The sequence below is a fragment of the Lujinxingia vulgaris genome (assembly GCF_007997015.1).
Classification (GTDB): Bacteria; Myxococcota_A; Bradymonadia; order Bradymonadales; family Bradymonadaceae; genus Lujinxingia; species Lujinxingia vulgaris.
Map to the genome: position 1 here is coordinate 1 of NZ_VOSM01000013.1, position 57,671 is coordinate 57,671.

Sequence of the window (57,671 nt, forward strand, 5' to 3'; positions counted from 1 at the left end):
AAGCGCTCCTCGAATCTCGATTTTGGGGCTCGGGAGCCTTCGGGGCGATCATGTGCGAGCGGGCGCCGGGGTTCGCGATGTAGGTCGATCTGGCTGAGCGTTGAGGGGCGCGCGGTTTGTGGTTGTGTGGTTGCGGGACGTGGGAGGTCCGCGGGGGTTGGGAGGTTTGTGGTTAGGTGGTTGCGGGGCGCCGGGGTTCGCGGTGTTGGTCGATTCGTGAGGGCGTTGGGGAGGGCGCGCCCGAACTCGAGTACCCGTTCGAGCTCGAGTACCAGGGCGAGATCGAGATCGAGCCCGAGATCGAGAGCGAGCCCGAGATCGAGAGCGAGCCCGAGATCGAGATCGAGCCCGAGATCGAGATCGAGCCCGAGCTACCCGTACGAGATCGAGCTACCCGCTCCCCTCAACGATACTCATCGTTCAACCCCTGCGGCATGGCTACGCCGGGCAGGGGCAGAGCTCGCGCCGAGCGCCCCAGGCCGACGCTGGCTGTGTCGCTGCGTCGTCGCGGTAGCGCTGCTACTCGCTCCTCCTTGCTCCTTGCCAGCCCCGCCCTGGATGCGCTCGGGTTGGGGGGCGTCTGAGCAACTCCTCAGCGATACTCATCGCTCAACCCCTGCGGCATGCACGCCGGACAGGGGCAGATCTCCCGCAGGCGCTGGAACGAGTAGATGCCGGTGTCGTGCCCGTCGGCGAACACGATGTTGATCGCGTAGTTTCCGACCTGGCGCACGTCGACGACTTCGGCCTGGGGGGCCTGGTGTTCGATGAATTTGTGGGGGCCGCTGGTGTGGCCCTGGCAGCGGGCGCAGGGGCAGAAGCCGCGCAGGTAGCGGGTGGGGTAGACCGCCTCGTGGTCGTCGCTGAAGACGATGCGCAGGGCGCGGGAGGCGGATTTGTATTCGATTTCGGTGGGGTGGGGGACGTAGCCCATGAGGTTATGACCGGGGTTTTGGGGGAGGTTGATGGCGAGCGGATGATACGCGGTGGGGGGCGGTTGGGCCAGGGGGGGAGTGGCTGGTGCTGGTGCTGGTGGCTGGTACTCGTGCTGGTCCTCGTACTCGTGCTGGTCCTCGTACTCGTGCTGGTCCTCGTACTCGTACTCGTGCTGGTCCTCGTACTCGTGCTGGTCCTCGTACTCGATCTGGATCTCGGGCTCGATCTCGATCTGGATCTCGGGCTCGATCTCGATCTGGATCTCGGGCTCGATCTCGTCCACGTCCCGGGATTTGCGAACCCAAGACTGTCCATTACGAATCGACCCACATCGCAAACCGCGGCGCCCCACAACCACCTAACCACAAACCTCCCAACCCTCGCGGACCTCCCACGTCCCGCAACCACCTAACCTCAAAGCGAACCCGCCAACGCCCACACGAACCGACCAACTCCGCAAACCCCAAGCCTGGGGGGGCTTGACCGGCTGGCGAGCGCCTTAGCTTTGAGGTGAGTTGAGCGCGGCGAAAGTCGCGCCTGATCCAACCCGTCGACCTGATGATGTACTCCCACCTGAGGGAAGGAGCCCGAAATGATCGAAGCCAGTGAGTTGATGACCGGAAATCCCGAGCGTGCTGATGTGACCGACCCTTTGCGGGAGGTGATTCGCAAGCTCATTGAGCTCGATGTGCGTCACCTGCCGATCGTGGAGAATAACGAGCTGGTGGGGATGATCAGCGACCGGGATCTGCAGGGGTTGATGGTGCCGGATGGCTCCGATCTGGAGGTGATGCGGCTGAGCGACACGCGTTTTGATCAGCCGATCAGCTCGGTGATGCAGGGGGATGTGATCTCGGTGCATCCGGAGACGGACGTCAACGAGGTGATCGAGCTGATGATCGACCAGAAGATCGGGGCGGTGCCGGTGGTCGATCCGATCACCGGGGCGCTGGTGGGGATCGTGAGTTATGTGGACGTGATTCGTCACGCCCGCGACTATTTCAGCGGTGAGGAGAGCGCGACGCTCTAAGACGCCTCCCCCATACCCTGAGGGGCAGCGGCCGGTTGCCCTGAAGGAAAAAACGAAAAAACGCGCAGCGAGAAGCTGCGCGTTTTTTTCATTCAGGGAGCGTGGTGATCTGACGGGCTGGCGAGGCCTGCACCGGTCGCCCTGATTAAAATTCTAAAATTACTCGTAGAGGGCGGGGAGGGTCATGAGGCGTTGGACGACCTCGTCGGGCTTAAGCTCGTTGTGGATCAGGGCGAAGGCGCCCTGGAGGAGGTGGAGGTCGAGGTCGGCGCGTTCGGCGCTTTTGGCCAGGGCGTCGACGACCTGCAGGGATTCGCGGGCGCGGGGGCCGAACTGCTCGACGAGCGCGTCGGCCGGGGTGCCGGGGTGTTTGCCCAGGTGGCAGCCGATCTGGAAGTCGACAGAACCCTTGAGGTGGGTGTCGGCGTAGAGGGAGCCCGCGCCGGCCAGGCCGAAGGTGGTGCGCTCAAAGCCCTGGCGGAAGACGACGTAGCGGGACATCTCGGCCAGGCCGCGGGCAAAGAGGGTGGCCTGGAGGCTGGAGCCTAAGCTGAGGGCGTCGGCCAGGCCGCTGAGCAGGGCGATGGCGCGGGCGTAGGCCCCGCAGATCTCGGCGCCGATGAGATCCTGGGAGCGGTAGACGCGAAAGCTGCCGGACATCATGGCGTCTTCCACCAGATCGTGGACCTCGGGGAAGAGGGAGGCGCAGACGGCGGAGGCGGGGTGGCCGGCTTCGATGTCTGTGCGCAGCATGGGGCCGCCCAGGTAGCCGATGCGCTGGGTGGGGGTCTCTTCCTGGAGGATGGTGGAGACGCTCTTGAGGGTGCCCGGCTCCAGCGCGCGCAGGGTGTGCACGATGACGTGGCGGCCGCTGATGACGTCGCCGACCTGGCGGGCGATCTCGCGGCAGCGGGCGATGGGGGCGGCGAAGATGATGAGCGTCGACTCGGCCAACTCCTCCAATTCCACCCTCTCCCCGGGCAGCTCATCCTCCTCACATAACTCGCCGGGGTGCCAGACCTTGATGTCGCAGGCGCCCATGGCGAGCAGATGGCGAGCGACGTCTCCGACGCCGGTGGAGCCGACAAATCCTACGCTGATCATGGGGGAACCTCGGGGGTGGGGGTGGCCGTGGGAGGGGGCGCGGGTAAAGGGCGTTGTGGCCGGGCTCAAAGCCTGATAGAGCGCGGCCCACGAAAGGGTGATGGCGCCAGAGCGCGCCGCTTTGCCGGGTGGTGTCAATGCCCTGGCGAGCAGCGCGGCGTCGAGAGAATGGTACGAGACAAGGTGTAGGTCCAGATGGAAGAGCTTTCAACCTCGACGGTGCCCGAGGGGGCGTTTGTGATCGCGACGGGCAACGCCGGCAAGCGACGCGAGCTTGCGGCGAGCCTTGGCGAGCTGCTGGATGCGCGCTGGGAGGTCTTTGACCGCAACAGTTTTCCGCGGCCGCTCGACGAGGTGGAGGAGGACGCCGACACCTTTGAGGGCAACGCGATCAAAAAGGCGTTGTGGACGGCGCGCGACACCGGGCGCGCCTCGCTGGCCGACGACAGCGGGCTTGTGGTCGACGCGCTGGGCGGGGCGCCCGGGGTGTACAGCGCGCGCTACAGCGGGGAGGGGGCGACCGACGCCACCAACAATCAAAAACTCGTCGAGGCCATCGGCCGGCTGGATGCCACGCAGTGGGCGGGGGAGGCCGGACCCGCGGCGCGCTTTGAGACGGTGCTCTGCCTGGTGCTCGGCGCCGATGTGGTGGGCCGCACGCTGCTTGCGCGCTGCGGTTTGACGCTCGAAGAGGTCCCGATGGGCGCGCCCCGCAACGAGGGGGAGCTTGTGCGGGTCGGCGAGTGGGCGGTGGTGTGGTTTCGCGGCCGCGTCGATGGTCGGATCGTGGTGGAGGCGCGTGGTGAGGGCGGCTTTGGCTACGATCCGCACTTTTATGTGCCTTCGCTGGGTCGCACGATGGCGGAGCTGACGTTGGAGGAGAAGGGGGCGATTAGCCACCGGGGGGTGGCGTTAGGGAAGTTGCGAGCATTCTTCGGGTTGGGGTGAGCCGAGCGCCCCAGGACGACGCTGGCTGCGTCGCTGCGTCGTCGCGGTAGCGCTGCTACACGCTCCTCCTGGCTCCTTGCCAATCGCCGCCCTGGATACGCTCGGGTTGTGCCGAGCGCCCCAGGACGACGCTGGCGGTGTCGTCAGGGATTCGCAGTAGCGCTGCTACAGCTTCATCCCTGCCTCCTTGCCAGGCGCCGCCCTGGATGCGCTCGGGTTGGTCGTTGTGCGTGTGGTTGTGTGGTTGTGTGGTTGTGGGGCGTCGGGGTTTGCGGGGTGGGGCGATTCGTGAGGGCGGTCGGGGGTGTGCGGTTTCGAGTACGAGGACCAGTACGAGTACGAGGACCAGGACGAGTACGAGTACGAGTACGAGGACCAGTACGAGTACGAGGACGAGGACCAGTACGAGTACGAGGACGAGACCGAGATCGAGATCGAGCCCGAGACCGACTTCGCCCGCCCTCACCTCCCCTGAAACGCGCTTTTAAAGGGGGTGCAGGATGTCTTAGCCCCGGCCCTCGGGCCTGTGGTAGACCTCGGGCACGCACATAATCCCGCTATCTATTCTGTCGAAGGGGCCGGTCCCCTTCCCTAACTCTGGCGAGTCGCTGTGATTTCAATTCGGGTACGTTGGACGGTGTTGGCACTATTTTTGGCCCTGCTCACAGGCGGGGGGTGCACGCCCACGACGACGTTGATGAGTGCGCGGCAGCTGGAGGCGGGGGAGGTGGCGCTGGGTGCCGGGGGAGATTGGCCGGGTCAGGAGTACTGGCCCCGGATGACGGCGTATGGGGTGGTGGGGGTCGCGGAGAAGGGCGATCTGGGGGTGTTGGGGGGGTATGATTTTGTGTCGGCCAACCTGGGGCTGAGCGCGCGGATTTATCCCGATGAGGGGTGGATGCTGGGGGTTCAGGCTGAAGGTCGGCGAGATGTGTGGCGGAGTCGGGACACGAGCGAGCGGCCGGATCCGGGGGTGGATGATATCGTGGTGACCTCGCGCATCTCGACGGCGGTGCGGGAGCGGGGCGGTGTGTATGTGGGGCTGGAGGGGACGTTGCTCAGCGGGTGGTCGTACAACTCGGAGACGGAGACGTCGACGCTGCGGCTGTGGGGGTTGGGCTTTGGGGGCTTTGTGGGGGCGGAGCGACGCCTCTCAGAGGGCTGGAGTTTGCAGGCGGAGATGATGCTGCGACCGCTGCTGATCAACACGTATTATGAGCGGATCGACGTGTTTGAGTTTGTCGACGAGGGCATCGGGTTTCAGGGGAGCGTGGGGGTGAATTACCGCTTTGGGGGTGGGGAGGAGGCGCGGCCGACGCGCAGTGAAGAGGTGCCGGGTGAGGAGGAGGTGCCGGGAGAGGAGGAGGTGCCGGGGTATGATGGGGAGGGGGTTCCGCTCTTTTAGAAGCGTTTGAGTGGGGGGGGCGGGTTGTGGTTAGGTGGTTGGGTGGTTGGGTGGTTGTGGGGCGCCGGGGTTTGCGGGGTGGGTCGATTTGTGAGGGCGTTGGCGGGTTCGCTTTGAGGTTAGGTGGTTATGTGGGCGGATGGGGCGTCGCGTTTGAAGTATTGCGATCCGGGGGCGTACCTGTGTTAGTAGGTCGGGAACCGAGTGTGACGAAGGAGTTGATGAGGGCGCAGTGCGCTGAATGAGCGTGGCCGACTGGCGAGCTGTCGTGAGTGGCCGGCGATACAGGGAGTTGGGATGGTTTCGATGAGGTTAGGTGTGAAGGTGGGCGCGCTGGCGCTGGCGCTGAGTCTGGGGGCGGGGTGCTCGTTCACGACGATGGAGACCGCTCGCCAGCTCGAGAGTGGCGAGGCGGTGGTGGGCGGGGCGCTGGACTGGCCGGGGCTTTTGTACATCCCGCGGGCCTCGGCCTACGGCAAGGTGGGAGTGGGGGATAAGGCCGACCTGGGGTTGCAGGGGGCCTTCGCCTTTGCGACGGCCAACGTGGGGGCGACCGCGCGTGTGTATCCGACCAGCTGGCTGACGATGAGCCTGCAGACCGACGCGGTCTTCGTGGTCGATGATTTTGGGAGCCTCTTTGGGACGGTCGATAATAACGCGGCGCTGCTGGTGTTTACGCCGCGGATCTCCACGGCCGTCAACGGCGATGACTTTCTCTACGGGGGGATTCAGTCCAACCTGCTCACGGGCTGGGAGTACGATGAGAGCGGCGTCAACACGGTCTACACGTTTCAGGGCGCCACCATCGGCGGGTTTGCAGGCATCGAGACCGATATCTCGCCGGGCTTAAGCCTGCAGACCGAGCTGATTTTGATGCCGGTGACCGTCGACGACGCCGGGGTCAACGTGATCTTCTCGGAGGGCGGGCTGCCGGCGCTCTTTCAGTGGAGCGTGGGGCTGAACTACCGCTTCGGCGGGGAGGCGGAGGTGGTGCGGCGAATGGAGCCGAGCGTGGCACCGCAGCGCGAAGCGCAGCAGCCTGCGCAGCCGAAGCGGGCGCCGCAATCCGAGCCGGAGCCCGCTCCGGAGTACGATGAGGGCGGGGTGCCGATTTATTGAGGGTAGTGGATGAGGGGGGGCTCGTTTTTGTGCTCGTGCTCGAGCTGGTAGGGGTGCACGACCTCGACCCGGGCTCTTTGCAGGAGCCCGGGCTTAAACGCGGGCCGGGCCTTATGGACGGGCGCGAGCTTGTGCACGCCCCGGGGTTTGGGGTCGGATGGTGTGCACGGAGAGCGTACGCATTTTCCTAAGACGGGAAGCTGTGAGGGGCCGATGGCATGGGAACGTGAAGGGACAGGGTCGACGCCGGGTTGGAAACGCTGGGTGCTGGTCCTGGTCATGGGGCTGGCCCCGACCGTGGAGGCAGGGTGCTCGTTGACGAGCCGGGAGACCGCGCGCCAGCTTGAGCAGGGTGAGGTGGTGGTCGGCGGCGGCATCGACTTGCCGGGGAACGAGTCGGAGCCACGGATATCGGCGTATGGCAAAGTCGGGGTGGGAGAGCGGGCGGACCTGGGGTTGCAGGGCGGGTTTGCGTTCGCGACGACGAATGTGGGCGCGTCGGCGCGTTATTACCCAACCCGCTGGTTGACGCTGGGCCTGCAGACCGAGGGAATCATCGTGGTCGACACCAACAACGCTGACTACGAGGACTACGCCGCGGGGCTTGTGGTGACGCCGCGGATCTCCACGGCGGTCCGGGGGAAGATGCCGCTCTACGTCGGGATGCAGGCCAACGTGCTCACCGGCTGGAAGTATCGGGAGAACAGCAGAGAGACGCGCTTTGGGTATGAGGGGGTACTCATCGGCGGGTTTTTGGGGATGGAGGGAAAAGTCGTCTCGCCGGCGTTGAGTTTGCAGATGGAGTTGATCGCGATGCCCTGGACCGTGACCGACCAGGGAGCCTCCATGGTGGGGGGAGATGTGGTGATTATCCCCTTTCAGTGGAGCGTGGGGCTGAACTACCGCTTTGGCGGGGAGCCGGAGGCGGTGGAAGAGATGGCGCCGAGTGAGGCTCCGCGGCCGGTGCAGCCGGAGCCGCCAGCCGAGCCGGCGCCGGAGCCGGAGCCGGCGCCGGAGCACGATGAGGGTGGGGTGCCGATTTATTGAAGGCTGTGGATGAAGGGGGGCGTGCTGGTGCTCGAGCTCGACCTCGCACTCGACCTCGATCTCGATCTGGTACTGGTGCTCGATCTCGTTCTCGATCTCGATCTCGACCTCGTTCTCGGCCGCGGGTTCGAGTGAAACCTTGAGGTCAGGCAGAGGGGGAGGGACGATCCTCGTCGTGGGGATGGGTGCGGTCGTGGCGGATCATGACGATGGTGGCGTCGTGGTGGAGGGCCTGGAGGCGCCCGAGCTGCTGGTCGGCCTGGTCGCGGAGCTCGGCCAGGGGGAAGTTTTGAAGTTCGGGGTGCTGGTCGCAGGCCAGGAGCAGGGCGCGCCAGAGGCATTGTTTGGCGCGCACGCCCCCCTGGAGGCCTTCGAGCTCGAGGACGCGGCTTAAGGGGGAGTAGCGCACCACTTCGTTGTTGAGTTTGAGGCGGCCGAGTTTCTCGGCGACCCGGGCGCTGACGCCTTTGACGCGGGAGGGGGAGACGTCGAGGGCGCGCAGGATGTTGCGCAGCACCGTGGCCTCGTCTTCGATCTCATCGGCCAACTCGCCGACCTTGCGGCCGATGGGGTTGGCGGTGTTCTGGGAGGCGATGCGCCTGGCGAGGCTTAGCCCGGCGGTGGCCGCGGCGTAATGGTCCTGGAGGTAGGTTTCGAGGTAGTGTTTTTCGCTCATGGTCACGTCCGTTGGGGGCGAAGGGTGGGTGAGCATCGTTTGAAAGATGCGCACGTGGGCGCCGTCTACCAACGGGTGGGGGTGAAGAGGGTCCGAGACTGGCGGCGAAAGGGAGGTGGTGATGCAGGCGATGATGGTGCGTTTCCTTCAAAATTTTGGTGCGATGGCCCGGCAGGCGGCGCGTCGGCATCCGCTGGAAGTCGCGATGGGGCTGGGAGTTGCCGCGTTGCTCAGCGGCGGGGTGGAGCAGCTCTGGAGAGATGAGCTCGTGATCGCCTGGACACTGACCGCGGTGCCGGCGCTGATGTGGGTGTTTGCGGTGAGTTACCTGCACATCCTGAAGGCGCTGAAGGTGGGCTGGCGTGTGGCGCTCAGTGTGGTGGGGCTCGGGGTGTGGAGCGGGTGGGCGTGGACGCTGAGCGGGGAGTTTGTGGACGCCGAGATCTGGCGTGTGGGCCTGGCCTCGGTGGGGCTTGTGGCGCTGCTGATGGTGGTGGGGCTGGCGGCGCAGAAGAGCGCGGTGGGGGCGCGGCTGCGAACCTGGCGCGCGGCGTATCGGCTCTGGCTCTACGGGGGGATGAGCGCGCTGTATCTGGGGGCGTTGTGGGTGGGGCTGGCGCTGGCGGTGTACTCGGTGGACACGCTCTTTGACCTCAGCGTCGATGGCGAGCTTTACGGGCACCTGGCGGCCTGGATCTTCGGGCCGGGCTTTGTGTGGATGTTGGCGGCGCGCACCGAGGAGATCTTCGATTTTGAGCAGGAGGTGGGTGCCGAGGCGCAGCCCTGGAGCCATCGGCTGGGCTTCTATCTGACGCTGCCGCTTGCGTCGGTTTATCTAGTAATTACCTATGCTTACGCGATCCGTGTGCTGGTGGTAGGGGAGGCCCCATCCAACGTGCTCTCGCCACTGATTCTGGGGGCGGGGGTGCTGATGTGGATGTCGCTGGAGCAGGTCGAGGTGATGCGGCGCAAAGGGGGTTATGAGACGCTGGTGCGCGTGGTCGATGCGCTGCCGGTGGTGGTGGGGCCGATGGTGCCGCTTGCGATCTGGGCGGTGTTTGAGCGCATCGGGCAGTACGGCTGGACGGAGTTTCGTTATGTGCGTCTGCTGGCGCTGGCCACCCTGCTGGCGATCTGCGGGGTCGGGGCGGTGGGCTACATCCGGCGGCGTCCGATGGGGCTGTGGGTGGTGCCGGTGGTGGTAGCCGCCGGGACGCTCGTGGGCGCGCTGGGGCCTATCAGCGCGCCGGCGGTCGCCGAGCGCAGTCAGGTGGTGCGCCTTCAGCGGGAGATCTCGGCGCAGGGCGTGGGGGACGCTCAGGGGGCGATCGATGTCGATAAGGTTTACGCGAACCTGAGTGGTGGGGGGCGCGAGGTGGCCGCGCTGGCGTATTATGTGCACGAGCATTTTGGCGACGACGCGCTCGCGCAGTTTGTGCCGGCGAGCCTCACGCCGGAGGAGCGCGCGAGCTGGGAGAAGCGGCTGTGGGAGGCGCGCTGGGGATCGAGTGAGGGCGAGGGCCTGCGTGTGGTGAGTTTGAGCGCCGATCAGGTCGCTTTTGAGGTGATAATGGCGGCGACCCTCTATCCCTTTTCGTATGTGGTTTATGGCGAGGAGGGGGAGCCAACGTTGCTTACGACGACGGAGGGCGCGTCGCTGGAGGTGTGGGCGGAGGGCGCGACGCTGATCGTGGAGGGGGAGCAGGGGCGGTGGCGCGGCGATCTGAGCGCCCATGCGGCGATGGCTCGAAACTACGCCTCGAGCGGAGAGCTCGATGGGTCGATGCGCCGTGTGGTGCTTGTCGATGAGGCGGGCGCGCGTCGCGGTGAGGTGGTGCTCGATGTGCTGGGTGTTCGCGTTGGTGCCGAGGATGCGAGCGTGATGATCCAGCGTGCCAACGGGCTGCTGGTGGTGGATCGCTGAGAAGGTCGGCGGCGCTTACGAGGTTGCGGTGGCCCGGGAGATGAGCGACTCGAGCTCGGTGCTGGGGAAGGGTTTTGCGAGCACGGTGAAGTCGCCCGACTCCAGAAAGTCTTTGCTCTCGGCGCTGTAGGCGCCGCCGGTCATAAAGATCATGCGCCGCGCCAGGGCCGGGTGCGCTTCGCTGAGGCGCTGGTAGAGGCGCGCGCCGCCGATGGCGGGCATCTCCAGGTCGCAGACGATGAGGCAGGGTTGGGCGCCGGCCTCAATGGCGTCGAGGGCGTCGGAGGCCGACTCGAAGGTGTGCAGGGTAAAGCGCGACTGAAGCTGGCGTTTGAGCGCGCGCAGCAGCATGGCGTTATCGTCGATGAGGAAGACGCCGGTGGGTGCTGGTGAGGTTGTATCCGCGTCGGGTTGCGCGGGAGCGGGCGACGCGTTGGCGTCGGCGCTTGGGTTCGAGGGGGCGGTGGGGTTTTGCTCAGCCGGAGCGCGATCATCGCGAACCCCGCCAGGGGGTGTCGGCACGGGGGTGCGCGTGCGGGGTGGGGCGTGCAGCGCGCCCGGGGGCGGCGTGGTGATGGTGACCGTGCTCAACCAGCGCGTAGGGATGATGAGGCGGAAGGTCGTGCCCTGGCCCGGGGTGCTCTCGACGTCGATATCTCCGTTCATCTCCGCGACAATCTTGCGGCAGATCGACAGCCCCAACCCCGTGCCCTCGCCGATGGGTTTGGTGGTGAAGAAGGGCTCAAAGATGTGCTCGAGCTGCTCGGGGGCGATGCCATGGCCGCTGTCGCTGACCTCGATGATGAGGTGATTGTCGGCGCGGCGCGCGCTCACGCGCACGTGGTTTTTTTCGGGGGTGCCGGGCTCAATGGCCTGCACCGCGTTGACCAGAAGGTTGAGCAGCACCTGGGAGAGCCCCGACTCGTTGAGCATCGCCGAGGGAAGATCGTCGATGTCGCGGATGAGTTGTGCGCGCTGGCGCACGCGATGCTCGACCATCAAGAGGGTGGAGTCGAGGACGGTGGCCACGTCGACCGGGTAGATGTCGTCGGTGGGCGTGCGGGAGAGGTCGCGCAGATCGTCGACGATCTTGCGCACCCGGCGAGTGCCGTAGTGGACGTCTTCCAGGCTGGCCAGCAGGGTGTCGCGGTCGATGGCGTCATCAGCGATCTTTTCGAGCAGGTATTCGACATTGGAGGCCACATAGGCCAGCGGGTTGTTGATCTCATGGGCGACGCCGGCGGCCAGGGTGCCGGCGGTGATCATGCGATCCATCTGAGCGATGCGGCTCTGCAGCTCGTGTTCCTGCGAAAGATCGGTAATGAGCAGCGCGTGCACGTCCTGGTTTTCGAAGATGGCGGTGAAGATGCTCAGTCTGATCGCGAGCTGCTCGTCGCTGGCGGTGTGCAGCATGGCGAGGATGTTCTGGCTCTGGCCGTTGAGCAGGCTCTGGAGCGGCTCGCCCTCCGGGTTTGTGAAGAGGGTGGTGGCGTGGAGGGATCTCAGGCTCTCGTCATCGTAGCAGCCCAGCTCCTTGAAGCTGGCGTTGCCGTAGATGGCGTTGCCATCGGCATTCAGCAGAACGACCCCCTGGGGGGTGCGCTCCATGATCTCGAGCAGAGTGTCGCGGGCGACGCGCTTGGTCTCTTCGTGCAGCTCCTGAAGGCGGCGCTGGCTCTCGTTGTTGCGCTCCATCAGCCAGCGTTCGATCTGGTAACGCGCCCAGAACATCATCAGCGTGGCCAGGAGAAGTCCGACCATGGAGACGGTCAGCATCGACCGGTGGTTGTTGATGGTGACCACCGTGCGCAGGTCGATCTCGGGGATCGGCTCCACATAGAAGTAGGCCATCACCGCCAGCGCGACCGCCATCCAGAACCACAGCGCTTTGGAGGGGCCGGCCATGGTGATGGAGACCACCGGCACGAGCAACAGCCAGAAGAGCACCGGCGAGTAGATGCCGCCGGTGTGCAGGGTGAGCACGATGAGTACGACCGAGAGGACGGCGCAGGTCTGGTGGGCGAGCCAGACCTCGTCGCCGGTTTTGCGCATGCGCCAGATGGCCATCAGCCCGATCACGCCGGCGGCCATCAGCTCGGCAAAAAGCATGAAGCTGTCGAAGATGGTGATGTACATCAGCGCAAAGACGGGCGCCCAGATCCACAACCCCAGCCCCAGAAGGGCGGCGACGCGGTGTTTGTAGGCTTCGTAGCTCCTGGCTTCGCGCAGCTCCGGCGGCGTGAAGAAGTTCACCGGTGGCGAGAAGAGCAGGGGGATGCGAGGCGCATCGGTGGGCGGGGCGCAGGGCCGGGGCATGATGGGGAGCTCCGAGGAGGGGGGACGAGGAGCGGGAGGGGAGAGGCCGAAGCGGGTCGGCCGGCGAAGCTTAATATAATGTTACAAGTAGGATCAAATTTCGCTCAGACTAGAGCAGGGGGGAGGATCAACGCGCGACGAGACGGCTAAAAGATCGAACCTTTAAAACAACTTAGGCCATCCACGCCCGCGTGGCGCGCGCATTAAAAAGTTTGCGGCGCCCGGTTGGGGCTGGCAACGCCCCGAACGGGGGTGGTGGTGGGCTCGACCCCCTGATTGGCGAGGGAGGGGGGAGCCCGGTGAGGTGTCAGGTGGGTGGTGTGGTGGTGGAGGGCCGACCCTGGGTCGCACAAAGCCGAGCCACGATGCGGGTGATGCACGACCGTGGGTCACACAAAGTCGAGCCATGATGCGGGTGATGCGCGACCGTGGGATGGTAAGCCTCGCCGCCGGGTGGGTGCTTTTAGTCTTCGTCGGCAGGGGTGTTGAGGCGATCGCGAAGGCGGTCGGGGAGCCCGTCGTGGGGGCCGAGCGGGGGGCGCTCGATATCCCAGTAGAAGTCGGAAATCTCGCGGTTTCGATCCTCATCGTGGGCGTAGTAGCAGAGGTTGTCGTCGCGGTGGCTGTCGCCGATCACCAGCAGGCGCGCCGGGGTGTCGGTGTTGTTGATGAAGGTGTGGGCCTGGCCTGTGCCGGCGACAAAGCCGACGGCGTCGCCGCAGCTTAAGCGGTGGAGGTGCCCGTCCATCCAGACATCGGGGCTGCCTTCGAGCACGTAGATGAACTCATCTTCGGTGCTCTCGGCGTGGGGCCAGGAGGTGCGGCGGCCGGGGGGCAAGACTTCGTGATGGATGCCAAAGTGGCGCATGCCCAGATGTCGGCCCAGGGGGGAGCCGATGCTCAAGAGCTCGTCGCTGCCCGGGTAGGTGGCGGTGTCGGGGCGCTGGATCTCGCGCCAGTGCACGATGTTTTCGGGACGCGGGGCCAGGCGCACGTAGAGCTCGACGGGGCCCTGGCCATCGATGGGATGAAACTCCAGAAAGACGTGCTCGGTGGGCAGGCGCTGCTCCTCGCCAAACGCGCGCATCGCGCCAAAGCTCGTGCCGATCTCGGTGACCGGCGCGCGGTGGCTGAGGTGAAGCCAGCGCTGGCGCGGCAGGTGAAGGCGCTCCAGCCCCTCGGGAGTGGGGGCGTCAGGGTGAACTTCGACGCCGACGAACTGGGTGTAGATGCCCTCCTCGACCTTCAGTGAGACATCGAGAAGATGGCGGCCGCAGCGGCCTTCGATGCGCTCGTAGCGTTCCAGAAGTTGGCGGTTGGCGGCGGGCACGGCCGTGGAGAGCTCGGCCATGGGAACCACAACATAGAGGCCGACAAGGTCGAGGGCGTCGAGAACGGTGGGGGCGATCGAGGGCATCGGTGGGCTCCATGGAGAGTGGCGAAAAGCGCGCAGGGTTTGTGAGAGGCTTAAGGTGTAGCGCGTCGGTGGGAGCGGTGCAAAGTCGCGTGTTTATGCGGGTCATGCACGACCCTGGGACGCACAAAGTCGCGTGTTTATGCGGGTCATGCACGACCCTGGGACGCACAAAGTCGCGTGTTTATGCGGGTCGTGCACAACCGAGGGTCCGACACCTTTGCCGAATCTGCTGCGGCAAAGTGTCGGGGCAAAGCGCGCAGCGTTGCCACTGTGCGGCCGGCGCGTTATCCACAATGGGCGAAACGCATCGTGCCCACTTATTCAGACGTGGTTTGCAGACACTGGCCGGAGAGACGCTATGACGCTTGAGTACATGACCGGGTTTGGCAACGACTTTGAGACCGAAGCGCTCGAGGGGGCGCTGCCCCGGGGGCGCAACTCGCCGCAGCGCGCGCCCTACGGGCTTTATGCCGAGCAGCTCTCCGGCTCGCCATTTACCGCGCCGCGCAGCGCCAATGAGCGCAGCTGGCTCTACCGCATTCGCCCCTCGGTGCGGCATATGGGCGAGTATGAGCCGGTGGAGGTTAAGCATTGGCTGAGCGCGCCGACGACCGAGGGCGGGGGATTGCCGATCGGGCAGCGGCGCTGGGATCCGGTGGCGATCCCCGAGGAGCCCACCGGCTTTGTTGACGGCGTACGCACCATCTCGACCGCAGGCGACGTGGTGGGTCAGACGGGCATGTCGGCGCACCTCTACCTGGTCAACCGAAGCTCGGAGGATGACTATGTGATCAACGCCGATGGCGAGCTGATGTTCTTGCCCCAGGAGGGCTCGATTCGGCTGGTCACCGAGATGGGCGTACTGGAGGTCGAGCCCGGCGAGCTGGCGGTGATCCCGCGGGGGATGGCGTTTCGCTTTGAGCTGATCGACGGGCCGGTGCGCGGCTACCTCTGCGAGAACTACGGCGGTAAGTTCACGCTGCCGGAGCGCGGCCCCATTGGCGCAAACTGCATGGCGAACGCCCGCGATTTTAAATACCCGGTCGCTTATTTTGAGGATGTGGAGCGCCCCTCTGAGATTCATATCAAATGGTGTGGTCGTCACTATGTGACGAAGATCGGGCATAGCCCGCTTGATGTGGTGGCCTGGCACGGCAACTACGCGCCCTACAAATACGATCTTCGCGACTATTCGCCGATCGGCGCGATCCTCTTTGACCACCCCGACCCCTCGATCTTCACCGTGCTCACGAGCCCCTCGGGGGAGGCGGGCACGGCGAATATCGACTTTGTGATCTTCTCCGATCGCTGGCTTGTGGGCGAAGACACCTTCCGGCCGCCCTGGTACCACCGCAACATCATGTCGGAGTTTATGGGGCTGATCTACGGGCAGTACGACGCTAAGGAAGAGGGCTTTTTGCCCGGCGGCATGAGCCTGCACAACATGATGTTGCCGCATGGCCCGGACACCGACGCCTTTGAAAAAGCCTCGCGCGCCGAGCTCAAGCCCCAGAAGCTCGAGGGCACGATGGCCTTTATGTGGGAGACGCGTCTGCCCCAGCACCTGACCGATTACGCGGCGGGGTTGGACACAATGCAGAAGAACTACATCGACTGTTGGAAGGGGCTGAAAAAACGCTTCGACGGCACGCTCGAGGGCGACTGGAGCTGAGCCGGGCGGCGACGTTGCGGGGGGGGGGCGAGCGATCTCAAAAAGTTAGATCGTTGTCGGTCCTCTCGCGTTGAAGGTGGCGAGCTCGTCGCGGTGTGGTGGCGAGCGTGGTGGTTTTCATACTCGAGATCGCGAGGACGTGATGATGATTCGAAACAGATGTTTGCTCGTAGGAAGTCTTCTGGTGCTGCTGGCCGGCTGTGCTCACAGGAGCGTGGAGCGCACCGTCAGCGCCGACGCCGTGGGGGAGTCGGGCCAGACGCGTCAGGTCAACTATTTGCACTCCCCGCTGGGGCCGGGCTCTCCTGATGAGGAGACGCCGGGCGGGGTGCAGCGCTCGGCGGTCGCCGATGAGGCGGAGCTTAGCGCGCTGACGGAGCGTGAGGTATGCATTCGTTATGTGGCGCGCACCTACATCGATCTTGATGAGCCGCTCTCCTTTTATGAGGTCAAACTCAACGGCCATCCGGTGGCCTTTGATAATGAGGTGGTCAGCGTGGTGGACCACTTCTATTCGGGGCGAGAGAGCGTGTTTGCGGCCGAGGGTGTGGTGGCCGAGACTTTTAGCGCGATCAACGTGACGCGGCCGGCCGAGAAGTCCTACCGGGTGATCGAGCGGCGCGCCGAGGTGTGCGGGCCGCGCAGCACCACCGGCCGAGAGCTTTTGGAGCTGAAGATCCCGGAGGGGCCGCTGGATGATACCTGGGGGCAGAAGTTCGCCTGGACGGTGCGCTGAATGTTCAAGCGCAGATAAAAAACGGGGGGCGGGCAATTTGGCGCTATCACGGGGCGATGTCCAAGCCTGGATGGATAATATCGTGTGATGGGACGTGAGCCGGGGCGTGCAATCGAGGGTCGGGATGTGTAAATATACGTTTGTTTACATCAACCCTTCTCCACCGCCCCACCTTCGCCAGCGGCGCGCGATGTTGCTCTACGCGCGTGCGTGGGGGGCTGAGCTGCTCGCGTGCCTGGGAGCGGCAGGTGGTCCTGGATCTGAGGTCTTCGATGACTGCGCCCTCCCCCTCCCTCGCCCGGTCCGCATCAACCTTCGCCCGGGCTAAGATCGGCGCGCTGGTGCTCGCACTTTTGCTCGCCGGCTGCGGCCAGGACGTCGCCCCGGTCTCCGAGGATCTTCGTGATCGGCCGGACCTTCCTGACGCCTCCGGCGATGCGGGGGATGCACGCGACGCCGATCGTCCCGATACCCCCGGCTCGCCAGACAGCGACGAGGTCTCGGACATCGGCGAAGATCCGATGGATGGCGGCGATAGCCAGCTTCCGGATGCCGGCGAGCCGGACACGGACGAGCCCGACGCGGAGGTTTTGGAAGATGCCGACGCTGACCCGGTGGATGTTGGCGAAGATCCCGATCCGGCGGAGCTCTCGCTGCAGATCGATCGGGTGGAGATCTTTCAGACCATCGCCAAAACCCCCTGGCTCGACGGGGCGGCGAACTTCGATCCGACGCCGATCATCGCTGGTCGCGACACGCTTTTGCGCGCCTCGGTCGATGTGCCGACCGGCTGGAGTGTTAGCTCGGTGCGCGCCGAGCTGATCGTGGTCGGGGCCGGCGGCGCGCAGACTCTTTTGGAAGATACGCGCGTGGTCAGCGCCGATTCGCTGCCCGGCGATCGAAGCTCGGCCTTTGAGTTCGAACTTCCCGGCGGTGAGATCGAGGTGGGCGGGCAGCTGCGCCTGCGACTTATCGAGGATGCCCCGAATGGCGAGCTCCTGGCGCGCTGGCCGACCGACGGATCGGCCTGGCCGACCGGGGCCACCGCCGAGAGCGGAGAGCTGCACCTGGTGCTCGTCCCCATGCGTTTTGATACCGACGGCTCCGGCCGTCTCCCCGACACCTCGCCAGGCCAGCTCGCGCTGATCGAGAGCGCGCTGCGCGCGCTCTACCCCTTGCACAGCCTGCGCCTGGAAGTGCGCGAGCCCTACAGCTGGAGCGGGTCTGTGCGCTGGGGGAACTTCACCCAGGCCCTGCGCGACTTAAAGATCGCCGACGGTGAGGATGAGGCCTACTACTACGGCCTGATTCAGCCGGCGGAGACCTTTGAGGCCTACTGCGGCGGCTCCTGTACCACCGGGCAAAGTTATACGGTGAGCAGTGCCACGGCCTACACCTACCGGGTGGGCGCGGGGCTGGGGTACGCGGGAGAGCGCTGGGTGGGCACGTTGATCCACGAGCTGGGGCATATGCACGGGCGCGGGCACGCGCCCTGCGGGGTGAGCTGGTGGAGCGATGATAACAACTACCCCCACGCCGGCGGCGATGTGGGCGTGTGGGGCTGGGACAGGCGCAGCGATGCGCTCATTGCCCCCGATGATGCGGCCGATTTTATGGGCTACTGCTCCCCTTCGTGGATCTCCGACTACACCTACCGCGGGCTTTTCGATCGCATGAGCGCGGTGCGCGAAGCCGCCTCAAACCAACGCGCGCTTCCGCCCGGGGTCTATACGCCGCTGAGCTGGAGTCGCAGCGAGGAAGCTGCGCTCGGAGCGCCGCGCTTTGAGGCCAACCCCACCACCGGCGAAGTCGCGCAGGTGCGTTTTCTCAATGAGGCTGGCGAGGTGGTGGGGAGCATGCCCGCGCCCCTGGTGCGCTTCTCCCACGAAGATCGTTTTGAGGTGCTGCTGACCAGGTTCCCCGAAGATGCCCGCCGCGTGCAGGTGGAGGTCGAGGGGCAGGTGCGGGAGGTGGAGCTTCGCTGAAAGTTCAGGTGTGAGGCGTCTTCTTTTTGCGGCTCGGGCAAGAAGTCCGTACAAGGAGAGCATTCGAGCAGGGTTGTACGAATCACGGGCGGTGCTCCGCCTTAATGCTGAGGAGTGATGTGATGAAGTGGATTCGAGGTTGGACAGGAGCCGTCGGGATGGCGGCGTTGATGGCGATGCCTTCGGTGGCTGCGGCTGACGATATCCTGTTTTTCGGAAATCAGGTTGAATTTAGAAACGACCTCGAGGTGGTTCTCACCGCGCAGGGCCATACGGTGACCAACGTCGCGACCTTGCCTGCAGACTTGCAAGGGTTCGATTCGATCTGGTCCTTCTACGCGACTCAGGCGCTTCCAGCGAACGAGCGCAACGCACTTCAGGCTTTCGTGGAGCGGGGCGGAGGCGTTTACGTCACAGGAGAGCGACCCTGCTGTGAGGTAAACAATGATTCGGTTCAGGCGCTGGTCAACGCACTCACCAACGACGGAGTCCAGGTGGGTGACTTAGGCGACATTGCCGCGCCTTATGTCTTTGAGCCAGCCGCGATTGGGGGAATCACCACCACTCCGAATGTTCTGACGACTGTGCAGATGAATGCCGCCGGCGGAATGAGCGGGGTTCCTGCGGAAAACGTCATCATCCGAGGCGAAGGAGGCACGCCCGTAGGCGCGGCCTGGACATCCTCCGACATGGTGGGGGGCCGGGGTCGGATGGTCGTGGCGATGGACATTAACTGGATGCAATCGAGTGAGGCGGCGACCTTTTCGGAGAATATTCAGACCTTTTTGTGCAACGACGTCAACGGCAACGGAGTTTGCGCCGCGAACGAAGGTTCGATCGTAAGTTTCGACGACGCCTTTGAGGTGGACGAAGATCAGACCCTCTCGCAGGCGGCGCCGGGGGTGTTGGATAACGATGATCATCTCGATGGTGAGCCTTTGAACGCAGTGCTCGTCGACGACGTGGCAAACGGTCAGCTCACCCTCAACGCCGATGGATCCTTTACCTACTCGCCAGACGCCAACTTCTTCGGCACGGACACCTTCACCTACGTCGCGACCGACGGCACGGAGGATTCGCAGCCGGCGACGGTCACGATCACCGTCAACCCGATCAACGACGCGCCGGTGGCCGTGGAAGATGCCTACGAGGTCGATGAGGATCAGACGTCGAGCGTCACCGCCGAAGACGGCGTTCTGGCCAACGACAGCGATATCGAAGACGACATGCTCGGCGCACTTTTGATCGACGATGTTCAAAACGGCGAGCTTACGCTCAACGCCAACGGGTCGTTTATCTACACGCCGGACGCGAACTTCGCGGGCACCGACACCTTCACCTATGTGGCTTTTGATGCCGACGAGCAGTCCAATGAGGTGATGGTCACGCTGACGGTCAACCCGGTCAACGACGCGCCGGTGGCCGTCGATGATGCGCGCACCGTCTTTGAAGATTCGCCGCTGGAGATCGTGGCGCCCGGCGTTCTGGCCAACGACATCGACGCGGACAACGACGCGCTCAGCGCGGTGCTCGGCGACGCGCCTGCCAATGGCGATGTGGTGCTCAACGCCGACGGCAGCTTCACCTACACGCCGGATGCGAACTTCTTCGGCACCGACACCTTCACCTATGTGGCCAACGACGGCGCGCTGGACTCGGCGCCGGCGACGGTGACGATCACAGTGACGGCGGTCAATGATGCGCCCTTCTTTGTGGAGCCCACGCCCGAAGATGCCTCCGAGTTTGACGTGGTCGAGGGCGATCTTCTGGAACTTCAACTCGCCGGCGAAGATGTGGACAGCGCGCCGCTGACCTACGGCGCCGAAGATCTTCCCGCGGGCGCGCTGCTCGATGAGACCACCGGCGAGCTGATGTGGTCACCGACCTGGGATGAGGCCGGCAGCTACGAGGTTGTGATCTCGGTGACGGATGGTGAGCTGAGCGACGAGCGCACCATCACGTTGGTCTCGACCTTCCTGGACGAAGACGACGACGGGCTTCCCGACACCTGGGAGGTGTCTGTGGATCTGGACCCGACCACCGCCGACAGCGACGGCGACGGCATCTCGGACGGTGACGAAGTCGGCGACGATCTGGAGAACCCCATCGACACCGATGAGGATGAGGTGATCGACGCGCTCGATGAGGACAGCGACGGCGACGGCGTCCCCGATGCCGATGAAGCCGGCGACGATGACCTGGCGACGCCCGCGATCGATACCGACAACGACGGCACCCCCGACTTCCGCTCCCCGGACAGCGACGGCGACGGCGTGGAAGACGGCGATGATAACTGCCGCCTGGTGGAGAACGCCGACCAGATTGACACCGACGGTGATGGCGTGGGCGACGCCTGCTCGGGCGATAACGACGGCGACGGCGTCGAAGACGAGATCGACAACTGCCCGCTCATCGCCAACGACGACCAGGCCGACCTCGACGAAGACGACATCGGCGACGTGTGCGACGGCGACATCGACGGCGACGAGGTCGAAAACGACGATGATAACTGCCCGCTTATCGAGAACACCGATCAGTCCGACATCGATGGCGACGGCATCGGCGACGCCTGCGATGAAGACATTGACGGCGACGACCTGACCAACGAGGAAGAAGACGATCTGGGCACCGACCCGGAGAATCCCGACAGCGATGAGGACGGCTATGAGGATGGCGAGGAGGTCGAGCAGGAGACCGACCCCAACGATCCTTATAACTTCCCCGGAAGCTGGGAGTCGCTCTCGGGCGGGGGATGCTCCTCGACGGGGTCGACGCCGGGCAGCATGCTCTGGGTTCTGGCGGCGTTGGGCGCGCTGGGTGTGCGTCGCCGCCGCGTTGAGAAGGGCTGCTAAGCCGACCTGCTAGGAGCTGCGCTCGTGAGCGCAGACGCCCCGCACCTTCTCAAAAGGTGCGGGGTTTTTTTATGCGGATGCGGGAGGCAGTGAGGCGAAAAGGAAGCTTTCGTGACCGACCCAGGGTCGGACGAAGTTCAACGTTTATGCGGGTGATCGACCTCTCGCGTGGCAACCGAGCAAAAGCCTTTAATCGTCTTGCACCGTGGGATCCCCGTCGATGCGGACCCGGAAGTTGCCGTCTGCGGCGCGGGCGCGAAGCAGGGCGCGGCGCTCCGCCTCCACTGCCAGGCGGTTCTGCGCGCGGGCTTCGGGTGTGCCTTCGTTGAGGTCGAGGAGGGTGGCGGCGTCGACCTCCGACGCCGCGACGCGATTGCGCGGCGAGGGGGAGTGGGGTGCGGCGGGGGGGCGGATGACGATCTGGCGGCCGGTGACCACGGTGCCATTCAGGCCCACGAAGATCGGTTGAGGGGCGGGGCGGCGGATGGTCGGGTCCGGGGACTGCGAGCGGCACACCCCCAGCTCATAGCTTCCCGGCGGCACATGCGGGAAGTAGAAGAAGCCGTCGTAGGCGGTGCGCGTCTCCAGCGCCTTAAGGGTGGGGCGGTTGGGCTGCTGGCGAGGGCGAAGCGTGACGCAGCCGCCGGGGAGGGGCAAATGCTGGCCGCCGCGCTCGACAAAGAGCGTGCCGTCGACCTCACCGGCGATGACCACCGGGAGTTTCATGCGGGCGGGGGTGCCCGGGCGGGTGATGACGCTGCGGCCCTGGACGGTGGAGACGGCGAAGGGGTCGTTGAGGCTCCCGGTATCCAGCCGGAGCTCGGTGTAGGTCGAGGGGTTGCCGGCGACGCTTAAGCGCCCCGAGGTGTTGGTCTGGGTCGGGTAGGCGCGGTTGCCAAAGCCACGTACCGAAGCGCCTTCGATGGGATCTTCTCCGGGGTCGCGCTCGCCGTTGCCGTTGGCGTCGCGGAAGATCTCGGCGACGACCTGGCCGCGGGTGGTCTGGTCGGGGGTGGAGACCATCAGGCCGCCGTCCACCGGGTCGGGGCCCAGGCCCATGGCCAGGCTGGCTCCCAGGGCCCAGCCACCGCGCTGGCCCCAGCCGGCGTTGAGGCCCCAGCGCACCCCGCTGAGCTCGCCCTGGATGCCGGCGCGGACGCCGAGCTGAACGTCGACCAGGTTGCGAAGATCGACGCTGGCCGAGGCGCGCAGCTTGCGTGTGATCTTGCGGTCGACACCGGCCTGCACCGAGCGCAGGCGAGGCGCGGGCACGATGCGGTAGTCCGCGCTCAGATGTGGGCTCCAGTCGCCCATACGACGTCGCAGGGTGGCGCGAGCGTTGAGTGATTGAAGTTCACCGCGCGTCACATCGAGCTGGTGGCTGTGCGAGAGCTGCGTGCCGAAGATGCGCAACCCGTAGCGTGCGCTGATACGATGTTGCTGAAGATCGTTGCGCTGATCGCGCAGGTTCCACTGCAGCTGGTAGGGGATGTGGACGCCGAACTTGAGCGCGCCATCGACGCGCAGGTTGGTCTCGGCGCGGCGCGCGGCGCTGCCATAACCCAGCGCCGTGGAGCGAAAGTCGCCAAAAGCGCGCAGGTGGTAGCCCGAGAGGTTCAGCCCCAGCTTGCGCGTCTGAAACTGCAGGATGCCGGCGGCGCCGTTGCGCGGATCGGCGACGACTTCGCCGCCGACGTACCAGCTGCCCAGGCCGGCGCGGGCGCCGGCGCTGAGGTAGGTTCGCGTCTCATCGTTATGATGCGAGGTGGTCGTGGCGCGACCGAGCACCGAGAGGTTGGAGCTGAGCCCGAACTCATAGCTCGCGGTCGCGCGCAGCCCGCCGGTGGTGTTCTGGAAGTCGGGGCTGGTCACCACCAGCGGCGTGCCGGCTTCGACCACCTGAAGATCGAGCTGGCCCTCGCCGGTGGGCACCATCTCGGAGCCGATGAAGATGCGCTCGGTCTCTTCGCGCTCCTGGCCGTAAGGGCCAAAGAAGACCATACGGAGCTCGTTCCAACCGTAGACCAGCGGGACCTCCGAGAACTCAAAACGGCCGTTGGCTTCGCTCTGTGTGCCCAGGAAGGCGCCGTTGCGGTAGAGCTCAACTTCCCAGCCCGGGTCGAGCTGGCCGCGCAGGGTGGTGCGGTCGAAGGTTTGAGCCCGGGTCAGCGGGGCGGTGGAGAGGGTTACGCCGCGCCCGGCGCGCCCGGTGGCCACCAGCGGAATGGCGCTGGCGTGCACATCCCCGAGCTCCACGCGGGTCGCCCCCACTGCGCCCAGAAGTCGGCCGGCCGGGTCGCGGCGAGAGAGGTTGAGGCGCGCGGAGTTCAGGGGTTGGGTGGGCGAGCCGGAAAATGACCAACTTCCCTGCATCCAGAGAAGATCGCCTGCGCCGCGCACATTGTAGGCGTTGGACTGGGGCACGGTCGCGGCGCCCGGCTCGGTGGGCCCGGCGCGCAGGGTGCCGCTCAAAAAAAGATCCATCACCGGCAGGCCGAGGAAGCGGTAGGGGGCCTCGAGCACCTCGTAATGTGGGGCGCCGTCCCAGCCCTGGACCGCGCGCATGCGGGCCAGGCGCTTCTCGCGCTCCAGGCGACGGTGAATCGGCAGAGGTTCGTCGGCGACAACCTGCAGGCGCAGGCGGTTGAGCTCGGTGTTCAGCGTGACCGGAAGCCACTCGGCGATGACGTCGGCGGCCACATAAAGATCGTCGGGCTGGGCGATCCAGTCCTGCGCGCTCAGACGCACAGCCCGGCCGGAAGCCTCCCCGCGCCCACCCGCCAGATCGATGGCGACGACGCGCTCGGGATCCATGATCCAACCCTCGATCTGTGCGGCCTCCACATCGGCGCGGATGGCGAGCTCGAGAAGTTTGCTCAGGTGGCCCACCGGAACATAGGCGCGGTTGGAGGCGGCGTCCCAGATGATGAGGAAGGCTTCGCTCAGGTGATGCTCGTCGAGGAAGATCTCGACGACCAGCCACTCTTTTTCAGCCTCAAAGGCCTCACCGTACGAGGCGGTCTCCATGGAGGCGGCGGGCTCGAGAGAAGACTGGGCGTAAGCGCGCCCGGTGAGGACCATGGACGCGAAGAGGAAGAGGACGATCGCTCGCCACGCGCGTATGCCCGCAGGCCTGGCCCCACGGCCATGTTGCGCGTGTGGTTCCATCGTCCCTCACCTTATTCAGCGCTCGCTCAGGCGGCGTACGCGCTCAATGGCGATGGGTTGGGCCGGCGCGCGCTGGTCGCCGTCGCGCGCGATAAAGCGCAGGCTCCACTCACCGGCGGCGCTCACCGAATCATCACTTAGAGGAGCGCGTAGCACGCGCTCCTGCTCGGGAGAGTAAAAGGCCACCCCGCGCACCGCGCCGACGAACTCGGCGGGCAGGCCCTGGCGAGGCGCGTAGTAGAGCTCGTAATCGCCGTAGACCGAGCGTTCGCCGCTGCGTTGAAGGTTCACGATCGCGACGGGGCGACCCTCATGCTGCGTGATCTGAAGTTCCGGCGCCTTGAGTTCCGCGCCGAGCTCGCCGCGGCGGTAGATCACCGGCAGGCTCACGCTCATGCGCATCTTCAGTTCCACTTCCAGCGCCTCACTGTTGCTGGCTTGCGGGGTTTCGGTGGCGTTGGGCAACGCCTGAAAGGTCAGGTGCGAGCGGTACTCGCCATCGCCCAGGGAGGCCGGGGCGCGCACCATCAATCGCACCGTCTGCGTCTCACCCGGGCCCAGCGTGACCTGGCGGGGGGAGTAGCGCACGAACGCATCGACGAACTTTCCAGAAGCCTCTGGCGAGAGCTCTTGAAACTGCCCGGTGGGGCTCATTGCCAGGCGGCGAAAGAGCACGCGGTAGGTCAGCGTCTGATCTGAGGAGTTGACCAGCGTCAGCTCTGCGCTGCGCTCTCGCCCCTCCAGGACCACGCGGGTCGGGGAGATCGAGAGGCTCTGGGCGCTGGCCGCGCCGGACCAGCTCATGCCGGCTACAAGCACGACGGATGCCATCCACCTTCGCCACGATCGGGTCATGGGCTGCTCCTGGAGTTGCGGTAGTTCAAAAGTAGGTTTGAGACGACGCCACCCGCGCGTGGCCGCGGGAGAGAGGGACGGCCACGCGCGGGATACGCGTCACTGGTATTCGACGGTGATGTCGAAACTCTGCGAGGGGGTACCCGCCATGGCGGTGCTGTCGACCACGAGCGTGCCGCCGACCGTGATGGTGGCGGTGCCCAGGGTCAGGGTGGGAGTAGCGTTGCTGAAGTTGAAGGAGGTGATGTTAACGCCGGCGGCCAACTGCAGACTGGCCGGCGCGGTGATCGAGACGGTGGTGTCGGCCTCGCCGTTGACGGTGATCTGGCCGAAGGCCGCGTTGTTGCGGTAGATGGCGCCGTCGCCAACACCGGAGGAGTCGACCGTCTCACCGTTGGCCGTCATGACCAACGTGGCGCTGTTGGCCGTGGGGATGGCCAACGTACCGAAGGAGAGCTGGGTGTTGACTTCTACGCTCAGCGGCTCTTCCAGAGTCACCGAGGCGTTCATCGAGCCCACGTTGCTGGCGAAAGCCGCCGGGGAGAGCAGCAGCATGGCGGCCGCGGTGGTCATGCCCAGGGTGCGTCGAGTGAAGATGTGTCGAGTGGTCATGGTGGTCTCCTTATGAGGTCAGCCCCCGCTTGGGGTCAGGTCAGGCGGCTCCGACCCTTATGGACGGCGTCGCATGATTACCCTTGAGCAAGGGGTGTGCCCGCGTCAGGAGAGTGAGCTAAAAAACTCAAGCGACCGTGGTTATCTCTTTGATTTATAAGGGGATTGTTTCCTTGGCGCGTTCGGTGTTCAATGGGTAATGCATCGTTGTGGAAGATCCTTATGAAGCGGCACGGAAAAATTTTCCGGTCCTGATCGTTGCTCTTCGGAAGGAAGTTCCGGATCATACGTCATGACGATTCGTGATCGTTTTGAGAGGAGAGCGCTGCGCGCTCAGGGAGACCGTTTTGACTCAGCCCGACGCTGAACATCCGACTGCATTTTCGGGAGCCGAGGATGGCGAGGCGCTGGCGCGCGATGACGCCAGCCGCAAGCTCTTTGCGATGGCCGAGACGGTGGCGCGCACACCCTCCACGGTGCTGATTCACGGGGAGACCGGGGTGGGCAAGGAGGTGCTCGCGCGTTTCATTCACCTCAACTCCAAAGTGGCGCGCGGACCGATGGTGGCGATCAACTGCGCCGCGCTGAGCGCCTCCCTCATTGAGAGTGAGCTTTTCGGCCATGAGAAGGGCGCGTTCAGCGGCGCGACCGGCCAGCACGCCGGCGCGTTTGAGCGGGCGCACGGCGGTACGCTCTTGCTCGACGAGGTCTCGGAGCTGCCGCTGGAGCTGCAGGCCAAACTTTTGCGCGTTTTGCAGGAGCGGCAGGTCTTGAGGGTGGGCGGAACGCGCCCCATCGCCACCGATGCGCGCATCATCGCCACGACCAACCGCGATCTGGCCGGACATGTGAGCGCGGGGCATTTTCGCCAGGATCTTTATTTTCGCCTCAACGTCTTTCCGCTCGAGATCCCGCCCTTGCGCGAGCGCCCGGACGACATCCTTCCGCTGGCGCGCCATTACGCGACGACCTTGGCCGGGCGTCTGGGGTTGGAGCCCCGCGAGTTTAGCGCGCAGGCCCTCGAGCAACTCGCCGCCTACCGCTACCCGGGCAATGTGCGCGAGCTGATCAACATCGTGGAGCGCGCGTTGATCCTGGCCAGCACCTCGGCCTGCATCACCACCGAGCATCTGATCTTTGAGCCCGGGGCGGCGCCGGCCCTGTCTTCGGAGGGGCGGAGCGCGCCGACGAGCAATGATGAGCATACGGTGCAGTTCCGCGCCGGCGATATGCCCCTGACGGATGTGCGACGCGTCATCATTGAGCGCACCCTGGAGCGCTTTGAAGGCAACCGCTCCCGCGCCGCGCACGAGCTGGGGGTGAGCACGCGGACGATCCGCAACAAGCTCAAAGATTACGATAAGAAGAACTGAATCAGGGGAGTGGGAGTCCGACCCCGGGTCGGACGATCTTCAGCGATGACGCCGCGATGCACGACCCCGGGTCGTGCATCATCGCGTGATGACGTCCCAGTCCAGCCCGAATTTCTGCAGGTATTTACGAAGACGATCGGCGTCGTTGCGCGACTTTCGGCGAGTGCGGGAGTGGGCGAAGAGCGCGCGCCCGGCCTCCGAGAGCGTTGCGCATTGGCGGCAGACTTTGATGACGTGGCGAAGTTGCACAGCGTCGAAGTCGTCGAGCTCGCCAACACCCAGCTCCGAGAGCACATCTTCAACCTCTCCCACCACCGCGCTCCGACCGTCCTTCGCGGCTGTGTGATGTCCGACCCCCGGACGTGCCATGTGGGCGTCGGCGCTCGCGTTGAGCGGGTGATGTCCGACCCCCGGATGTGTTTCTTCGGCGTCGGCGCGTGCGCTGTTGAGACCCCAGCGCACCCGCAACCTCTCGATTTCATCGACCACCACCGCCTCATCGATCACGCCGGCCCGGGCCAGGGTGGCCATTCGGATCACCGAGGCGTTGAGGTCGCGAAAGTTGGCCGTCCAGGTGGCGGCGTCGCTCAACGCGAAGTCCAGGTAGCGCCGGTGCGCCTCCAGGTTGATGCGCACGCGCTGGCCGTGGCGCTCAGCAAAGGCCTCAAGCTCAAAGTCGAGGTTGGGCTCAATGTCTTCGCGACGCCTGGCGAGGCCCGGGAGCTCAAAGCTCCAGAGGTTGATGCGGGCTAAAAGGTCGGCGCGGAAGCCGCCGCGATGCACTTCTTTAAGAAGATCGGCGTTGGTGCCGGCGATGAGCAAAAAGTCGCTCTCGATCTCCTCGTCGGCGCCCACGGGCAAAAAACGCCCGGTTTCCAGCGCGCGCAGGAGCATGGCCTGCTCGTCGGCGCCGAGCTCGGCGATCTCGTCGAGGAAGACCACCCCGCCGTCGGCGCGCTTGAGCAGGCCTTCGCGCGCGCCCACCGCCCCGGTGAACGCGCCGCGGCGGTGGCCAAAGAGCGCGCTCATGGCCCCGTCGCCGCGCAGCGTGGCGCAGTTGATGGCCACAAAAGGGCCGCTGATCTGGCGGCGCTGTTTTTTAAGATCGTAGATGCGGCGCGCGAGCTGGGTCTTGCCCGCGCCGGTGGGGCCGGTGAGAAGCATCGGCTCTAAGGAGCGCTGCGCGACGATCTCGATCTTCTCAATCAGCGCGTTGAACGCGGTGTTGCGCGTGTTGATGCCGCCTTTAAGCAGCGTGGTGGCCTCGTGCTGCTCGCGGGCAAAACGGGCGGCGAGTCGGTCGTAACGCGAGAGATCCAGGTCGATGAGGCGCCAGCCCCCGGCGGCGCGCATCGGGCCTTTTTTGCGCGGGGAGCTCTGCAAAAGACGCGCGGGCAGGTGGCGCGATTCGGCCAGCAGAAACATGCAGATCTGCGCGACGTGGGTGCCGGTGGTCAGGTGCAGCAGGTAGTCTTCGTCGTCCTTAAAGGGGTAGGTGCGGCTGAAGTCGTGGAGCGCGCCAAAGACTTCTTCAAAATCCCAGGGATCGTTGAGGGGAAGTTCACGCAGCACCACCTCGGTCGAGGGGGAGATCTGGGCGATGTCCTCTGTGACCTGCCTGGCGAGCCGACGATCGCCGGGCTGACAGAGGAGCTCAAAGCGGTCGATGAGCAGGTCTTCCTGCTGGCAGATCCCCACCGAGGGCCGCCAACGCTCCCAGCGCGCCGGCGCAAAGCCGCGGTCGAGCTGGGAGCCCAGAAGGCCGATCACGACGGTGGGTTTTTTGCGGCTCATTCAGACTCCAGACCAACGTCGAAGGTGCCATCATCGCGAGAAATTACCTCAAAGCGCCGGCCGGTGAATCGCGGCAGAAGTTCAAGCTGGGTGCGGGCGTGCGAGCTTATCGGCCCGCAGCGAAAGCGCCCGCGGCCCAGCGCAGCGAGCACGACCAGGAGCTGGTCGGTAAGATGTTCGCCCACCGGGGCGTCGTGGCTTAAGTAAACGCGCAGCTCGTCGGCCAGACGCTCGGCGACCTTCTCGGCGCTGATGCCTTTTTGACCCGGCACAAAGAAGACCTCGCTGACGTGCTCGAAGCTCAACGTGGCCAACAGTGCGTTGCCCGGCCCGGGGCTTGTGTCGTGGCGAAGCACCTCGGTGTGCCAGTCGAGGGTGGGGTCGGGGAGGCCTGGAGCGCGTTTTAAAAAGGTCGCGATCTCCCGCTCGGCGATGGAGGTGGGAAGATGGGCTACCAGCGCTTCGATCGACGCTTTTTGAAGGTCGCCTCGCGTCATCAGATCGAGGGCAGGTGACACGTCGATCGATGAGGTTTTATGCGGACTTTGCACGACCGTAGGTCGGTCATCCGCAGGCGAAAAATCGACAAAAATCTCTCCGCCGCCGGCCGGCATAAAGCCCGGGCGGCGCAGCTCGGCTTCCAGGGTGAGCCCGGCCCGGCGCAGCACCTGGAGGTAGGCGCGGGTGATAAACTCAAAGGGGGGCGCGGCCGGGTTGTGCGTGCCGCCGGTGATGCTCAGCGTGGCGGGCTGGTCGCAAAGCGCCAGCGGCAGCAGCACCGTCTGCAATACCAGCATGGTGCTGCCGGCCGAGCCCACCTCGAAGCGGAAGTCGCCGCCCTGAAGATCGCCAGGCGTAAAACGCAGGGATTGGCTGCCCAGGGTCGCGCCCTCCACCTCGGCGTTGCAGATCGCGGCGGCGGCCCGCACGCAAGTCAGGTGCTGGCGCAGCAGGCCGCTGCGTCGCCGGCCGGCGCGGATCTTCTCCATGGAAAAGGGGCGGCCGGTGAGCATCGCCATCGTCAGCGCGCTGCGCAGCACCTGGCCGCCCCCCTCCCCACTGCTGCCATCAATCATGATGGTTTCTTGTTTAAAATCAGCCATTTAGTCCTCCGCCGGTTCGCCGGCCGGCGCCATCTTGACCATGCGCGGGTCGAAACGGGCCACGATCTCCACGAGGTCGTCCTGCGCGCGCATGACCTCTTCGATGTTTTTATAAACGTCGGGAACCTCATCGAGCCCGGCCGAGAGAAGTCGCACCTTCTGGCGCGCCAGGCGCTCTTTGACCGGGGCCCAGTCCATCGTCTTTTTGGCGCGGGTACGCGACATCACGCGTCCGGCCCCGTGGGCGGCGCTCTCCAATGAGAGGGCGTTTCCTTTGCCGCGGACCACAAACCCGGGGTCGGCCATCGAGCCCGGGATCACCCCGAGCACACCCTTACCCGCCGGCGTGGCGCCTTTGCGATGCACAATCAGCTCGCGGCCGTCATGAACTTCCTTCCAGGCGTAGTTATGGTGGTTTTCGACCATGGCGAGCGCCTCGGCGCCGAGGTTGCGCAGGATCTGGCGGTGAATCACCGCGTGGTTGGCCGACGCGTAGCGCCCCATCAGCTCCATCGCCGCCCAGTACTCCTGGCCGGGCTGGCTTTTGAGATCGAGCCAGGCCAGGTGGCGAAGCTCCGAGGGAAGCTCCGGGTGCAGCTCCATCGCCAGCTTCGAGTAGTGGTTGGCCACCGCCGCGCCCACCCCGCGGCTTCCGCTATGGCTTAAAAGCGCAAGGTAGCGCCCGGCCTCAAGCCCCAGATCGGCCTCGGTGAGCGTCAGCACCCCGAACTCCACAAAGTGGTTGCCCGAGCCGCTGCTCCCGAGCTGCTTCCAGCCCTTCGACTTGCCGCGCGAGGTGATGGGCGAAACGTCCCAATCATCATCCATCACCGCGTGATCGTGGGGCTTTTTGAAATGCGCGCCGATGCCAAAGGCCGTCTCCCGCTCAATGGCGCGCTCAAAACGCTCGGGATGATCTTCAAAGCTCTGCAGATCGACATCCAGCACGCTCAACTTCACCCGGCAGGCGATGTCCACACCGACCGCGTAAGGGATCACCGCCCCCTCGGTCGCCAGCACCCCGCCAATGGGCAGGCCGTAGCCCATATGCGCGTCGGCCATCAGCGCGCCGCGGTAGGCAATGGGCAGCCGCGAGGCCTGCTCCATCTGCTTGACCGCCTGCGCCTCCAGATCGTGGCCCCACTGCGCCCAGGGCGCACGGGTCTCGGGCTCCTCCCAGCTTGCGGCCTTTTGAAGGTAGTCGGCGAGCTCCGCAAAGGTCTCGCCATGGTAGTTTTGGGGCGCCTCCACGATCGCCCGCAGCTCGTCGTAGGCCTCATCCGGGGTGGTCTGCCCGCTCTCGATCATCGTGCCGATGGTCTTGAGCAGCGTGGGGTGAAAATGTTTGGGGATGTTCAACTTTCGCAGGTGGTGTTTCATCCGACGATCCTTGCGGCAGCGCGTCGCCGCCGTGTCCGAGAGATATTGAGGAGGCGTGTCGGGCGTCTTCTCTCAACGTGTCGACGCCCCGGGCCTCCCGGCTCGAACCTCCCCATAGCGAGCCCCGTGCCATGTTTTTTAATCCGTTTATTTTAATCAGGGGGGAGGTTGAGTGTTGGGTGTGTAATGTGTTGGTTTTGTTGGGTTTTTGATGTGTTAATGGGGGCGTGGAAAAAGTTCGCGTGAGCGTAAAGGGCTATGTGGAGCAGGTACGGAAACGCGCATTTTGTATATGGGTTTATAAAGATCGCGCGCATCTTATCATTTCATAGCGTGATGCGCGCGCGTCGGATTCTTGATTTCTTGAAAACACCTGCTTAGTTTTGAGCCGTCGAGTCGCCGCCGATCGCGAGGTCGTGTGGGCCACCGACTTCCCTTTTCTCAGCCCAGGACACTTCGTGAAGTTGGACACCCTAAGCACGTGTTGATGTCGCGTCTGCTGCATTGAGAGCACCGCGTGCCGCGTTGCAAAGCCTCGACGATGCTTTCAGCATCGCCTGCGTTTTGCGCCTTGCCTGCGTCACTCTCAATCTCGCATCCAGCGACACCAACTGCGGCTCAGGGCGTCAGCCCTTTTTAAGAGCGCGATGATTTGCAGGTCCTTTTCTGGGATCTGCGCCATTCTCTTGAAAGGAGGTCGTATGACTTCAACGCAGGTGTCGGTGCGCCTTGAGCGCGTCACGTTTTCGTATCCGCGCGCGATCCACACGCTTTTTCGGGGCCTTAATCTCCATCTGGAGGCCGGCTGGTACGGGCTCGTGGGGCCCAACGGCGCGGGAAAATCCACATTATTGAGTCTTTTGAGCGGGGCGTTGAAGCCGACCGAGGGTCGGATCGTGCGGGAGTTTGAGGGGCCGGTGGTGCTCTGCGAGCAGCGCGTGGAGGCGCCGGGTGAGCGGGTCGATGCGGCGGCGCAGCGCTGGGATAAAGAGGCGATGCGCCTGAAAAGCCGCCTCGATCTGGATTATGAGGGGTGGACCCGCTGGGAGACGCTCTCACCGGGGGAGCGCAAGCGCTGGCAGATCGGCGCGGCGCTGATGGCGCGTCCCGATCTTTTGCTTCTGGACGAACCCACCAACCACCTCGACGCCGAGGGGCGAGCGTGGCTGATTGAGGCGATGGGTCTGCACCGGGGCGTGGGTGTGGTGGTCAGCCATGATCGCGCGCTGCTCGACGCGACGTGCCGGGCGACTCTGTGGCTGGAGCCGGGCCCTGGCGAGGTGGCGCTGAAGGTCTATCCGGCGGCGTACAGCGCTGCTTTTGAAATGCGGAAGTTGCGGATTGCCGGGGAGGTGCAGTCGCGGCAAAAAGCCGAAGCCGAGCGCGACCGCTTGCAGCGCGCCGCGCGTGAGGCGGCCGCGCGCCAGCAGTCCACGGAGCGCTCGCTCAGCACGAAGAGCCGCATGACCTCGGTGCGCGACAGCGACGCGCGCAGCATGGCGCGAAAAGGGCGCGCGATCGACGCGTCGGCGAAGGCCAGCCGGGAGGCCGGTGTGGTGAGCCGCGAGCTCGCAAAGGCCGATGCGACATTGCGAGAACTTCCCATCCACAAGGCCCTGGGCCGGGCGCTGCTCGTGGACTTTGAGCCTTCGCCCAAAGATCCGGTGGCAAGCCTCACCGGCGCCGATCTGCGGGCTGGCGATCGGGTGCTGGCCCGCGATCTTCGCCTGGGGCTGGGGCGCACCGAAAAGGTCGCGCTCACCGGTCCTAATGGCGCTGGCAAGTCTACGCTGTTGCGCCTGCTCCTCGAACATCTTCACGTGCCCGAAGCTCGGGTGCTCTACCTGCCTCAGGAGCTGACCGAGGGTCGGACATCGGCCAGTCTTCATGCGCTCAAAACGATGCATCCCGATGAGCTCGGCGACGTCATGAACATCGTGGCCGCCCTGGGCACCGACCCCTCAAAGTTGCTCGCTGGCGCCCCTCCCAGCCCGGGTGAGGCGCGCAAGCTGATGCTGGCGCAGGCGCTGCATCAGCGCGTCTACGCGATGATTCTCGATGAGCCGACCAATCACCTCGATCTGCCCTCGATCGAGCGGCTGGAGGAGGCGTTGGTGGCCTATCCGGGGGCGATGCTGCTGGTGAGTCACGACGCGCGGTTTCGGCAAAGAGTGACGCAGAAGACGTGGCGGATCGACGAGGCGAGGGGGGAGGTCGAAGTGAGGTTGGATGATGAGACTTAGGCGGCGATAGTGCGCGGAGTTGCACAACCCCGGGTCAGACGATCGCGAGTGATGGCGCCGAGTTGCACGACCGAGGGTCGGACATCATCCCAGCAAAGGATCTGAAAAAATGATCTCATCTACCTGATGAAAGTGACGCGGCGGGAGCATCTGGCGAGTCGGGCGAATCGAGCTCATAGGCGGGCACCGCTCCGGCGATGGCGGGGGCCTCATCATCGCCGATAAGGTCGGTGTGGCCGTAGCCGAGCTGGCCAAAATCATTAAAACCCCAGCAGCGCATTGTGTCGTCTTCGAGGAGCGCGCAGGTGTGGTAGTTGGAGGCTTCGATGGCCACGGCTTTGCCGCCCAGGTAGACGTCGGTGGCCTGAGAGGGAGGGGCGTCGGTGCCGACGGAGCGGCGGTGGCCGTAGCCGAGCTGGCCGAAGCGGTTGTCGCCCCAGCAGCGCACCCGGCCGCCCTCTAAGAGCGCGCAGGTGTGCAGGCCGCCGGCGTCGATCTGCAAAATCGAGCCGCCGGCGTCGATGTCGCCGGCCTCTGCCGGGGGCTCGTTGTCGCCGATGTTGTTGGTGTGGCCCAGGCCCAGCTGGCCGTGCTCGTTCCAGCCCCAGCAGCGGGCGCGTCCTTCGGGGAGGAGCGCGCAGGTGTGACTGCGGCCGGCGGAGACCGCCACAACCTCATCGCCCACATCGATGGGGTCGACGGCGGCGGGGTGCTCGTTGTCGCCGATGTTGTCGGTGTGGCCCTGACCGAGCTGTCCGGCCTGGTTTCGGCCCCAGCATTTGAGTTCGCCGCCCTCTAAGTGTGCGCAGGTGTGGAACTTTCCGGCGCTGATGTCGAGGACTTCGGCGCCGACGTCGACCGGGTTGATGTTGGCCGGGACCTCCGCCTTGCCCAGGTGGTGGGTGTGGCCAAGGCCGAGCTGCCCGTAGCGGTTGTTGCCCCAGCATTTGAGAGCGCCGTCTTCCAAAAGGGCACAGGCGTGGGTGGCGTACTGCATCGCGCCGACGGTCAGCGCTTTGACCGGGCCGGCCATGGTGATGGGCTCAATGTCGGCGGGGAGCTCGTCTTCGCCGATGCGGCGCACGTCGCGGCCCAGGCCCAGCTGGCCAAAATGGTTGCTGCCCCAGCAGCGCAGGTCGCCGCTCTCTAAGAGCGCGCAGGTAAACGAGGCGTTGTAGTCGCCGGCGGCCGCGATCGCGATGGCCCGCTCGCCAAGATCCACAAACCCGGCCTCCGAGGCGGGCTCATCGTCGCCGATGCGCTCGCGGTGGCCCAGGCCCAGCTCGGCGTCGAAGTTTGCGCCCCAGCAACGCACCTGGCCCTCGCGCAGCAGGATGCAGCTGTGGAACTTGCCGAGCGCCATCTGCTGCACGAGACGGGGGGGCGCGGTAGGAGTGGCATCGCTCGGAAGACCCTCGGCGGCAGCGATCAGGGCACCTCTGACAGTGTGGCTTGCGTTCTCAATGAGCGGGGCGATCGAGAGGGCGTCGGGGTCGGGTAAGGCGCTCAGGTTTTCGATCTCGGCACCGCTCTGCGCTTTGAGGTCGGTGCTGGCCTCGGCCGGCGCATCTTCGGGAGCGGCGCCTCCGGTGAGGGAGGGGCCGTAGGCGTTGGCCAGCCCCACGCCAGCGAGCGCGAGCGCCAGAAGTCCCACGCTCCAGAACAAGGGGCGACGGGTGGAGGCGGACGCCTCGTCGGGCGGAGTGAGGGAGGAGATGCTGGCGTCGACCCGGGCCTCTGCGCCGGTGTCGTTTTCCGTCTCAACAACCACGTCACTTAGCGCTTGAGCCTCAACCTCACCATCGTCAGCATGCGCATCGCCTGTGGCGACGGCGACTTCCGGCGCGTTGACTTCGGGGGCGTCGATTTCGGAGGCGACGACTTGAGTTTTGAGAGGCGGACCGGCGACCGCCACATGTTGCTCGGTGAGCACGGTGTGGATGTCGGGGGCGTCGGGTGCGTCGGCCTCGGTCGCAACACCCGGTGCGGCGTCGGCGTTGGCTGAGGCGGAGGGACCGGCGACCGCAACTTGCTCCTCGGTGAGCGCAGTGTGGATGTCGGGGTTGTCGGAGGTCGTAGACCGGGCGTCTTCGGCGGGAGGAGCGGCGGCGTCGGAACGAGCTTCAACGACGTTAAGCGCGACCTCCTCGCTGTCTTTGTTGTCCTTGTTCTCGGCGTCGCTGGCGAGTTCTTCGGCGCTGGAGACGCGGCGCGTGGCGAGGTCGTCGGGGGTGACCCGAGAGGTGGGGCGGGCGTCGGCCGCGCTGGCGAGCTGGTCGGCGTCGCCGCGCACCGTCTTAAGGTCGAGAAGATCCCGGGAGGCCAGGTGCGCGGTCTGCGCGGGCAGCAGCGTGCCCCGGGGGCCGAGCTGTCCGGCGAGTGCCTCGACGGCCGGGTGCATGGCCTGGCGTAGCGCTTCGACATCCTGAAAACGTTTTTGGGGATCGCGTGCGAGACCGCGGGCCAGAAAGTCGCGCGTGACCTGCGGGAAGTTCAGATCGGCAACTTCGCCAAGAGGATCGAACTCCTCTTTGATCTTCTTGATCAGCACCTCCTGCTCGGTGGCGCCGGGGAAGGGGCGGCGGCCGCTCAAGAACTCAAAGAGCATCACGCTGACGGCGTAAAGATCGGTCCAGGGCCCCAGGTTTTTGCGCGAGATCTGCTCGGGGGCCATATAATTTGGCGAGCCCAGGTGCCAGCGCGTATCGCTTTTATGCTCGACGAACTTGGCCAGCCCGAAATCCAGCAGACGCACGTAGAGGGGGTTGCCCACGACGGCCTGGATCATGATGTTTTCGGGCTTGATGTCGCGGTGGACGATGCTGTCCTGGTGGGCCGCGCCCAGGCCGTTGAGGAGCTGGTTGGTGATGGTGAGGATCTCGTCGGCGCTAAAGCCGCGGCCGTCGAGGGTGCGGGCGTGGATCTCATCGCGCAGGGTGCGGCTGCCGTCGATGAACTCCATCACCAGATAAGGCCGCCCGGCGTGGATGCCGTACTTGAGCAGGCGCACGATGTTGGGGTGGCTCAAGTGCGCGAGCACCTCCGCCTCGCTCTGGAACTTGCGCAACAGCGCCTGGGAGAACTCGGGATCGTCGGTGTCGACGTTGATGAGCTTGAGCGCCCCTTTAAGCCTCAAGAGCGGCGACTGGTACGCCAGGTACACGCGCCCGAATCCACCCGATCCCAGGGTGCCCACGACCAGGAAGTCGCCGACCATCTGGCCGATCACCGGGTCGGGCTGCTCGGCCACGCCGCGGTGGGCCTGCTCCCAGTGAGCGTTGGAGATGAAGTGCAGCCCGCGCTTGTTGCAGCCGCGCTCTTCGCAGGGCGAGGCGACTTCGCCGGTGCCGTCACAGCCGGGACACTTTCCCGTAGTACCACGCATGCATTGTCCAAGCGCCGGAGGTGTTCAGCGACGGAAAAAAAGGTGCGCGCCAGAGTCATTGAGGAGCGTCAGTTCGCGCGGCCAGTATGCCAGAGGCTCAGGGGTCGAACAACGGTCGCCGAGCGTCGCCGAGCGCACCAGGACGAAGCCAGCGGCGTCGTCAGGGATTCGCGGTAGCGCTGCTACAGCTTCATCCCTGCCTCCTTGCTGGGCTCCGCCCTGGATGCGCTCGGGTTGGGGGGCATTTGGGGAAGGGCCGAGCGTTGTGGCCGGAGGTTCGCGATGTTGGGAGTTGCCGCGGGCGTTGGGGGGTGTGCGGGTTGTGGTTGTGTGGTTGTGGGGTTGGGTGGTTGTGGGGCGCCGGGGTTTGCGGGGTGGGGCGATTCGTGAGGGCGTTGGGGGGTGTGCGTTTTGGTTGTGGGGCGCCGGGGTTTGCGGGGTGGGTCGATTCGTGAGGGCGTTGGGAGGTACGCGTTTTTGGTTGTGGGGCGCCGGTGGTTCGCGATGTTGGGGGGTGAGTGGGGGCGTTGGGTGGGGCGCGTGGGTGCGTGCACGTTGGGGTTTGAGTGCCGGCATAAACGACGTTGGTGAGGTGGGGTTCGGGTCTATTTTGGGTGTAACATCAACCACTTACGATGACTTTCGTTCGAGGGACTTATGGACACGATCACCCGACTCGCTCTTATCTACCAGGCCGACACGATCGAAACGCGGCAGGTCGCTGACGCGATCGCGACCCATCTCAAGGAGATGAGTCACCGCGTGGAGCTTTTCACCGCCGAGGCCATCCCCGAGGAGCTGGAGCTCAGCGATTATGACGGGGTGATCTTCGGGAGCGCGCTGGAGGATGGGGAGTATGCACAGCCGATCGAGGAGCTGATCGGGGAGCGGCACCGGGAGCTGCAGCATATGCCGGCGGCGTTTTTCAGCGTCAGCTTGAGCGAGCACGACGACGCTGACGCGCTGCGCGCCGAGAGTGAGCGCTGCATCGAGCGCCTGATCATTGAGACGGATTTTAATCCGGCCTTCTTCGCCTCGTTTACCACCGAGCTGCCGAGCTCAAGCCGCGGCTTTATGAAGCAGATGAGCATGGAGCCCCTCGGGAGGCGGATGGAGGGTGAGCTGGGCTTTGATATTGCGGATGAGGAGGACTACGAGACCCTGGAGGGCGCCGATGTCGAGGAGTTCGTGGAGGGTTTCTTAAGGCAGATCGCCTTTATGATCGGGCGGCCGGCGGAGCCGGCGTCGAGCTCTCCGCTTCCCTATTAGGGGAGTGTGATTCGGGGCCGGGCAATCTTCCTATAAGACGCGGGTCGCAGGACCGAGGGTCGGGCATCCTCCAGAGGTTGCTCAACCGAGGGTCGTACAAAGTCCAGTAAATACGCCGGATTGCGCGACCGAGGGTTGAACAACTTCCAGTGTGGACGCCGTCGTGCACGACCGAGGGTCGGTCATTCTCGATAAAAAAAAGAGCGCCGGCGGTGTGCCGGCGCTCTTCAAAAAAACATGTTCGGAGCGGCGAGTTGCGTGTCGCTCCGACGTGGGCGTTAGTCGAGGGTGATCACTTCAAAACGATTGCTCTCGCGCTGCACCACCAGGGTGTCGCCGTCGATGTTGATCACCGGCCGGACTCCGAAGGGGTCGCTGGTCCAGTTTCCGGCGACGAAGTCGCCAGACGTGTTCACCATCCAGGCGCTCATGGGGTATTCGCTGCCGCTGTAGGTGGTCCACATGCCGGTGCGGGTCCAGTACTGCACCGGGGTCTCGCTCTCGGCGCGTCGCTCGGCGGCGGTGGCCGGGTCGGCGAACCAGTCAAAGACCTCGCCCTCGCCAGCGACCGCCTCGCCGCCGAGCTCGGTGCGCGAGGCGATGAAGACCGCGTCGACGTCGCCGCCGGTGGTGAGGTCACCGCTGTTGATGGAGACCCAGGGAATGGTGACGGGCGTAAGTGCCTCGCTCAACGCCGGGGAGAAGGCGGCGGCGAAGTCGGCGTTGAGCCAGGTGCGCAGATCGCTTGAGCCCCAGGCGTTGGCCCAGCCGGCGTTGTAGATCGCCCGCAACGCGACGAACTCGGTGGTGCGCAGGGTCACCGAGTTGGCCAGGAAGCCGTAGTTATGATGGACCACGCGCCACTCCAGGGGAGCTTCATTCCAGACGGTGGCGCTGTCGACGACGAGCGTGCCGGTGGGAAGATCGGCGGCATACACGACCATCAGCGGGCAGATCAGCGTGGATTCCTCGCCAATCGTCAGCAGGGTGCCCTCGCCGCCCGGACAATCTTCGGAGGTGGCGTTGCCGAGCGTGACAGTGGGGGTAAGCCCGTCTTCGCCGGGGGCGCCGTTGCAGATGAATTCGCTCTCGATCACGTCTTCTTCGGCGTCGAGGCTGCCGTTGGCGTTGGCGTCGAGGCCAAACTCCAGGAGCGTGCCGCCGAACTCGCAGCTGGCCACGTCGGCGGCGCTGACGCGCATCGCCGTGTTGAGGCCCGCCTGACCCGCTTCACCGGTGGCGCCGTTGCAGATGGAGGTGCTCTCGATCACGTCTTCTTCGGCGTCGAGGATGCTGTTGGCGTTGGCGTCGAGGCCAAACTCCAGGAAGGTGCCGCCAAACTCGCACTGTGCGACCTCGGCCTCACTGGCGCGTACCACCACGTGGGCACCCGACTCGCCAGGCTGGCCGTCTTCACCGTCTTCGCCATCTTCGCCGTCGCAGATGATGTGGCTTTCATCGTCGAGGGTGATGACCACGCCACCCTCATCACACTGCTCGGCCGTGGCGTCGGTGACCTCGATCTCGGGCGATTCACCATCTTCGCCCGGGGCGCCCTGGCAGAGGACGTGCTCGGTCTCATCGATGAGGATGACCTGACCGCCGTGGGGGCATTGCTCGCTGGTGGCCTCGGTGACGCTGAGGGAGGGGCCTTCCTGGGGGGCTTCCGAGCCGCAGCCGGCCGCGGTGGAGGTGAGCAGGAGAGCGACGAGGGTGACGAGCGATGATTTCTGAGCGGTAGGCTGCAAGGAGAACTCCGAGGCAAGTGAGGGGTGCGCAGCGCGGCGGTGGCGCGAGGCGCAACGCTCGTGAAACGCGCATGGCTTGAGGGGGAGACGACTTCTGAAAAGATTGAAACAACTCTTTACACTTGCGGGGGCCGGAGTCAATCCTACGTGACGTCGAAAACGACCCGGGGACGGTTATTTTTCAGGGCATCCCGCTTCTGGAAACCGCCATCGCCGACGACATCTGGCTGACGGGCGACGCCGGTCAGACCCTCTAAACCTATTACAAACGTCAGGGCGATGAGGCGATGGCCGCCCGCTGGGCAGACCGCCTCGATGTGTGGTTCCACGATCTGGAGGAGGCGCGCAAAGAACGCGATGAGCTTACGCGCCACGATGTGCTCTTCGCGCACGATCTGAGCGCGCAGGAGGTCGAGGAGATTATGGAGGCGCTGCAGTCGCTTCCCGGCGTCAAAGAGGCCTGGCTGGCCAGCAAAGAGATGGCGCACTTTCCCGAGGAGCATTGCTACGTGCTCGGGGTTCGCGTTCGGCTCTCATTCTGGCCCCGAAAACACGTGGTCACGCTTGAAGAGCTCGGGCTGGGGCACGTTCTCCCACACCGTGAGCTGCTTGTGGTGGATGTGAGCGATTCCGGGCTGGGTTGGGCTCGAAAGATGCCCAAGCGGGTGACAGGGTCGCGGGTTTTTTAGGGTTTTTTAGGGAAGGGGCGCGTGCTCGTACTCGTACTGGTAGCGCGTGCTCGTACTGGTAGCGCGTACTCGTACTGGTAGCGCGCGTCCTCGTTCTCGTGCTGGTGGCGCGAGTTCGACTTCGTCACGAGCTCTTAAGGGGCGGGCACAATATGCCAGGCTGGTGTGCGTAAAATGTATATGCTTTGCGGGAAATGGACCGTGTCGTGACGTATTTGGGCCTTCTTTCGGTCTTTTTTCAGATGGCACGGCTCTTGCGGTGTTGAGCCCCGAGATGTTGGCACGCTGCTGTGCACGTTGGATCCATTTGCCCCGGGGTTTGACCATGTTCGACGAGTTTTCTCCGATCTACACCACCTGGTTGCGTGTCTTTCGCCATCCCAACCCCCCACAGCCGCGGATGCGCTGGCCGCTGTGGGGATTGGTTAATGTCGCATCGCTGGGCAGTATGCTGGCGATGGGGTGGGCGCTGAGTCGGGCGAGCCTGCCGTCTTTTCTGGCGGAGAGCTGGCTGGTTCTCGCGATCTGGGGCAGCGGTATCCTGGGGCCGCCGATTACGGCGGGAATTCTCGACGGGCGAGGGCGCACCGGGGCGACGCTGACGGCCTCGGGCTGGGCCTTTATCATCTGCAGTTTTGTCGCGCTGACTCTGACCGATTCGTGGAAGAACGACTGCGGGTTGGGGCAGGGGTTCATGATGTTTTTTGTGGCGATCAGCGTGGCGATCTACCCGCTGATCGTGGCTGCGGCGTTTGCGCCGGGTCGGTTGGTCCACCGCCTTCGCGCACGCTGAGCCTGAACCCATCTGTGAAGAGGTGGTTGTGTGGTTGGGTGGTTGTGAGACGCGGGGGGGGCGATGTGGGTCGATTCGTGGGGGTGTTCGGGGAATTGACAACCCGGGGCCGGCTCTTTTCGACGTATGGCGCCGAGTTGCCCGACCGTGGGTCTGTGCGCACACTCGGGGGGCGGCGCGATGGGGCGCCCCTTCTGACTCGAATTTTGTGGAGGATGTATGCTCGACATCGTCATTGATGCGCGCGCCGCCCAGCTGGGGCCTGGCTTTGAAGTGGCGCGGATTCTGCCCTATCGCAAGCGACGGATGGTCGGGCCGTTTATCTTTCTGGATCACGCCGGGCCGGTCTCACTGCGGCCGGTGATCTCCGAGGAGATGGACGTGTTGCCCCACCCGCATATCGGGCTCTCGACGATCACGTACATCTTTCACGGCAAGTGGATGCACCGCGACAGCGTGGGCTACGAGCAGGTGATCAAGCCGGGGGATGTGAACTGGATGACGGCCGGCAGCGGCGTGAGCCATTCGGAGCGTTTTGAAGACGAGTTTCGGCGCACCGGCGGGGATCTGGAGCTTTTGCAGGCCTGGGTGGCGCTGCCCGAAGAGATTGAGGAGACCGACCCCACGTTTCATCATTACGAGCAGACGCAGCTTCCCCACGATGATGCATCGGGCGTGTGGTTGCGGGTGATCGCCGGTCAGGCCTACGGTCTGAAAAGCCCCGTGCAGACCCACTCGCCGCTCTTCTATGTGCACAGCGAGCTTGCGCCGGAGGCGAGGTTGAAACTTCCCGAGGGTTACAGCGAGCGCGCCGTTTATGTGGCGCGCGGGAAGGTGGAGCTCGGCGGTCAGCTCTACAAAAAGGGGCAGCTGCTGGTGGTGGAGGCTGGCAAAGATCCGGTGATCACCGCGCGCACCCCGGCCACCGTGATGCTGCTCGGCGGCGAGCCGCTGGGGAAGCGGCATATCTGGTGGAACTTTGTGTCGTCAAGCAAGGAGCGCATCGAGCAGGCCAAGGCCGACTGGGAGGCCGGGCGCATCAAACTTCCGGTGCACGACGACGAGGAGTTCATTCCATTGCCGGGCGGCTCCAAAAAGAGCGATGCCGAACCCCTCTCCTGAGCGTTCCGCAACGTACGAGGATCGCCAGGGGGGTAAGTTGCTTCTAAGTGCCGGGTCCGCTAAAGACGTCGGGTCACCTAAAGACCTAATCTGACACATGTTTTTAGAGGTAGCCATGTCCCGGTGCGCTGTTGCACTAGTAGTTGTGATCACCCTTTTCTTAAGTGCCTGCGGTGGGGGCGATACCGATCGTCGTCGCAATGACGATGAGAACGCCTGCGTGCCCTCCTGCCAGGATGGGTTTAGCTGTGTGGCGGGTACCTGTTATGTGCGCGTGCAGCCTGAAGATTGTGGGGAGGGCGAGGAGTTCGACCCTTCGTACCGGGTCTGTCTGGTGCCCTCGTGTGAGGACACGGTTCAGAACGGGGGTGAGGAGGGCGTGGACTGCGGGGGGCCCTGCGAGCTGAGCTGTGAGGACGAGCCGGTGGAGCCGACCTGCGATGATGGCATTCAGAACGGGGGTGAGGAGGGCGTGGATTGCGGGGGGGCCTGCGGGCTGAGCTGTGAGGACGAGCCGGATGTCGATCCACCCACCTGCGATGATGGCATTCAGAACGGGGGTGAGGAGGGCGTGGACTGTGGCGGCTCCTGCGAGGAGGCCTGCGCTGCTGCACCGAGCTGTGAGGATGGCATTCAGAACGGGGGTGAAGAGGGCGTGGATTGCGGGGGCCCCTGTGAGCAGGCCTGTGAGATTCCGGCGAGCTGTGGCGATGGCCAGGTGCAGGGCGAAGAGCAATGCGACCATGGTGGCACCGTGGAGCTGGCCTGCGCCTACGGTGAGGCCAGCTGTGAGGTGTGCAACGCGCAGTGTCAGCTCGTGGCCGGGCAGAGCTCGGGCTACTGCGGCGACGGGGTGGTGCAGTCCGACGAGGGTGAAGGTTGCGACCATGGCGGCAGCCCCGAGACCGAGTGTGAGGCCGGTGAGACGAGCTGCCAGGTGTGCAACGCGCAGTGCGAGCTTGTCGACGTGGAAGTTGAGTCCGGCTGCGGCGACGGGGTGGTGCAGAGCGGCGAAGATTGCGATCACGGCGGCAGCCCCCAGACGAGCTGCGCCTACGGTGAGGAGAGCTGCCAGGTGTGCAACGCGCAGTGTCAGGAGGTCGCCGGTCGGGTCACCGGTTATTGCGGCGACGGTGTGATGCAGCCTGCCCATGAGGGCTGTGACGGGGGCGACCTCGACGGGGCCACCTGCACCTCGGTGGGATCAGCGGGCGGCGCGCTCAGCTGTGACGCGAGCTGTGAGCTGGATCAGAGCGCGTGTCTGGACGTGGAGATCGCCGAGCTCACATCGGGCTTTGCGCATACCTGTGTGCGCACCACCAACGGTCAGGTGTACTGCTGGGGTCGCAACGACGACGGGCGCCTGGGCGATGGCACCACCATCTACAAGGCGCAGCCCACGCTGGTGCCGGGGCTCAGCAATGTGACGAAGATCTCGGCCGGTGGCTATCACACCTGCGCGATTCAGCAGGGCGGCACGCTCTCATGCTGGGGAGGAAATCAGACGGGTCAGCTTGGCAACGGGACTGTCGTCGACGCTCTCACGCCCACGCCGGTGGTGTGGGCGGGCACACCTCCGGTGGTGACCACGGTGAGCGCGGGATCAACGCATACCTGCGCGATCGTCAGCGGCGGGCAGGCCTACTGCTGGGGCAGCGATGAATCTGGCAAACTTGGCAGCGGCGGGGCAGTTCCATCAAGCAGTCCTCTGACACTGCCGACGCCGGTGTCGGGTCTGGCCGACGCCACGCAGATCCACGCCGGGCGGTACCACAGTTGTGCTCGCCGTCAGCTCAACGGACGCTATGTATGCTGGGGACGTAACAGCTACGGTGAGCTTGGTGATGCGGGTTATTTTGGTTCCAGCTCAACTGTGCCGCGTCAGGTTGATGACGCCGATTATATCTCCGGCTTTCTCTCCGGCCCCTATGTTGCGGCCGGAGATCGTTACTCATGCGCGCGAGGGACGTTCGGCACGATTTACTGCTGGGGAAGCCCCGCCTACGGACAGCTCGGAGACAGCTCGACGCCTTCGACCTCACGCCCCAATGAGGTGTTTGGCGGGCCGGGTTCGGCGGATTTTCTGAGCGTTGGGGAGCGCCACGTGTGTGCGGTAGCCAGCGGTACGGTCTACTGCTGGGGCAGCGGCCAGTACGGGCGGCTGGGCCTGGGCGACACCGATAACTTCTACGAGCCCTTTGCGCTGACGATGCCCTCGGCCATCGATGTGCAGGTGGGCGGGATGCACACCTGCGCGCGCCTGACCGACGGCGGAGTGATGTGCTGGGGACGCAACTCCCACGGTCAGCTGGGCGACGGCACGCAGGTCGATCGCACGACGCCGGTGCGCGTGCAGTTTTAAGCTGCACGACCGACCCTCGGACGTGCATCACGTAGACGTGGTGCGGGTGAGGTACGACCGGGGGTCGGACATTCGAGCGAAAATTCGGGGCTATGATACGACCGAGGGTCGGTCATCACGAGGGTGATGTGACCGACCCTCGGTCGCGTTTCACGTAGACGTGGAGCGGGTGAGGCACGACCGGGGGTTGGTCATTTTTGGCACGACGCCAGCGCGCGGTCGACCTGTTCGGCCAGGGCGCTGGCAGCGCTGACGCGATCTTCTCGGGGGGTGGCGTAATGCATCCGAAGTTGCAGTCGACCGGTGGCGGGCACCACCAGCAGGCGGTGCTCCTCGGCGCTGAAGAAGACCCACATCGGGAGGTTGGAGGCCTGGCCGCTCCGGGTAAGCCCGACGCCTTCGAGCGCTGCGGGCATGGCGTCGAGGTTGGTGCCCTCGGGGAGATCGAGGCGCCAGAGAAGATCGTCGATGCACGCCCGGTCTTTTCGCAGGTTGAGCGGCGCATCGATCTCCGAGGTGCTCATCGGATCTGCCGGGTCACGATGACTTCGCAATGATCGTCGCCGCAGCTGACGCAGTGGGTCTGCTCGGCCTGCCACTGGTTGTCGGGATCGTTGCTCATCTGGTCGTAGAACTCCGGCGTGAACGCCGGCGTCGAGCTCCAGTCGACGGCGTGGCCGAGCTGCGCGATGGCCTCACACGCCCCCTCAAAGAGGTAGCACGAGGGGGTGGAGCCCTCGCCATGGCGCAGCTTGTAGTAGGGGCCTTCATAGGTGGAGGGCGCCTGGAGGATGAGCAGCCGTCCCGGCTCAAAGTCGGCCACCGACCACCTCCCGAAGCCTAAGCCCCGGGCGATCGTGCAGGAATGAAGCGCGACGGTGAGCGCGTCGCGCTCGCTGGTGCCGGTGAGCGCCTCCCACTCCGGCGAACCGATGATGCCGCCGAAGGTGTTAAAGCCGCACATCCGGCCGGCCTCGCGCAGCAGCCCGGCCGAGACCCGCGCAAAGCTCTCGTGGCGCTGGCGCAAGGTCTCGAGCATCTCGTAGGAGAGGCGGTTGTAGATGTTGACCGGGCTGAAGGTCACAAAGACGCCAAACGCCTCAATCAGCCCGCGCTCATCACCTTTGACACCCGAGAGGAAGTCGCGCAGACCCTCGGTCAGGCGCTGGACCTCGTCTTCGGAGCGGCCGCCGAAGCTTTTGGGGAGCACATCGAGCGTGGCCTGGCGGGTCACCGGTGGCTCCAGGGGCTGGGTGCCTTCGACGCGGCGCAGGCGGAACTCGCAGCTCTGATGGCCCATAGCCAGGCAGAGGGTCTCGGTGGCTTCGACCTCGTGGGGAGGAAGATCGAAGGCGACGGCCATTGCGGCGGCTGCAAAGCCTGCGGCCAGGGCGTCGGCCGGAGAGTAGCGGGGCTGGTCGCCGAACTTCTCGCGCCAGCTGTAGCTGGAGTGCAGGGTGCGGCCCAGGGCCACGCCGCCCTGCGCGTTGAGGCCGCTGAGCTCCAGGCGGCCGTGCCCCCAGGTGCGAAAGAGATCTTCGGCGAGTTGGAGGCGCGCGGCGGGATCGGCGATGTTGAGCTCGAGGACGGCGCGGTTGAGCAGGGCCCAGAAGAACTCGCGGGCCGCCTCGGTGCGCAGCTTCGCGCCGCCGGCAAGCCCCAGCGCGTCGTTGACGGTCTTGTCGATAAAGAGGTTGTAGTGATGGCAGTGCCCGCAGACGGGCGTCTCCGCCACAAATCGCAGGTCGTACTCGGGGCTCCAGCGTTCCAGATCATGCAGGGGGCTCATGGCGACTCCAACGACGGGGGTGGGGAGACGTACAGCGAAACTCAGAAAAGACGCTCAGCTGAGCGCCGGGGCAAGCGGGCGGCGGGCGCCGGGGGCGACCAGACGGTCGACCTCCTCGACGAGCTCGGCGCCGGTGAAGTTGCCTTTGCGCATCACCCGCTCGGTGACCTGCTGGAGCTGTTGCAGCTCTTTGCGGGAGAGCTGGCGGGCGGTGACCACGATGACCGGGATCTCGCTCAGCGCGGGGTCGGCGCGCAGCACCTCCAGAAACTCAAAGCCGTCCATCTCGGGCATCATCAGATCGAGGAGGATGATGTCGGGGAGGTTGTCGGCATTGAGCGTGCGCAGATGATCGATGGCCTTGCGGCCGTGGATGGCGGTGGTGGTCTGCCAGCCGGCGTTTTGCAGGGTGCGATCCATGATCTCGCGCGTGGCGTCATCGTCTTCCACCACCAGCGCCTGCAACTCGCCGCGCTCCAGCTCGAAGCGCTGGAGGGTGCGCAGGAGGACGTCGCCGCTGACGGGTTTGACCAGGTAGTCGTCGGCGCCGAGCGCGAAGCCTTTTTTGCGGTCGACGACCATCGTGAGCATGACGACGGGGATGTGGGCGAGCTCCGGGTCGTGTTTGAGCTCGGCCAGGGTGTCCCAGCCGCTGCGGCCGGGCATCATCACATCGAGGGTGATGGCCGAGGGGCCGACGGCGCGGGCCATGCGCAGGCCCTCATCGCCGCTGATGGCGCTGACGACGCGGTAGCCGGCGCGGCCGAGCTGGCGACGCAGCAGCTCATGGACGGTCTCGCTGTCGTCGATGACCAGGACGGTGTGGTCGTTGCGGGCGGCACGCGGCAGGGCGGCGGCCTCGTCGATGGCGTTGAGCGCCTCGCTGGCCACCAGCGGTGCGGGCAGATGCACGCTGAAGGTGGAGCCTTCGCCGGGGCTGCTGGTGGCGTTGATGAAGCCGCCCATCATGCGGCAGAAGTGCTGCGTAATGGTGAGTCCCAGACCGGTGCCGCCGTACTGGCGGGTGGTGGAGTTGTCGGCCTGGGTGAAGGGCTCAAAGAGCTCGTCGATCTTCTCCTGGACCACGCCGATGCCGGTGTCGGTGACATCGAAGACGAAGTTCTCGCCGGGGCCGGTGTCTTCGCGGCGCACGTTGAGGGTGACGCGGCCGCCCTCTGTGAACTTGCAGGCGTTGCTCAGGAGGTTGATGAGGATCTGGCGCAGCTTGATGCGGTCGGCGCGGATCGTGCCCAGGCCTTCTTCGGCGACGACCTCAAAGTGGTTGTTTTTCTCGCGGGCCACCGGCTCAATGGTGGAGACGACATCATCAATAAGCTCGCCAAGATCGAAGCTCTCCCAGACGATCTCGTGGCGACCGGCCTCGATCTTGGAGAGGTCGAGGATGTCGTTGATCAGGCTTAAGAGGTGCTTGGCGGCGGTGTAAATCTTGCCGAGATCGGGGGTGATCTCGTTGTAGCCAAAGACCTCGGCGTCTTCGCGAATAAGTTCGGTGTAGCCGATGACGGCGTTGAGCGGGGTGCGCAGCTCGTGGCTCATATTGGCCAGAAAGCTGCTCTTGGCCTGGTTGGCCTCGATGGCCTGGTCGCGGGCGCGGGTGATCTCGTCGTTGAGGCGCTGGAGGCGGTCGGCGACCTCTTTTTGTTCGGTGACGTCGCGGATCACGCAGACAGCGCCGACGACAACGCCGTCGCGCTCAATGGGGCTGAGGATGTAGGAGACGGGCAGCGCGCTGGCACCGTTGCGCTCCAGAAGCCCGTCGTCGTCGCGCAGCGTGGCCCCGGAGTTGAGCAGGGTCTGGGCGCTGCGCTCGGGCTCGGTGGCTGGCTGGTCGGGGTCGGTGTGGTCGACGCCCAGGCGCTCCAGAAGTTTGAAATCGTCGTCGAGTGTGCCTCTGAAGAGGCGGGTGGCGGCCGGGTTGGCAAAGAGCAGGCGCCCGCGACGATCGATGGCGCAGACCCCGTCTTCCACCGCACTGAGCAGAGATTGCAGCTTCTCACGCTCCTCATTGACCTTAGACTCAAGCTGGCGCGAGGACTCACCCAGGGTGTCCAGGGTCTGGTTAAGCAGAAAGGCGTTATGCTCCGATTCCGCGCAGATCTGATTGATACCGACGAGCAGGCGGGCTCAGGTAGCCTCATCGGGAAGGGCCTGAGCGTCGTCGATATCCAGCGTTTCAAAAAGTGTGCGCAGTCGGGGGTGGATCGCCATAGGGGGAGTCCCGGGGGCAGGGGCAGAGGCAGGTGGGCCCGGTGTTTGTGGCGAGAAGATGATCGCAAAACACAAGGAAGCACGGTAGCTTAAGGCGTCAGGATGTAGACTAAGTGTCTGCTTACATTTCTCGCAGTCCCCGTAGGGTGCGTCAAGCGTTACACGCCCGGCTCCCCCGCGCGGGGGGCAGGGCGGACGTGAAATCGGGGCGAGGGCGAGGTCGATGGCCTGTGCCCCAGGGGCAGAGAAGGCTTCGGGGGAGTCCGGGGGCGGGATCGTGTTATAGATGTAGGGCAGGCTACCATCGAAGTCGTGTCTTCTGGATGGAGAGCGTCGCTTTTTGCCGGTGTATCTCACCTGTGTGGCTGGCGAGCGCGCATCGATCACCACCGCGTACTGCTCACGGAGTATGAACCCAGGGGTGCCAATGGAACCGGAACGAAGCGCAGCAGTAGAGGCCAGCACAATGAGTGAGTCTGCCAGTCTTGCGGCGCGGGTGCGCGAGCAGATCCCGGCGTTGCGCCATGAGGGTGGCGAGGCTGCGCGGCGCTGGGCGTATCTGGACAGCGCGGCGACGACGTTGACGCCGCAGCCGGTGATCGACGCGTTGAGTGATTTTTATGCCACCGAGACCGGCTCGGCGGGGCGAGGGGGGCATTGGAGGGCGCGGCGCTCGACCGGGCGCTACGAGGCGGCTCGGGAGCGGGTGGCGGCGTTTCTGGGGGCTGAGACGAGCGCCTCGGTGGTGTTTACGCGCGGGGCAACGCACGCGCTCAACCTGATTGCAGGCGGACTTCGCGGGGCGCTTCGGGAGGGCGATGAGGTTGTGGTCAGCGCGATGGAGCATCACGCCAACCTGCTGCCCTGGCGCGCGCTGGCCGAAGCGAGCGGCGCGAGGTTGCGGGTGCTTCCGCTCAATGAGCGTGGCGAGCTGGATATGGACGCGGCCGAGGCGATGATCGGCGCGCGTACGGCGGTTGTGGCGCTGACGCATGTCTCCAATGTGTTGGGGACGGTCAACCCGGTGGACGAGCTTGTGGCGATGGCGCGCCAGCACGGCGCGTTGAGTGTGATCGATGGCTCGCAGAGTGTGGCGCATCGGGCGGTCGATGTGACGACGCTGGGGTGTGACTTCTTTGTGTGTTCGGCCCACAAGATGTACGGCCCGACCGGGGTGGGAGTGCTCTATGGTCGGCCCGAGGCCCTGGAGCGGCTGCGTCCGGTGGAGCTGGGAGGAGGCATGATGACCTCGGTGACGGAGGAGGAGGTCGTCTTCGCCGAGCTTCCCAACCGGCTGGAGGCGGGCACGCCGCCGGTGGCGCAGGCGGTGGGGCTGGCTGCAGCGATCGCGTGGATGGAGGGGTTCGGGATGGAGGCGCTGCAGCGTCATGAAGAAGAGCTTACGGCCTATGCGCTGGGGCGCTTTGAGGCGGTTGAAGGGCTGGAGGTGGTGAGGCGTCCGCGGCAGCGTTCGGCGGTGATCGCCTTTGGTCTGCGCGGGGTGGACGCCTACGACCTGGGTGAGCTGCTCGACGCGCAGAATGTGGCGGTGCGTGTGGGCTCGCATTGCGCGCATCCGCTGGTGCGGGCGTTAGGGTTGTGCGCGACGGCTCGCGCATCGTTTGGCGCCTACACCGATCGCGACGACGTCGATGCGCTCATTGAGGCGCTGATGCAGGCAACGCATTTCTCCAGATAAGCGCGGTGTCGCGCGGTTGGGGGGCTTTCGCGTGGGGCCCCCGGTGTTAGTCTGGGTGATGGGCGCGGCGCCTGACCGATCATCGGCGTTGGTCAATCTCGGCGTTGGTCAATCTCGGCGCTGGCCAATCGGAGGCGGCTCAGCCACACTAAGCGCTCTCCTTACAACGCGCGGCATACGAACGTTTTGATTGAAGTGACGAGCTCCCGTATGGGTGATGCAAACCGACAGCGCCTGGGTCATGTGGAGGCTCGCGAGCGCATCCTGGAAGCGGCGGCGGTGGTCTACAACCAGCGCGGCCAGGCGATGACCGTGGAGGAGATCGCCACGCAGGCCGGCTATTCGACCTCGGCGCTCTACAAGCATTTTGCCAATCGCGATGACATCCTCTGCACGTTGTGGCGATCGGTGCGCGCGCGCATCACCGAGGTGATGATGCAGGCGCCTCCCGAGGATCTTTGTTTTCGGGAGCGCACCCGCTGGCTGCTCTACCGCCTGGCGGAGTTCGCCGAGGAGGAGCGCGAGCTTTATGTGGCGGCGATGGTCAACGCGCCGATGGGACCGCCGTCCGGGAAGGTGGATGAGGAGATTCTGACAACCTACCGCGCCAACCAGCGCGTGTGGCTGGAGCTGATGGAGGAGGGCATCGCCGCCGGGGAGCTGCGCGAGGCCGATCCCATCGATTATGTACTGGCGCTGGGGGGGCATCTGCACTCCCTGACGATTCACTGGGCGTTTGAGGGGCCATTCGCGCTCAAGCCGGCAATCGATCGGGTGCTGGAGATTTTTATTGAGGGGGCGGGGCGGCGTTGAAATCACGCTGAGATGTTGGACCGGGGGATGGTCGAGTGCGCGACCGAGGGATGGTCGATCGTGAGGCTGTATGCGGTCGATGTTCGACCGAGGGATGGTCGATCGCGAGGATGTATGCGGTCGATGTTCGACCGAGGGATGGTCGATCGCGAGGATGTATGCGGTCGATGTTCGACCGAGGGATGGTCGATCGCGAGGATGTATGCGGTCGATGTTCGACCGAGGGATGGTCGATCGCGAGGATGTATGCGGTCGATGTTCGACCGAGGGATGGTCGATCGCGAGGATGTATGCGGTCGATGTTCGACCGAGGGATGGTCGATCGCGAGGACTTATGCGGTCGATGTTCGACCGAGGGTTAAACACGTTCAGGATCGTTGGGGAGCGTTAAGGGGCCAGAGCCAGGAGTATTTATGAGTCAGTCGCATCGTGTGCATCCCGACGAGCTGGAATGGCGAGAGCAGTCTCATGGAGAGCGTTTTGCCAGCCGGCGAAAGCAGCTCGGTAAGGCGGCCGGCGCGCAGCGTCTGGGGTGCAGCCTTTTTGAGGTGCCGGTGGGGCGAGCGGCGTTTCCTTTTCATGCCCACCTGGGAAATGAGGAGGCGCTCTACATCCTCAGTGGTAGCGGGGAGGTTCGTCATGGCGAGTCGCGCTATCCGGTGGGGGCCGGGCATTTTGTTGCGTTTCCGGCCGGTGTCGAGCACGCCCACCAGGTGATCAACACGGGCACCGAGGTGCTGCGCTACCTGGTGGTCTCCACGATGAACGCCCCGGATGTGATGCTCTACCCCGACAGTGACAAGATCGGGGTGATGGGGGGTGAAGCACCCGGCGGTGATGCGTCCAAACGCACGCTCAATGTCTTCTTGCCGCTCTCGGCGGAGGTCGGCTATTGGGAGGGGGAATGATGTTCGACCTCCCTCCAGGCCCGGTTCCGGGCCTCACTCTCCCCTCGCAGCGTGTGTCTCGTGATGAGCGATCTTCCCTCCCCTGACGCCTACCTCAACGCCACCATCAACGACGCTGATTTTACGCATCAGCGCCCCTTCGAGCAGGAGGTCTATGCCTGCGAGTTCGTCGACTGTGAGTTTCTGGGGGCGGATCTTCGTCAGATCGCCTTTGTCGACTGCACCTTTCGGGGCTGCAACCTCGCCATGGTCAAACTCGCCGGCGCCCGCCTGCAGGGCGTGCGTTTTGTGGACTGCAAGTTGATGGGTGTGAGTTTTTTTGAGGTGAGTGACTTCGGGTTCAGTGTGGGCTTTGAGGGGAGCAACCTCAACTACGCGTCGATGCGCTCGCTGAATCTGCGCCAGACGTCTTTTGTGCGCTGCAGCCTCCAGGAGAGTGACCTCTATGAGGCCGATCTGCGGCAAGCGAGTTTTGAGGAGAGTGACGTGGCGGGGGTGAGCTGGGAGCGGGCCAACCTGGAGGGGGCCGATCTTCGAGGGGCGCTCAACCTGGTGCTCGATCCGGCCAAAAGTCGAACCCGGGGCATGAAGGTGCGTCTGGAGCAGCTACCCGGGTTGGTGTCGCGTTTCGGGTTGAAGATCGAGGGGTAGTCGGGGGGAGGGGATGCTCAACCTACGGATGAGCAAAGTGGCGAAAAGTCGGGGGTATGTACGACCCACGGGGGGATGTACGACCCACGGATGAGCAAAGTGGTTGAAAGTCCTGGGGAAGATGTACGACCCACGGATGAGCAAAATCGGCGAAAAGTCGGGGGTATGTACGACCCACGGATGAGCAAAGTGGTTGAAAATCCTGGGGAAGATGTACGACCCACGGATGAGCAAAGTGGTTGAAAGTCCTGGGGAAGATGTACGACCCACGGATGAGCAAAATCGGCGAAAAGTCGGGGGTATGTACGACCCACGGATGAGCAAAGTGGTTGAAAATCCTGGGGAAGATGTACGACCCACGGATGAGCAAAGTGGTTGAAAGTCCTGGGGAAGATGTACGACCCACGGATGAGCAAAATCGGCGAAAAGTCGGGGGTATGTACGACCCACGGATGAACGAAGTCAGCGTGATTCGACGCCAAGTGAGCGAAGTAAGTTCAGTTGGGGGGTATGTACGACCCACGGATGCGCGAAGTTAGCGTGATTCGACGCCAAGTGAGCGAAGTAAGTTCAGTTGTGCGTCGAGCTCGGGGGCCAGGGGGGCTTCGAAGATGCGTCCGTCAGGAAGTTCAAGTCGCAGCGCATGAAGCCAGAGGCGGCCGGGAAATCCGGGAACTCGCAGGAACTTTTTGGGTTTGTAGCGCGCCTCCCCGACGATGGCGTGGCCCGCACGCTGAAGGTGCTGGCGAATCTGGTGTTTTCGCCCGGTCGCCGGCGTGACGCGCAGGTAGGAGCAGGAGACAAAACGCTCCAGCGTCTCCACCCGGGTCAGCGCGCTGAGGGGGCGCCCACGGCGTCGATCGAAGAGAGGAGCATCCAGCGTCATCGTGTCGGGCGTCGACCCGTAGACAAGCGCCCGGTACTCCTTACGCACGGTATTTTGGGCAAACCAATCGCCGAGCTGCGCCCGCAGCTCAGGGGATGGCGACATCAGCACAAGGCCGCTGGTCTCGCGGTCGAGGCGATGAACCGGCGCGGCATCGGAGTTGCCGATCTGGGCGTTGAGCCAGCTGACCAGGTCCTGCATCGTGGGGTCGTTGGTGGGGTGGACCACCCAGCCGGCGGGTTTGTTGACGACAAAAAGATTGTTGTCGGCTGATAGCAATGTAGGGGCGTTCATGGCGGGACCGTGTCGAGTGGCGCGACCGGGGGTTGGTCAGCGAGCTGTGAAGTTGCGGGTGATAGGCGACCGGGGGTTGAGCATCAAGGATGATTCGGGTTTTCAGACGAGGCATTTCGTAGAGGTTGCCTCAGACGCGGAGGCAAAGGTCGGTCGGGAGCGCGGGGGTTGAAGTGGCGTCAGAGGTCGAATGACGACGTCTGGAATCGCGGAAATCCGCATGGTTGCGCGACATCGTACGACCGGGGGTTGGGCCATTCTGGCGCGAATTTTGAGGGTGATGTCCGACCGAGGGTTGGTCGAAGTTGGGAAAAATGACCGACCGAGGGCTGGTCGAAGTGAAAAATCGCGCATCGTGAACGAGCTGCCAGGGAGGCATCTGCGAAAAAAGTTCGACGTACGCGCAAGATCTCCGTCGGCCTGTCGATAACAGACAAACGACGTCTGACCTCGACCCATGACCGGAGAAACCTGCCATGACGCAACCCCGCTGCCACGTTGAAAATCAGGTCGCTGTGATGAGCCGTCGCACTCACGATCGCGAGTTTTTGCTGCGCCCGGACGCCTCAATGAACGCGATCCTGCGCTACGAGATCGCGCGATCTGCTGCGCGTCATGGTCTGCGCATCCACGGTTTCGTCGGCATGTCGAACCACGTCCACGTGCTGGCCACCGATGTGCACGCCACGCGCAGCGGGTTTATGCGCGATGCGATGGCCGGGGTGGCTCGGGCGCGCAACCGCGATCTCGACCGAAGTGGCTATTTCTGGGACGCGCGCGGGTATCACGACATGGTGGTGCTCGATCAGCAGGCGCTGGTCAGGCAGCTGATTTACATATGGCTCAACCCGGTGCGCACCGGTGAATGTGACCACCCCGAGGAGTGGCCGGGTATGATGATCTTGCCTCGTGACTGGGGAAAGCCGATGCGGGTTATGAAGCCGGAGGGGTATGGAAGACGCTCCGAAAAGTTTGTGGAGTTTACTCCGACGCCCCCGCCCGGCTACGAGAACATGAGCCTGGAAGAGGTGCAGGAGCACTTTGAAACCCTCCTGGAGGAGGGGCTTCAGGAGGCGCTCGCTGAGCGAGAATCGGAGAAGGCCGGTGAGGTTAAAGTGCTGGGACTTCCTACGAGCACGCGCCCCTCGATCCCCTGTCCGCGCGTGCAGAAAGCGCCGCGATTTGTTGCCAGCGCCGCCGAGGTGCTTGAGGCGGCGGAACGCCAGTACAAGACCTTCGTCTGCGTCTATGAGCGGGTGCGTTTGCGGTGGAAAAGCAAGAAGACCGGCGTCGTTTTCCCCTGCGGAACGCTCTGGTTAAAGCAACATGCTCGGGTAAGTTGCCAGCCGGCCGGGCCCGAGGTGCTTGCGCACTGCCTGGGGCATTGCCCCCCGGGGGCCTTCCCCGGCGAAGGCGCCTGAGGTCCTTTTTAGAACTCAGAGAGTGAGGCAAGCGCGCGTCGTTTCTGGTGTCGCGCCTGCTTAAACGCGGGGGGCGTTGGAGATGCGGCCCGCGCCCGGCGCCCTCAACCCCTCCGGCTCAGACGTGGGCCGACGAGGGCTGAGGTGTATTTAAATGCGCCGCAAATCGAGCGAGATCCGGGGCCAGGGATGCTTGAAACGCCGGATCAGCCGGGCGTGAGGGGAAAAAATACGAAAATTCGCGTGTCTTGCTGCCCCTGACCACGCCACCACGACGTCCAACCCTCGGTTGATCACAACCCTTATGATGTCCGACCCTCGGTTGGGATGTACGCGCGCAGGTAGGGGCCGAAGTCTGGTTGGCAATGTGGTGTCAGGCGCGTGCACAGATTGCAAGCAACGCTGCAATCAGACTCAGCCTTGCAGCATATTGTTCTCAACCCCGGCACGAATCATCTGGGGAAGGTTATCGTTGAAAAAGGTGAGCATCGCGCGCTCATCCTCCAGAATGTCGGAGCAAATGCTGGCGATCTCATCTTCTCCCAGCTTCTCCGCCAGCGCGATGATGGCCTGGTACATCGAGATCTCCAACTCCTCACTGGCCGCGCCGATCAGGGTGTCTTTGACAAAGGTGTTGTCCAGAAACCCCGTAAAGCCCGCCTGTGCCGCGCCGGCAAAGCTTGACGCCTTCGCGCGCAGCTCCGGAGCATCCGAGCCCAGATCTTCCAGGCAGTGTTTTACCAACTCGCAGTGGCGTTTGGTCTCGCGCGTGTGCTCGTGCAGGCGAGCCTGCAACTCCGGAAACTCCCGGGCGTGTTTGGCCTGCTGCGCAAGCGCCTTGCTGAGCGTCTTCTCCAGTGTATATGCGCCTTCAAGCCACTTGATCAGCAGCTGACGATGATGATCGGTGCTCATGATGCCTCCTGTTGAAACGTCCTCAAAAGACGTTGCCTCGTCGACGAAGACCCTCTGGCGGGGATCTGCGTTAAACGTTGGCACCGACCGTGCCCACCAAACCGATTGCGCTCCAGCGCGGATATGGTGAGCCGGTCGACGAGAGGAACTGCGGAGTTCATGAGCCGAGGTGGTGGCGCAGGGCCGCAATGGGACGACGCAATGTTCAACCGAGGGTTGGTCACCACCGGGCAAAATGCTCAACCGAGGGTCGGACATCTCTGGGGTAAAATGCTCAACCGAGGGTTGGTCACCACCGGGCAAAATGCTCAACCGAGGGTCGGACATCTCTGGGGTAAAATGCTCAACCGAGGGTCGGACATCTCCGATCGTTCGTCAGCCGATGATGCGGCATTGCACCCCTTCCACGAGCGCTTCGTTGTTGTCTTCGTTGCACTCGTTGTAGCGGTTGTCCGGGTCGACTCCCACGCCAAGTTCGAACTCGGCCTGCAGCAGGGCGTTGGGCACCTCCATGCTCAGCTCAAAACGCTCGGTGTTGCCGGGCAACAGCGCCTCGCTGAGCTCAAGACGTTCATCGAGCAAAAAGGTGCCGTTGCGGGAGAGGGTCACGAGAACCGGTGTGCCCTGCGGCACGCTGCGCGCGCCCTCGTTACCCACGACCACGCTGATCCGAAGTTCCCCCTCCACCCCGCAGGTGACCTGGTTGGTGGTGACCTCCTCCACGACCAGATCCGGCGCGTCGAAGAGGCCGTCGGGCTGAACGTTCTGGCGGAAGTTGTTCAGCCGCCCGTTCTCCCAGTTTCGCTCCGGAATTCGCGGCACTTGCCCCTCCTCGGTGATATTGGTCACCGAGTAGGCGTGCTGATTCCAGATGCGGCGGGTGCGCACCCAGTTGTTGCGCGCGTCCTTCCAGACCCACAGCCCGGGGCGACTTCCGCGGTTGCCGTAGGCCGAGGCCACCAGCACCTCGGCCGCCCCGTCGTTATCGACGTCGGCGATCACC

General features: G+C 64.7%; 42 protein-coding genes (1 of these 42 running past the window's edge). 23 read left to right on the forward strand and 19 right to left on the reverse strand.

Translation table 11 applies throughout. The features are described 5' to 3' along the window. Window positions 1–592 precede the first annotated feature (592 nt). Entirely contained in the window at window positions 593–1,219 is a 627-nt protein-coding gene (locus FRC98_RS21755; protein WP_230467773.1) for a gamma-butyrobetaine hydroxylase family protein, read from the reverse strand. Window positions 1,220–1,528: 309 nt separating this feature from the next. Here FRC98_RS21755 and FRC98_RS18365 point away from each other — a divergent pair, with 309 nt between their 5' ends. After that, window positions 1,529–1,966: a CBS domain-containing protein gene (locus tag FRC98_RS18365; RefSeq protein ID WP_146982887.1), complete on the forward strand. Its 438-nt coding sequence runs from the start codon at window positions 1,529–1,531 to the stop codon at window positions 1,964–1,966. 159 nt (window positions 1,967–2,125) lie between these two features. On the opposite strand, the gene FRC98_RS18370 is transcribed toward FRC98_RS18365, so the two are convergent. After that, complete coding sequence (locus tag FRC98_RS18370) at window positions 2,126–3,070, reverse strand: hypothetical protein (RefSeq protein ID WP_146982888.1); 945 nt, start codon at window positions 3,068–3,070, stop codon at window positions 2,126–2,128. A 195-nt stretch (window positions 3,071–3,265) separates the two neighbouring features. Here FRC98_RS18370 and FRC98_RS18375 point away from each other — a divergent pair, with 195 nt between their 5' ends. The 5 genes from FRC98_RS18375 (at window position 3,266) to FRC98_RS18395 (ending at window position 7,589) form a co-directional block, all read left to right on the forward strand. Next, the gene (locus tag FRC98_RS18375; RefSeq protein ID WP_146982889.1) at window positions 3,266–4,018 is read left to right on the forward strand and encodes a non-canonical purine NTP pyrophosphatase; all 753 of its coding nucleotides are present in this window, start codon (window positions 3,266–3,268) and stop codon (window positions 4,016–4,018) included. Window positions 4,019–4,322: 304 nt separating this feature from the next. After that, window positions 4,323–4,493: a hypothetical protein gene (locus tag FRC98_RS21760; protein ID WP_230467774.1), complete on the forward strand. Its 171-nt coding sequence runs from the start codon at window positions 4,323–4,325 to the stop codon at window positions 4,491–4,493. Between the two features lie 222 nt (window positions 4,494–4,715). Continuing rightward, window positions 4,716–5,423 (forward strand): hypothetical protein, encoded by a 708-nt coding sequence (locus FRC98_RS18385; RefSeq protein ID WP_146982891.1) that lies wholly within the window; start codon window positions 4,716–4,718, stop codon window positions 5,421–5,423. A gap of 297 nt (window positions 5,424–5,720) precedes the next feature. Then, window positions 5,721–6,542 (forward strand): hypothetical protein, encoded by an 822-nt coding sequence (locus FRC98_RS18390; protein ID WP_146982892.1) that lies wholly within the window; start codon window positions 5,721–5,723, stop codon window positions 6,540–6,542. Window positions 6,543–6,755: 213 nt separating this feature from the next. Next, window positions 6,756–7,589: a hypothetical protein gene (locus FRC98_RS18395; RefSeq protein ID WP_146982893.1), complete on the forward strand. Its 834-nt coding sequence runs from the start codon at window positions 6,756–6,758 to the stop codon at window positions 7,587–7,589. A 145-nt stretch (window positions 7,590–7,734) separates the two neighbouring features. On the opposite strand, the gene FRC98_RS18400 is transcribed toward FRC98_RS18395, so the two are convergent. Next, window positions 7,735–8,265, reverse strand: coding sequence for a hypothetical protein (locus FRC98_RS18400; protein ID WP_146982894.1), 531 nt, complete (start codon window positions 8,263–8,265; stop codon window positions 7,735–7,737). Between the two features lie 121 nt (window positions 8,266–8,386). On the opposite strand from FRC98_RS18400, the gene FRC98_RS18405 reads away from it, so the two are divergent. Continuing rightward, window positions 8,387–10,189, forward strand: a complete 1,803-nt coding sequence (locus FRC98_RS18405; protein ID WP_146982895.1) for a DUF4153 domain-containing protein — start codon at window positions 8,387–8,389, stop codon at window positions 10,187–10,189. Window positions 10,190–10,204: 15 nt separating this feature from the next. Here the strand turns inward: FRC98_RS18405 and FRC98_RS18410 are convergent, their stop codons facing one another. Continuing rightward, entirely contained in the window at window positions 10,205–12,505 is a 2,301-nt protein-coding gene (locus FRC98_RS18410) for an ATP-binding protein (protein WP_146982896.1), read from the reverse strand. Between the two features lie 463 nt (window positions 12,506–12,968). After that, on the reverse strand, window positions 12,969–13,499 hold the full coding sequence (locus FRC98_RS22190; RefSeq protein WP_347342173.1) for a cupin domain-containing protein: 531 nt from the start codon (window positions 13,497–13,499) through the stop codon (window positions 12,969–12,971). Window positions 13,500–14,280: 781 nt separating this feature from the next. On the opposite strand from FRC98_RS22190, the gene hmgA reads away from it, so the two are divergent. The 4 genes from hmgA to FRC98_RS22195 all read left to right on the forward strand — a co-directional run bounded on the left by hmgA (window position 14,281) and on the right by FRC98_RS22195 (window position 21,167). After that, window positions 14,281–15,594 carry a homogentisate 1,2-dioxygenase gene (gene hmgA / locus FRC98_RS18420; RefSeq protein WP_146982897.1) on the forward strand — a complete coding sequence of 438 codons (1,314 nt, stop codon included), beginning with the start codon at window positions 14,281–14,283 and terminating at the stop codon, window positions 15,592–15,594. Between the two features lie 142 nt (window positions 15,595–15,736). After that, a complete protein-coding gene (locus FRC98_RS18425) occupies window positions 15,737–16,330 on the forward strand; it encodes a hypothetical protein (protein ID WP_146982898.1) in 594 nt (197 codons plus the stop codon). Between the two features lie 272 nt (window positions 16,331–16,602). Then, window positions 16,603–18,315, forward strand: a complete 1,713-nt coding sequence (locus FRC98_RS18430) for a M66 family metalloprotease (protein ID WP_146982899.1) — start codon at window positions 16,603–16,605, stop codon at window positions 18,313–18,315. A 122-nt stretch (window positions 18,316–18,437) separates the two neighbouring features. Beyond that, the gene (locus FRC98_RS22195; RefSeq protein ID WP_230467776.1) at window positions 18,438–21,167 is read left to right on the forward strand and encodes a cadherin-like domain-containing protein; all 2,730 of its coding nucleotides are present in this window, start codon (window positions 18,438–18,440) and stop codon (window positions 21,165–21,167) included. A 189-nt stretch (window positions 21,168–21,356) separates the two neighbouring features. Here the strand turns inward: FRC98_RS22195 and FRC98_RS18440 are convergent, their stop codons facing one another. The 3 genes from FRC98_RS18440 to FRC98_RS18450 form a co-directional block, all read right to left on the reverse strand. Beyond that, window positions 21,357–24,194: a hypothetical protein gene (locus FRC98_RS18440; RefSeq protein ID WP_146982901.1), complete on the reverse strand. Its 2,838-nt coding sequence runs from the start codon at window positions 24,192–24,194 to the stop codon at window positions 21,357–21,359. 156 nt (window positions 24,195–24,350) lie between these two features. After that, window positions 24,351–25,190, reverse strand: a complete 840-nt coding sequence (locus FRC98_RS18445; RefSeq protein ID WP_146982902.1) for a fimbrial biogenesis chaperone — start codon at window positions 25,188–25,190, stop codon at window positions 24,351–24,353. Between the two features lie 99 nt (window positions 25,191–25,289). Continuing rightward, on the reverse strand, window positions 25,290–25,802 hold the full coding sequence (locus FRC98_RS18450; RefSeq protein WP_146982903.1) for a DUF4402 domain-containing protein: 513 nt from the start codon (window positions 25,800–25,802) through the stop codon (window positions 25,290–25,292). A gap of 347 nt (window positions 25,803–26,149) precedes the next feature. Between FRC98_RS18450 and FRC98_RS18455 the strand changes: the two genes are divergently transcribed. Further along, the gene (locus FRC98_RS18455; RefSeq protein WP_146982904.1) at window positions 26,150–27,175 is read left to right on the forward strand and encodes a sigma-54 interaction domain-containing protein; all 1,026 of its coding nucleotides are present in this window, start codon (window positions 26,150–26,152) and stop codon (window positions 27,173–27,175) included. Between the two features lie 78 nt (window positions 27,176–27,253). On the opposite strand, the gene rtcR is transcribed toward FRC98_RS18455, so the two are convergent. Genes rtcR through FRC98_RS18470 form a run of 3 tightly spaced genes read right to left on the reverse strand, consistent with a single transcriptional unit; the run spans window position 27,254 to window position 31,452 of the window. After that, the gene (gene rtcR, locus FRC98_RS18460) at window positions 27,254–28,969 is read right to left on the reverse strand and encodes an RNA repair transcriptional activator RtcR (RefSeq protein WP_230467777.1); all 1,716 of its coding nucleotides are present in this window, start codon (window positions 28,967–28,969) and stop codon (window positions 27,254–27,256) included. After that, complete coding sequence (gene rtcA / locus FRC98_RS18465; protein ID WP_146982905.1) at window positions 28,966–30,072, reverse strand: RNA 3'-terminal phosphate cyclase; 1,107 nt, start codon at window positions 30,070–30,072, stop codon at window positions 28,966–28,968. Before rtcA ends, rtcR begins: the two co-directional genes overlap by 4 nt. Continuing rightward, window positions 30,073–31,452 (reverse strand): RtcB family protein, encoded by a 1,380-nt coding sequence (locus FRC98_RS18470; protein ID WP_146982906.1) that lies wholly within the window; start codon window positions 31,450–31,452, stop codon window positions 30,073–30,075. A gap of 701 nt (window positions 31,453–32,153) precedes the next feature. Between FRC98_RS18470 and FRC98_RS18475 the strand changes: the two genes are divergently transcribed. Continuing rightward, window positions 32,154–33,695, forward strand: coding sequence for an ATP-binding cassette domain-containing protein (locus FRC98_RS18475; RefSeq protein ID WP_230467778.1), 1,542 nt, complete (start codon window positions 32,154–32,156; stop codon window positions 33,693–33,695). A 115-nt stretch (window positions 33,696–33,810) separates the two neighbouring features. Here the strand turns inward: FRC98_RS18475 and FRC98_RS18480 are convergent, their stop codons facing one another. After that, complete coding sequence (locus tag FRC98_RS18480; protein ID WP_146982908.1) at window positions 33,811–37,080, reverse strand: RCC1 domain-containing protein; 3,270 nt, start codon at window positions 37,078–37,080, stop codon at window positions 33,811–33,813. A 657-nt stretch (window positions 37,081–37,737) separates the two neighbouring features. Here FRC98_RS18480 and FRC98_RS18485 point away from each other — a divergent pair. Beyond that, window positions 37,738–38,349: a flavodoxin domain-containing protein gene (locus FRC98_RS18485; RefSeq protein WP_146982909.1), complete on the forward strand. Its 612-nt coding sequence runs from the start codon at window positions 37,738–37,740 to the stop codon at window positions 38,347–38,349. A 278-nt stretch (window positions 38,350–38,627) separates the two neighbouring features. Here FRC98_RS18485 and FRC98_RS18490 read toward each other — a convergent pair whose 3' ends face one another. After that, window positions 38,628–40,097, reverse strand: coding sequence for a DUF6273 domain-containing protein (locus tag FRC98_RS18490; protein WP_146982910.1), 1,470 nt, complete (start codon window positions 40,095–40,097; stop codon window positions 38,628–38,630). 287 nt (window positions 40,098–40,384) lie between these two features. Between FRC98_RS18490 and FRC98_RS18495 the strand changes: the two genes are divergently transcribed. The 4 genes from FRC98_RS18495 to FRC98_RS18510 all read left to right on the forward strand — a co-directional run bounded on the left by FRC98_RS18495 (window position 40,385) and on the right by FRC98_RS18510 (window position 45,063). Continuing rightward, complete coding sequence (locus tag FRC98_RS18495) at window positions 40,385–40,786, forward strand: hypothetical protein (RefSeq protein WP_146982911.1); 402 nt, start codon at window positions 40,385–40,387, stop codon at window positions 40,784–40,786. A 325-nt stretch (window positions 40,787–41,111) separates the two neighbouring features. Continuing rightward, complete coding sequence (locus FRC98_RS18500; protein ID WP_146982912.1) at window positions 41,112–41,579, forward strand: hypothetical protein; 468 nt, start codon at window positions 41,112–41,114, stop codon at window positions 41,577–41,579. A 219-nt stretch (window positions 41,580–41,798) separates the two neighbouring features. Continuing rightward, window positions 41,799–42,701, forward strand: a complete 903-nt coding sequence (locus FRC98_RS18505) for a pirin family protein (RefSeq protein ID WP_146982913.1) — start codon at window positions 41,799–41,801, stop codon at window positions 42,699–42,701. Window positions 42,702–42,846: 145 nt separating this feature from the next. Continuing rightward, window positions 42,847–45,063 (forward strand): RCC1 domain-containing protein, encoded by a 2,217-nt coding sequence (locus FRC98_RS18510; protein WP_230467779.1) that lies wholly within the window; start codon window positions 42,847–42,849, stop codon window positions 45,061–45,063. Window positions 45,064–45,254: 191 nt separating this feature from the next. On the opposite strand, the gene FRC98_RS18515 is transcribed toward FRC98_RS18510, so the two are convergent. The 3 genes from FRC98_RS18515 to FRC98_RS18525 are packed head-to-tail and all read right to left on the reverse strand — an operon-like array spanning window position 45,255 to window position 48,991. Then, window positions 45,255–45,587 carry a hypothetical protein gene (locus tag FRC98_RS18515; protein ID WP_146982915.1) on the reverse strand — a complete coding sequence of 111 codons (333 nt, stop codon included), beginning with the start codon at window positions 45,585–45,587 and terminating at the stop codon, window positions 45,255–45,257. Next, window positions 45,584–46,852, reverse strand: coding sequence for a hypothetical protein (locus FRC98_RS18520; protein ID WP_146982916.1), 1,269 nt, complete (start codon window positions 46,850–46,852; stop codon window positions 45,584–45,586). The genes FRC98_RS18515 and FRC98_RS18520 overlap by 4 nt, the downstream gene beginning before the upstream one ends. 54 nt (window positions 46,853–46,906) lie before the next feature. Further along, window positions 46,907–48,991, reverse strand: coding sequence for a response regulator (locus tag FRC98_RS18525; protein ID WP_347342174.1), 2,085 nt, complete (start codon window positions 48,989–48,991; stop codon window positions 46,907–46,909). 556 nt (window positions 48,992–49,547) lie between these two features. Between FRC98_RS18525 and FRC98_RS18530 the strand changes: the two genes are divergently transcribed. The 4 genes from FRC98_RS18530 to FRC98_RS18545 all read left to right on the forward strand — a co-directional run bounded on the left by FRC98_RS18530 (window position 49,548) and on the right by FRC98_RS18545 (window position 53,152). Next, a complete protein-coding gene (locus tag FRC98_RS18530; protein WP_230467780.1) occupies window positions 49,548–50,780 on the forward strand; it encodes an aminotransferase class V-fold PLP-dependent enzyme in 1,233 nt (410 codons plus the stop codon). Window positions 50,781–50,990: 210 nt separating this feature from the next. Continuing rightward, complete coding sequence (locus FRC98_RS18535) at window positions 50,991–51,593, forward strand: TetR/AcrR family transcriptional regulator (protein ID WP_146982919.1); 603 nt, start codon at window positions 50,991–50,993, stop codon at window positions 51,591–51,593. A 413-nt stretch (window positions 51,594–52,006) separates the two neighbouring features. Beyond that, window positions 52,007–52,501, forward strand: coding sequence for a cupin domain-containing protein (locus tag FRC98_RS18540; protein WP_146982920.1), 495 nt, complete (start codon window positions 52,007–52,009; stop codon window positions 52,499–52,501). Between the two features lie 63 nt (window positions 52,502–52,564). Continuing rightward, complete coding sequence (locus tag FRC98_RS18545; protein ID WP_146982921.1) at window positions 52,565–53,152, forward strand: pentapeptide repeat-containing protein; 588 nt, start codon at window positions 52,565–52,567, stop codon at window positions 53,150–53,152. A 535-nt stretch (window positions 53,153–53,687) separates the two neighbouring features. On the opposite strand, the gene FRC98_RS18550 is transcribed toward FRC98_RS18545, so the two are convergent. After that, window positions 53,688–54,332: an RluA family pseudouridine synthase gene (locus FRC98_RS18550; protein WP_146982922.1), complete on the reverse strand. Its 645-nt coding sequence runs from the start codon at window positions 54,330–54,332 to the stop codon at window positions 53,688–53,690. Window positions 54,333–54,850: 518 nt separating this feature from the next. On the opposite strand from FRC98_RS18550, the gene FRC98_RS18555 reads away from it, so the two are divergent. Beyond that, entirely contained in the window at window positions 54,851–55,753 is a 903-nt protein-coding gene (locus tag FRC98_RS18555) for a hypothetical protein (protein WP_146982923.1), read from the forward strand. A gap of 414 nt (window positions 55,754–56,167) precedes the next feature. On the opposite strand, the gene FRC98_RS21765 is transcribed toward FRC98_RS18555, so the two are convergent. Both FRC98_RS21765 and FRC98_RS18565 read right to left on the reverse strand, forming a co-directional pair. Beyond that, window positions 56,168–56,668, reverse strand: a complete 501-nt coding sequence (locus FRC98_RS21765) for a DUF892 family protein (protein WP_230467781.1) — start codon at window positions 56,666–56,668, stop codon at window positions 56,168–56,170. A 375-nt stretch (window positions 56,669–57,043) separates the two neighbouring features. Further along, a protein-coding gene (locus tag FRC98_RS18565; protein WP_146982925.1) for an FG-GAP-like repeat-containing protein crosses the window boundary here: on the reverse strand, window positions 57,044–57,671 show its final stretch. Its footprint extends 1,724 nt past the window's final position; 628 of the gene's 2,352 nt are visible here — the last part of the coding sequence; its start codon lies beyond the right edge, outside the window; it ends in the stop codon at window positions 57,044–57,046.

What these genes read in the sequence shown, in the direction of transcription:
- FRC98_RS18365 (WP_146982887.1), top strand. Translation starts at nt 1,529, where the DNA reads ATGATCGAAGCCAGTGAGTTGATGACCGGAAATCCCGAGCGTGCTGAT.
- FRC98_RS18370 (WP_146982888.1), bottom strand. Translation starts at nt 3,070, where the DNA reads ATGATCAGCGTAGGATTTGTCGGCTCCACCGGCGTCGGAGACGTCGCT.
- FRC98_RS18375 (WP_146982889.1), top strand. Translation starts at nt 3,266, where the DNA reads ATGGAAGAGCTTTCAACCTCGACGGTGCCCGAGGGGGCGTTTGTGATC.
- FRC98_RS18385 (WP_146982891.1), top strand. Translation starts at nt 4,716, where the DNA reads ATGAGTGCGCGGCAGCTGGAGGCGGGGGAGGTGGCGCTGGGTGCCGGG.
- FRC98_RS18390 (WP_146982892.1), top strand. Translation starts at nt 5,721, where the DNA reads ATGGTTTCGATGAGGTTAGGTGTGAAGGTGGGCGCGCTGGCGCTGGCG.
- FRC98_RS18395 (WP_146982893.1), top strand. Translation starts at nt 6,756, where the DNA reads ATGGCATGGGAACGTGAAGGGACAGGGTCGACGCCGGGTTGGAAACGC.
- FRC98_RS18400 (WP_146982894.1), bottom strand. Translation starts at nt 8,265, where the DNA reads ATGAGCGAAAAACACTACCTCGAAACCTACCTCCAGGACCATTACGCC.
- FRC98_RS18405 (WP_146982895.1), top strand. Translation starts at nt 8,387, where the DNA reads ATGCAGGCGATGATGGTGCGTTTCCTTCAAAATTTTGGTGCGATGGCC.
- FRC98_RS18410 (WP_146982896.1), bottom strand. Translation starts at nt 12,505, where the DNA reads ATGCCCCGGCCCTGCGCCCCGCCCACCGATGCGCCTCGCATCCCCCTG.
- hmgA (WP_146982897.1), top strand. Translation starts at nt 14,281, where the DNA reads ATGACGCTTGAGTACATGACCGGGTTTGGCAACGACTTTGAGACCGAA.
- FRC98_RS18425 (WP_146982898.1), top strand. Translation starts at nt 15,737, where the DNA reads ATGATGATTCGAAACAGATGTTTGCTCGTAGGAAGTCTTCTGGTGCTG.
- FRC98_RS18430 (WP_146982899.1), top strand. Translation starts at nt 16,603, where the DNA reads ATGACTGCGCCCTCCCCCTCCCTCGCCCGGTCCGCATCAACCTTCGCC.
- FRC98_RS22195 (WP_230467776.1), top strand. Translation starts at nt 18,438, where the DNA reads ATGAAGTGGATTCGAGGTTGGACAGGAGCCGTCGGGATGGCGGCGTTG.
- FRC98_RS18440 (WP_146982901.1), bottom strand. Translation starts at nt 24,194, where the DNA reads ATGGAGACCGCCTCGTACGGTGAGGCCTTTGAGGCTGAAAAAGAGTGG.
- FRC98_RS18445 (WP_146982902.1), bottom strand. Translation starts at nt 25,190, where the DNA reads ATGACCCGATCGTGGCGAAGGTGGATGGCATCCGTCGTGCTTGTAGCC.
- FRC98_RS18450 (WP_146982903.1), bottom strand. Translation starts at nt 25,802, where the DNA reads ATGACCACTCGACACATCTTCACTCGACGCACCCTGGGCATGACCACC.
- rtcR (WP_230467777.1), bottom strand. Translation starts at nt 28,969, where the DNA reads ATGAGCCGCAAAAAACCCACCGTCGTGATCGGCCTTCTGGGCTCCCAG.
- rtcA (WP_146982905.1), bottom strand. Translation starts at nt 30,072, where the DNA reads ATGGCTGATTTTAAACAAGAAACCATCATGATTGATGGCAGCAGTGGG.
- FRC98_RS18470 (WP_146982906.1), bottom strand. Translation starts at nt 31,452, where the DNA reads ATGAAACACCACCTGCGAAAGTTGAACATCCCCAAACATTTTCACCCC.
- FRC98_RS18475 (WP_230467778.1), top strand. Translation starts at nt 32,154, where the DNA reads ATGACTTCAACGCAGGTGTCGGTGCGCCTTGAGCGCGTCACGTTTTCG.
- FRC98_RS18480 (WP_146982908.1), bottom strand. Translation starts at nt 37,080, where the DNA reads ATGCGTGGTACTACGGGAAAGTGTCCCGGCTGTGACGGCACCGGCGAA.
- FRC98_RS18485 (WP_146982909.1), top strand. Translation starts at nt 37,738, where the DNA reads ATGGACACGATCACCCGACTCGCTCTTATCTACCAGGCCGACACGATC.
- FRC98_RS18495 (WP_146982911.1), top strand. Translation starts at nt 40,385, where the DNA reads ATGGCCGCCCGCTGGGCAGACCGCCTCGATGTGTGGTTCCACGATCTG.
- FRC98_RS18500 (WP_146982912.1), top strand. Translation starts at nt 41,112, where the DNA reads ATGTTCGACGAGTTTTCTCCGATCTACACCACCTGGTTGCGTGTCTTT.
- FRC98_RS18505 (WP_146982913.1), top strand. Translation starts at nt 41,799, where the DNA reads ATGCTCGACATCGTCATTGATGCGCGCGCCGCCCAGCTGGGGCCTGGC.
- FRC98_RS18515 (WP_146982915.1), bottom strand. Translation starts at nt 45,587, where the DNA reads ATGAGCACCTCGGAGATCGATGCGCCGCTCAACCTGCGAAAAGACCGG.
- FRC98_RS18520 (WP_146982916.1), bottom strand. Translation starts at nt 46,852, where the DNA reads ATGAGCCCCCTGCATGATCTGGAACGCTGGAGCCCCGAGTACGACCTG.
- FRC98_RS18530 (WP_230467780.1), top strand. Translation starts at nt 49,548, where the DNA reads ATGAGTGAGTCTGCCAGTCTTGCGGCGCGGGTGCGCGAGCAGATCCCG.
- FRC98_RS18535 (WP_146982919.1), top strand. Translation starts at nt 50,991, where the DNA reads ATGGGTGATGCAAACCGACAGCGCCTGGGTCATGTGGAGGCTCGCGAG.
- FRC98_RS18540 (WP_146982920.1), top strand. Translation starts at nt 52,007, where the DNA reads ATGAGTCAGTCGCATCGTGTGCATCCCGACGAGCTGGAATGGCGAGAG.
- FRC98_RS18545 (WP_146982921.1), top strand. Translation starts at nt 52,565, where the DNA reads ATGAGCGATCTTCCCTCCCCTGACGCCTACCTCAACGCCACCATCAAC.
- FRC98_RS18550 (WP_146982922.1), bottom strand. Translation starts at nt 54,332, where the DNA reads ATGAACGCCCCTACATTGCTATCAGCCGACAACAATCTTTTTGTCGTC.
- FRC98_RS18555 (WP_146982923.1), top strand. Translation starts at nt 54,851, where the DNA reads ATGAGCCGTCGCACTCACGATCGCGAGTTTTTGCTGCGCCCGGACGCC.
- FRC98_RS21765 (WP_230467781.1), bottom strand. Translation starts at nt 56,668, where the DNA reads ATGAGCACCGATCATCATCGTCAGCTGCTGATCAAGTGGCTTGAAGGC.